Source organism: Neolewinella xylanilytica (genome assembly GCF_002934605.1).
Lineage (GTDB): Bacteria > Bacteroidota > Bacteroidia > Chitinophagales > Saprospiraceae > Neolewinella > Neolewinella xylanilytica.
On sequence record NZ_PTJC01000005.1, the window covers coordinates 692,059 to 749,729 of the forward strand.

General features: G+C 60.1%; 46 protein-coding genes (1 of these 46 running past the window's edge). 27 read left to right on the top strand and 19 right to left on the bottom strand.

Features of this window, described 5'->3' with window-relative positions:
• Positions 1-402: the 3' portion of a universal stress protein gene (locus CLV84_RS02755; protein WP_104418205.1), read on the top strand. It extends 120 nt beyond the left edge of the window; 402 of the gene's 522 nt are visible here — the last part of the coding sequence; the start codon falls outside the window, past its left edge; its stop codon occupies positions 400-402.
• A 79-nt stretch (positions 403-481) separates the two neighbouring features.
• Here CLV84_RS02755 and CLV84_RS02760 read toward each other — a convergent pair whose 3' ends face one another.
• Positions 482-1,384, bottom strand: a complete 903-nt coding sequence (locus CLV84_RS02760; protein ID WP_104418206.1) for a universal stress protein — start codon at positions 1,382-1,384, stop codon at positions 482-484.
• A 295-nt stretch (positions 1,385-1,679) separates the two neighbouring features.
• Here CLV84_RS02760 and CLV84_RS02765 point away from each other — a divergent pair, with 295 nt between their 5' ends.
• The 5 genes from CLV84_RS02765 to CLV84_RS02785 all read left to right on the top strand — a co-directional run bounded on the left by CLV84_RS02765 (position 1,680) and on the right by CLV84_RS02785 (position 5,877).
• A complete protein-coding gene (locus tag CLV84_RS02765; protein WP_104418207.1) occupies positions 1,680-2,480 on the top strand; it encodes a universal stress protein in 801 nt (266 codons plus the stop codon).
• A gap of 20 nt (positions 2,481-2,500) precedes the next feature.
• On the top strand, positions 2,501-3,241 hold the full coding sequence (locus tag CLV84_RS02770; protein WP_104418208.1) for a hypothetical protein: 741 nt from the start codon (positions 2,501-2,503) through the stop codon (positions 3,239-3,241).
• 11 nt (positions 3,242-3,252) lie between these two features.
• The gene (locus CLV84_RS02775) at positions 3,253-4,116 is read left to right on the top strand and encodes a universal stress protein (RefSeq protein ID WP_170067540.1); all 864 of its coding nucleotides are present in this window, start codon (positions 3,253-3,255) and stop codon (positions 4,114-4,116) included.
• 82 nt (positions 4,117-4,198) lie between these two features.
• Positions 4,199-5,110, top strand: a complete 912-nt coding sequence (locus tag CLV84_RS02780; RefSeq protein WP_104418210.1) for a universal stress protein — start codon at positions 4,199-4,201, stop codon at positions 5,108-5,110.
• Positions 5,111-5,112: 2 nt separating this feature from the next.
• The gene (locus CLV84_RS02785; RefSeq protein ID WP_104418211.1) at positions 5,113-5,877 is read left to right on the top strand and encodes a hypothetical protein; all 765 of its coding nucleotides are present in this window, start codon (positions 5,113-5,115) and stop codon (positions 5,875-5,877) included.
• On the opposite strand, the gene CLV84_RS02790 is transcribed toward CLV84_RS02785, so the two are convergent.
• The 3 genes from CLV84_RS02790 to CLV84_RS02800 form a co-directional block, all read right to left on the bottom strand.
• Positions 5,858-6,904, bottom strand: coding sequence for a response regulator (locus tag CLV84_RS02790; RefSeq protein ID WP_104418212.1), 1,047 nt, complete (start codon positions 6,902-6,904; stop codon positions 5,858-5,860). The genes CLV84_RS02785 and CLV84_RS02790 overlap by 20 nt on opposite strands.
• The gene (locus CLV84_RS02795) at positions 6,897-8,093 is read right to left on the bottom strand and encodes a PAS domain-containing sensor histidine kinase (protein WP_104418213.1); all 1,197 of its coding nucleotides are present in this window, start codon (positions 8,091-8,093) and stop codon (positions 6,897-6,899) included. Before CLV84_RS02795 ends, CLV84_RS02790 begins: the two co-directional genes overlap by 8 nt.
• 126 nt (positions 8,094-8,219) lie before the next feature.
• Positions 8,220-8,453 carry a hypothetical protein gene (locus CLV84_RS02800; RefSeq protein ID WP_104418214.1) on the bottom strand — a complete coding sequence of 78 codons (234 nt, stop codon included), beginning with the start codon at positions 8,451-8,453 and terminating at the stop codon, positions 8,220-8,222.
• A 227-nt stretch (positions 8,454-8,680) separates the two neighbouring features.
• On the opposite strand from CLV84_RS02800, the gene CLV84_RS02805 reads away from it, so the two are divergent.
• From CLV84_RS02805 to CLV84_RS02830, 6 genes are all read left to right on the top strand, one after another.
• Positions 8,681-9,907: a T9SS type A sorting domain-containing protein gene (locus CLV84_RS02805; protein WP_104418215.1), complete on the top strand. Its 1,227-nt coding sequence runs from the start codon at positions 8,681-8,683 to the stop codon at positions 9,905-9,907.
• A gap of 31 nt (positions 9,908-9,938) precedes the next feature.
• Positions 9,939-11,189: a 3-phosphoshikimate 1-carboxyvinyltransferase gene (locus CLV84_RS02810; RefSeq protein ID WP_104418216.1), complete on the top strand. Its 1,251-nt coding sequence runs from the start codon at positions 9,939-9,941 to the stop codon at positions 11,187-11,189.
• Positions 11,190-11,365: 176 nt separating this feature from the next.
• Positions 11,366-12,136: a M48 family metallopeptidase gene (locus CLV84_RS02815; RefSeq protein WP_104418217.1), complete on the top strand. Its 771-nt coding sequence runs from the start codon at positions 11,366-11,368 to the stop codon at positions 12,134-12,136.
• Positions 12,137-12,145: 9 nt separating this feature from the next.
• Positions 12,146-13,036 carry an OmpA/MotB family protein gene (locus CLV84_RS02820; protein ID WP_104418218.1) on the top strand — a complete coding sequence of 297 codons (891 nt, stop codon included), beginning with the start codon at positions 12,146-12,148 and terminating at the stop codon, positions 13,034-13,036.
• A gap of 5 nt (positions 13,037-13,041) precedes the next feature.
• Positions 13,042-13,794, top strand: coding sequence for a ribonuclease H-like domain-containing protein (locus CLV84_RS02825; protein WP_104418219.1), 753 nt, complete (start codon positions 13,042-13,044; stop codon positions 13,792-13,794).
• A 103-nt stretch (positions 13,795-13,897) separates the two neighbouring features.
• Positions 13,898-17,335 carry a M36 family metallopeptidase gene (locus CLV84_RS02830; RefSeq protein WP_104418220.1) on the top strand — a complete coding sequence of 1,146 codons (3,438 nt, stop codon included), beginning with the start codon at positions 13,898-13,900 and terminating at the stop codon, positions 17,333-17,335.
• A 3-nt stretch (positions 17,336-17,338) separates the two neighbouring features.
• On the opposite strand, the gene tamL is transcribed toward CLV84_RS02830, so the two are convergent.
• The gene (gene tamL, locus CLV84_RS02835) at positions 17,339-19,840 is read right to left on the bottom strand and encodes a translocation and assembly module lipoprotein TamL (RefSeq protein ID WP_104418221.1); all 2,502 of its coding nucleotides are present in this window, start codon (positions 19,838-19,840) and stop codon (positions 17,339-17,341) included.
• Between tamL and CLV84_RS02840 the strand changes: the two genes are divergently transcribed.
• Positions 19,809-20,585 carry a TrmH family RNA methyltransferase gene (locus tag CLV84_RS02840; protein WP_104418222.1) on the top strand — a complete coding sequence of 259 codons (777 nt, stop codon included), beginning with the start codon at positions 19,809-19,811 and terminating at the stop codon, positions 20,583-20,585. The two genes, tamL and CLV84_RS02840, sit on opposite strands and share 32 nt — an antisense overlap.
• Here the strand turns inward: CLV84_RS02840 and CLV84_RS02845 are convergent.
• The 5 genes from CLV84_RS02845 to CLV84_RS02865 form a co-directional block, all read right to left on the bottom strand.
• The gene (locus CLV84_RS02845) at positions 20,561-21,079 is read right to left on the bottom strand and encodes a DUF2306 domain-containing protein (protein ID WP_104418223.1); all 519 of its coding nucleotides are present in this window, start codon (positions 21,077-21,079) and stop codon (positions 20,561-20,563) included. The genes CLV84_RS02840 and CLV84_RS02845 overlap by 25 nt on opposite strands.
• A gap of 213 nt (positions 21,080-21,292) precedes the next feature.
• Positions 21,293-21,499 carry a hypothetical protein gene (locus CLV84_RS21420; RefSeq protein ID WP_146088682.1) on the bottom strand — a complete coding sequence of 69 codons (207 nt, stop codon included), beginning with the start codon at positions 21,497-21,499 and terminating at the stop codon, positions 21,293-21,295.
• Between the two features lie 151 nt (positions 21,500-21,650).
• Positions 21,651-23,075: a sugar transferase gene (locus CLV84_RS02855; RefSeq protein WP_104418225.1), complete on the bottom strand. Its 1,425-nt coding sequence runs from the start codon at positions 23,073-23,075 to the stop codon at positions 21,651-21,653.
• Positions 23,075-23,926, bottom strand: a complete 852-nt coding sequence (locus tag CLV84_RS02860) for a hypothetical protein (RefSeq protein WP_104418226.1) — start codon at positions 23,924-23,926, stop codon at positions 23,075-23,077. Before CLV84_RS02860 ends, CLV84_RS02855 begins: the two co-directional genes overlap by 1 nt.
• Before the next feature lie 2 nt (positions 23,927-23,928).
• Positions 23,929-24,930, bottom strand: a complete 1,002-nt coding sequence (locus tag CLV84_RS02865) for a Gfo/Idh/MocA family protein (protein ID WP_104418227.1) — start codon at positions 24,928-24,930, stop codon at positions 23,929-23,931.
• 443 nt (positions 24,931-25,373) lie between these two features.
• Between CLV84_RS02865 and CLV84_RS02870 the strand changes: the two genes are divergently transcribed.
• On the top strand, positions 25,374-26,483 hold the full coding sequence (locus CLV84_RS02870; protein WP_104418228.1) for a lytic transglycosylase domain-containing protein: 1,110 nt from the start codon (positions 25,374-25,376) through the stop codon (positions 26,481-26,483).
• 15 nt (positions 26,484-26,498) lie between these two features.
• Here the strand turns inward: CLV84_RS02870 and smpB are convergent, their stop codons facing one another.
• Together smpB and CLV84_RS02880 are read right to left on the bottom strand one after the other, a co-directional pair.
• Positions 26,499-26,963 (bottom strand): SsrA-binding protein SmpB, encoded by a 465-nt coding sequence (gene smpB, locus CLV84_RS02875; RefSeq protein WP_104418229.1) that lies wholly within the window; start codon positions 26,961-26,963, stop codon positions 26,499-26,501.
• 437 nt (positions 26,964-27,400) lie between these two features.
• Complete coding sequence (locus CLV84_RS02880; protein ID WP_104418230.1) at positions 27,401-29,593, bottom strand: S9 family peptidase; 2,193 nt, start codon at positions 29,591-29,593, stop codon at positions 27,401-27,403.
• A 484-nt stretch (positions 29,594-30,077) separates the two neighbouring features.
• On the opposite strand from CLV84_RS02880, the gene CLV84_RS02885 reads away from it, so the two are divergent.
• The 7 genes from CLV84_RS02885 to CLV84_RS02920 all read left to right on the top strand — a co-directional run bounded on the left by CLV84_RS02885 (position 30,078) and on the right by CLV84_RS02920 (position 41,173).
• Positions 30,078-31,973 (top strand): CocE/NonD family hydrolase, encoded by a 1,896-nt coding sequence (locus tag CLV84_RS02885; protein WP_104418231.1) that lies wholly within the window; start codon positions 30,078-30,080, stop codon positions 31,971-31,973.
• 10 nt (positions 31,974-31,983) lie between these two features.
• The gene (locus tag CLV84_RS02890) at positions 31,984-32,727 is read left to right on the top strand and encodes an HpcH/HpaI aldolase family protein (protein ID WP_104418232.1); all 744 of its coding nucleotides are present in this window, start codon (positions 31,984-31,986) and stop codon (positions 32,725-32,727) included.
• 41 nt (positions 32,728-32,768) lie between these two features.
• Complete coding sequence (locus CLV84_RS02895; protein WP_104418233.1) at positions 32,769-33,815, top strand: ligase-associated DNA damage response exonuclease; 1,047 nt, start codon at positions 32,769-32,771, stop codon at positions 33,813-33,815.
• Between the two features lie 129 nt (positions 33,816-33,944).
• On the top strand, positions 33,945-35,540 hold the full coding sequence (locus tag CLV84_RS02900) for an ATP-dependent DNA ligase (protein WP_104418234.1): 1,596 nt from the start codon (positions 33,945-33,947) through the stop codon (positions 35,538-35,540).
• A 208-nt stretch (positions 35,541-35,748) separates the two neighbouring features.
• Positions 35,749-38,901, top strand: a complete 3,153-nt coding sequence (locus tag CLV84_RS02905; RefSeq protein ID WP_104418235.1) for a SusC/RagA family TonB-linked outer membrane protein — start codon at positions 35,749-35,751, stop codon at positions 38,899-38,901.
• Between the two features lie 25 nt (positions 38,902-38,926).
• On the top strand, positions 38,927-40,258 hold the full coding sequence (locus tag CLV84_RS02910; RefSeq protein ID WP_104418236.1) for a RagB/SusD family nutrient uptake outer membrane protein: 1,332 nt from the start codon (positions 38,927-38,929) through the stop codon (positions 40,256-40,258).
• Positions 40,259-40,699: 441 nt separating this feature from the next.
• Positions 40,700-41,173, top strand: coding sequence for a hypothetical protein (locus CLV84_RS02920; RefSeq protein ID WP_104418238.1), 474 nt, complete (start codon positions 40,700-40,702; stop codon positions 41,171-41,173).
• Here the strand turns inward: CLV84_RS02920 and nadB are convergent.
• Both nadB and zwf read right to left on the bottom strand, forming a co-directional pair.
• Positions 41,170-42,768: an L-aspartate oxidase gene (gene nadB / locus CLV84_RS02925; protein WP_104418239.1), complete on the bottom strand. Its 1,599-nt coding sequence runs from the start codon at positions 42,766-42,768 to the stop codon at positions 41,170-41,172. The two genes, CLV84_RS02920 and nadB, sit on opposite strands and share 4 nt — an antisense overlap.
• 354 nt (positions 42,769-43,122) lie before the next feature.
• Positions 43,123-44,658, bottom strand: a complete 1,536-nt coding sequence (gene zwf, locus CLV84_RS02930) for a glucose-6-phosphate dehydrogenase (RefSeq protein ID WP_104418240.1) — start codon at positions 44,656-44,658, stop codon at positions 43,123-43,125.
• 110 nt (positions 44,659-44,768) lie between these two features.
• Between zwf and CLV84_RS02935 the strand changes: the two genes are divergently transcribed.
• The 5 genes from CLV84_RS02935 (at position 44,769) to CLV84_RS02955 (ending at position 49,376) form a co-directional block, all read left to right on the top strand.
• A complete protein-coding gene (locus tag CLV84_RS02935) occupies positions 44,769-45,212 on the top strand; it encodes an RpiB/LacA/LacB family sugar-phosphate isomerase (protein ID WP_104418241.1) in 444 nt (147 codons plus the stop codon).
• 141 nt (positions 45,213-45,353) lie between these two features.
• Positions 45,354-46,865, top strand: coding sequence for an NADP-dependent phosphogluconate dehydrogenase (gene gndA, locus CLV84_RS02940; RefSeq protein WP_104418242.1), 1,512 nt, complete (start codon positions 45,354-45,356; stop codon positions 46,863-46,865).
• A 120-nt stretch (positions 46,866-46,985) separates the two neighbouring features.
• A complete protein-coding gene (locus CLV84_RS02945; protein WP_104418243.1) occupies positions 46,986-47,636 on the top strand; it encodes a YceI family protein in 651 nt (216 codons plus the stop codon).
• Between the two features lie 67 nt (positions 47,637-47,703).
• Entirely contained in the window at positions 47,704-48,126 is a 423-nt protein-coding gene (gene tsaE, locus CLV84_RS02950) for a tRNA (adenosine(37)-N6)-threonylcarbamoyltransferase complex ATPase subunit type 1 TsaE (RefSeq protein ID WP_104418244.1), read from the top strand.
• A gap of 14 nt (positions 48,127-48,140) precedes the next feature.
• On the top strand, positions 48,141-49,376 hold the full coding sequence (locus CLV84_RS02955) for an alanine dehydrogenase (protein WP_104418245.1): 1,236 nt from the start codon (positions 48,141-48,143) through the stop codon (positions 49,374-49,376).
• A 116-nt stretch (positions 49,377-49,492) separates the two neighbouring features.
• Here CLV84_RS02955 and CLV84_RS02960 read toward each other — a convergent pair whose 3' ends face one another.
• The 3 genes from CLV84_RS02960 to CLV84_RS02970 form a co-directional block, all read right to left on the bottom strand.
• Positions 49,493-53,065: a hypothetical protein gene (locus CLV84_RS02960; RefSeq protein WP_104418246.1), complete on the bottom strand. Its 3,573-nt coding sequence runs from the start codon at positions 53,063-53,065 to the stop codon at positions 49,493-49,495.
• Positions 53,066-54,063: 998 nt separating this feature from the next.
• Positions 54,064-54,489: a hypothetical protein gene (locus CLV84_RS02965; RefSeq protein WP_104418247.1), complete on the bottom strand. Its 426-nt coding sequence runs from the start codon at positions 54,487-54,489 to the stop codon at positions 54,064-54,066.
• Positions 54,490-54,495: 6 nt separating this feature from the next.
• Entirely contained in the window at positions 54,496-55,302 is an 807-nt protein-coding gene (locus tag CLV84_RS02970) for a ParA family protein (RefSeq protein WP_104418248.1), read from the bottom strand.
• Between the two features lie 259 nt (positions 55,303-55,561).
• Here CLV84_RS02970 and CLV84_RS02975 point away from each other — a divergent pair, with 259 nt between their 5' ends.
• Complete coding sequence (locus CLV84_RS02975; RefSeq protein WP_146088683.1) at positions 55,562-56,206, top strand: hypothetical protein; 645 nt, start codon at positions 55,562-55,564, stop codon at positions 56,204-56,206.
• Here CLV84_RS02975 and CLV84_RS02980 read toward each other — a convergent pair.
• Both CLV84_RS02980 and CLV84_RS02985 read right to left on the bottom strand, forming a co-directional pair.
• Entirely contained in the window at positions 56,203-56,847 is a 645-nt protein-coding gene (locus CLV84_RS02980; RefSeq protein WP_104418250.1) for a class I SAM-dependent methyltransferase, read from the bottom strand. The genes CLV84_RS02975 and CLV84_RS02980 overlap by 4 nt on opposite strands.
• Positions 56,848-56,946: 99 nt before the next feature.
• Positions 56,947-57,405, bottom strand: a complete 459-nt coding sequence (locus tag CLV84_RS02985; RefSeq protein WP_104418251.1) for a hypothetical protein — start codon at positions 57,403-57,405, stop codon at positions 56,947-56,949.
• Positions 57,406-57,671 lie beyond the last annotated feature (266 nt).

Sequence of the window (57,671 nt, forward strand, 5' to 3'; positions counted from 1 at the left end):
CTGGTCTGCCGTGCCAGCTACGAGCGAAGTCCGGACTACTACCTGCGCCGCCTCGAGGTGGCCCTTACCGCCTGGGTGAGCCAACAACTCGGCCCCCCCTACGATGCCGGGCGGGTGGATGTCCGGGTAATCGACAGCGACCCGGCCGCCTACCTGCTCGCCTCCAGCCAGGAGGCTACGGTGGCCCTGATCGTCATGGGTCTGCCCGAACACCACGAGGGGGGTGGCCGCCTGCCAACGCAGGCGCTGAGTGAAGCCATCACCGCGGGCGGTGGCTGCCCGGTCATCCTGATTCCGGCCGGCTACGAGGAGCTGGCCGCCACCCAACTGGCCGCCCCCCTCTGCGGCCGGCAAAGCAAAACCTACCGCCGCCGCAGTCGCCTGCCCGCCGGACTATCCTGATCGCTTTGTACCGGATATAAAAAAGGCCGGGCTCCCCGTAGGCAGCCCGGCATACATTTACACGGATCGACTATATTCCTTAGCTCCCGGCCATGGCATCCATTCCGGCTTCCTCCGCCGAAGCGTTTACCACCACCTCATCGGTGAGGATCAGCAGGGGCAGGGGGGTGTGCAGCGCAGCATCCCGGGTGCGGCTGCCCTTCGAAAGCCGGTTCAGCCAGCCGCGTTCCGGGCGGTGCATCACGACGAGTTGACAGTCGCGCTCACCGGCGAAGTCGAAGATGGCGCGGGTGACGTGCGGGGACTTGCGTTCGGTAATCGTGGCATGGTAGCCTTTGTCGGGGCGGTCGAACACTTCGCGGAGGAGTTCCAAGCCGTACTGGGGCACTTTGTCGTCGCCGGTCGTGATGTGGACGAAGTGCATCCTGGGGCTGAAGGGCCGGAGGGAGCGAAGCAGGCTTCCAGCCTGGAAGGGTGCGGTTCCCTGCAGGTCGGTGGCGAAGCAGATATCGCGGAGCGGCTGGTAAGTAGCCTGTTCGGGTACGATCAGGATCGGGCAGGGCGCGCGGTTCATGAGGACGCTGGTGTTGGTGCCGAGCAGGTCGTCCCAGGCACCCTGGCTACCGGTGGTGCCCATCACGATCAGGTCGTTCTTTTCCCGTTGCACCTGCCGGCGGATGGAATACCGGAGGTCGCCGATCTCGACGTACGTCTGGATGGCGGGGACGTGGCGGAGCTTCCCCGCTTCCAGGGTGAGCCCCTTGCGGTAGAAGGCGAGCAAATCCTGGCGGGAGTTGTCGATCATCAGGTCGGTGACGTTGACGAAGGAACCGTAACCGGGGGCGGAAACGGCCGGCGGTAGGGCGAAGAGCAGATGGATCGCCGCGTCCAGTTCGTCCGCCAGCCGGAGGGCATAGCGGTAGGCGTTCATGGCGGCGGGGGAGAAGTCGGTGGGTACGAGAATGGATTTGACGGGCTTCATGGCTTGCGTGCTTTAGTGGACTCCCAAGTTGAAGGCTTCGGATTGTCCGTGCGCTGATCGAGATCAGCCGACCCGATGATCTGGATCGCCTCCTTGCCGGTTACCGGACCCAAACGGGGCGGTGGGGCGGCGGCGCGCGGGAGCGATAGCCACCCTGGACCGGGAAAGCGGATATGGCATCCACCCGATAAGCATCATCGCCGGCCATGATCTACATCACCGCGGAGCTCCCGCTGCGCCGTGATCTTTACCGGACCGACAACGGACGTTCACTTCCGTCAAAACCGACCTAAGCATGCAACATATCCTCATCCCTACCGATTTCAGCCCCGCCGCCGCCCGGGCGATTGCCTACGGCAGCCTACTGGCCCGCGAGTACGGTGCCAAAGTCACCCTGGCTTACATCCACAGCATGCCGATGGACCCGATGCGGATCGGCGAGGTCAGCTCCGAACTCTACCGCGACGGGGAGGCGCTGCTCGAAGACCACGCCGAGCAATTGCGGGCCGAAGGCCTGACCGTAGACACGGAGGTTCAGCTCGGTACGCCCGTATCCCGCCTCAAAAGCATCATCCTCAAACGGCAGGTCGACCTCGTCGTAATGGGATGTCAGGGCCGGCACCACGTAGCGTCGAATCTTTTCGGCAGCACCACTACCTCCCTGATGGAGGAAGTGACCGTGCCGATCCTGGCCGTCCCCCTGAACTACCAGCCCCGGAAACCCGAGCGCATCCTATGGGCGGCCGACAGTAAGGTGCCGAAAGGTTCCGCCATGCTGGAGCCCATGCTCGAGTTGGCCGAACGTAGCGGTAGCGAACTGCAGGTATTCCACTATCAGGAAGCCGACGAGCGGGAGCTCCCCGATCCGAAATTCAAGGAACTGCTGGCTGACGTCTCCTGCGATATTTACGTACAGGTGGACAACGGACTATCCGTGGATATCGCCATACGCGACTTCGTGGAAAAGACGGGGGTCGACCTCATTACGGTCATCCACCGTCGCACGGGCTGGCTCAATCGACTGGCGGTCGCTTCCTCCACTCGCAGAGCCGTCTTCACCTCAGCGGTACCCATTCTCATTCTCCAGGAAAAATAAGCCGCGCTACCATGCTACGTATGTCCCTCTACCGTCTCGCCTTTCCCTTACTGTTATTCGCGTGCCTTACCGGCTGCACCGAAGACTTCTTCGTCGACCTGGAACCCCTCGAGCGCGACCTACTGGGAGTGTGGGTGGCCGCCGAGCGGCAGGACACGACCTCCCTCAGCATCTTTAACGACCGCGCTCAGCTCATCTGGCGGCGCAACGGTCGCAAGTTTGCCGGCATGACCCTGAGCCGGGAAGAACAAGTCGCTATCCGGCTCACCGAGGTGTGGATGAAGGGGCTGGACGAAGCGGTGGAATTTCGAAATTTCCGGCAGGTCGACCACCAGCTTGCCCAGCTACACGCCACGCTGCGGGAATTGCGGGCCCCGCTCGTCGAGGCCCACCCGGCCGACCAACTTTACGCCTTTGACGACCGCTGGGGATGGGTGGAGGAAATCAGTCACGACCAGCTGATGTGCCTCGTGGAATGGTCGGAGTACGAGGAGGCCTTTCAGGCCGCGAAAACTACCTGGCGCCATTTCCGGACCCTTGCTCCCGGGCACGCGGAAAACCTCTTTCCGGGCCTGGCGGCGACGGCCCCCGAAGCTGAAATCACCGCAATTGCCGTGGATGCCGAGCTGGTGTTGTTCGAAGACATCCTTTCGCTGGGTAACCACACCCTCACCACCGAAACCTGCGGAACGGTGCGGCAACGCTTCCTGGACCACGTGGCCGTCCTGATCGGCTACCCCGAAGCGGATATCACCCTCTAATGACCTTATTCATGCAACAGATAATTGTACCCGTAGATTTCTCCGATACCAGCGCGGCCGCCTTGCGCTTCGCTACGTATTTAGCGGAGGTGATGGATCTTGACCTCCGGGTGGTCCACGTTTTCGATTCCCTGGTGAGTGTGGCCCAGACGCTCCGGCCGGAAACCAGGGAAAAAGAGCGCAACCGGCTGGAAAGCGAGTTGACCGCCTTCGCCCGGAAGCATACGGAGCCCGTACTGGCTACCTTCCAGGGCAACCTGGACAGTCTGCCGGTGCTCCGCGCGACGGCCGTGGAAGGTCTGCCAGCGGCTACCTTGCTCGGGATTAGCGAGCGAGAAGAAACGGCACTAATCGTGATGGGCGGGGTAGGGTCGGGACAGGGGCTGCGTCCGCCGGGTATTTTCGGGAGCGTGGCCCGCAATCTTGCTACCCGCGGTGGCTGTCCGGTGCTGCTCATTCCCAAGGATTCCGGGTTTCCCGCGGTGGAACGGATGGCCGTCGCGTTCGAAGAGCCGGCCGACTTGCGCACCTTTACCCCCCTGCTACGCCCATTGATCCGGGGTATCCGCCCCGCGGTGCGTTACGTCCACGTACTCGATGAGGACGAGAGCCGGGAACGGGACCGAAAAGAGGAATTCGTAGTGGTTTCCTTCGGTCCCGATTTTCCCAGCTACACCTACACCTTTGACGAATTACCGCCCGGCAGGGTAGTGGACCGGCTGGTGACCTACACCTCCGAAAAGCAAATCGACCTGCTCGTAGTCGGGCGAAAGCGCCGGTCGTTCCTGGAACGTCTTGTTCACCCCGATCACCTCTCTCCGGTGGTTAGAGCGGGTTCCGTTCCCCTGCTGATCATTCCCTTTCTCGGTGATTGATCAAGATCATCCGAAGCGGTGACGCCCAACACTCCAACGGGAGCGATGGGAACGGAACTTTGAGTAAACCAACCCGCCAACCATGACGCACATTCTCATTCCCGTCGATTTCAGCCGCGCCTCCCACAACGCCTACCGCTACGGCCTGCACCTGGCCGAGCGCCGGGGATTGCACGTCGTACTGGTGCATTACTACAGCGGCTCGATCGATCCGCGCACCAACCTGTACATCGGTGGCGACGGGACCATCCAGGGGAGTTTCGAGGCCAGGTTACGGGAGTTCGCCTATTCGAAGGGAGCCTACGGTGACTTGCTGGCCGTAGAACCACCCACCGGGGTAGAAGTTACCTACGAGGCCGACGTGAGCCTCCGGCCCGCCTTTGCGATCGGTAAACGGGCGGAGCAGCCGGACATCAGCCTGGTCGTGATGGCCTCCCGCAGCTCCGAATCGGTGCTAGGAAAATGGCTCGGCAGCACGACGACTACCGTTTCGGAAAGTTGCGACTGTCCCGTCATGATCGTTCCCCCGGATGTCCGGCACCGCCCCATCCGGGAGGTCGTAGTCGCCAACAATCACGATACCGCCGATCCTGCTCCCCTGGCCTACCTCGAGGAATTATCCGACCTCTACGGTGGCAGCCGCGTCCATTTCGTGCACGTGGAACGCCTGAATGCGGACGGCGACACCACCTTCGTACCCTGGAAGTTGATGCAATTGATCAAGCGCCGTGACGCCGGGGCCGGCTTCCCCTTCGAGGTGGTCACGGTCCAGGACGACGACATCAGTGAGGGGCTGCTGAATTTCGCGAACGGTATCGATGCCGACCTGATGGTAGTGGTCAACCGGTCGCGGAAACGGTGGCAAGCCTTTTTGCAGGCCACCCTTACCCAGGATTTAGCGCTGCGTTCCACCCTGCCGGTGCTGGTACTGCACGCCCAGTCGGCCGAGAACCCGCGGGGCAACTACCAATTCGATCACCAAAAAGAAGCCTGATCGTGCGGCTCCCCATGCTCCTCCTGCTGATGCCGCTCTTCTGGTCCGTTGCCTGCAGCGAGGAACAGATCGTCACCGGGGTAGCGGCCGAATCCGCTTTCGTCCGACTCCTTTACGGGCTTACCCACCGGGATACGCTGGCCAGTCAGATCGCGGCAACCGAGCTCAACGCTCACCTGCGTTCCCTGCGAACGGTAGGGTACCGCCCGCTGGCCGATGCCGACCTGGATGAGCGCATGTACCGTTTCGACCGGGCGGAATGCGCCTTTCTGGAGTCCCTGGCATCCATCAACGGCGGAGAACTCGATCTGGCCGCCGTCCAACTCGACCAGGCCGTATACGAAGTCCGGGCCGCAGACCCCCCGGTATCCGCCGAGCTCTACGTGCTGAACCTGTATGACTTCATCGGGGCATGGCTCGAAGTGGGTACGCTTTATGCGGACCGGGACGCATTCGTCCAGGAAGGAAGGAACTGTGCGGCAAACGCCCTGCGGGAGTGGGCCTCGATCCGGTATCTGCGACCGGATCCCGTTGTCTATCCCTCCATTGCCCGGAATCCGCTCCCCTTTCTCGAAGCCCACCTGGCCCTGGAAAGCCGTTTGCGGGAGGTGGAGGGTTTCGTTCACCGCAACGATGCGATACCGGAAGCCGTGATGAGGGGCACCAGCGAGGCGCTGTGGAACGTACTCTTACTCTTCGGTGGCGGTGAAACCGCCCGCACTACGCCGAAAGCGGGTTCGAACACGGTTACACCAGCAGCCCTCTGAGCCTGGCGGGCTCGGCAACCGTGATCTGGCGGCCGTCGGTAACGATCAGCCCATCGCGCCGAAAATCGGAGAGGGCGCGAATCACGCTTTCCTTCGTCGTTCCGACCATTTGGGCCAGTTCTTCGCGCGACAATTCGATGGCTGTTTCCCCGTACCGTTCGTGCAGGTCGCAGAGGACCAGCGCGGTCCGGCGGCGCACGCTGTCGTAGGCTTGCTGCACCAGGCGGTCGGACCGTTCAACGGTTTCACCGGCGAGCAGGTGCATCAGCGCCTCGGCTACGTGCCGGTCTTGGTTCACCAGTTCCAGTAGCCGGGGGCCGGGTAGGCGGGCACAGCGCACGGTTTTAGTGGCTGCCCGGGCGGTATAGTACAGGGGGATGCGTTCGAGGAGGCAAGCGGTGCCGAACAGGTCACCGGGCCCCAGGTCGGCGATGATGTAATCGCGGCCGTACTCGTGGGTACGGGTGAGGTGGACGTGCCCCTCCTCAATGCGGTATAAAAAATGCGGGTACTCTCCGTCGCGGGCAATGGTTTCTCCCTGATCGTACGTAAGCCGGTTGCCCTGGTCCGAAAAGGCGGCGAGTAGGGTGTCCATGCCCCTCCCGGGATCGCTGAGGTGAGCGGCGGCCGGGGCGGTGGCCGTGCCGCCGCGGGCGGCCTTCTTCAGGCGGGTCCGGATGACCTGCAGTAGCTCGTCCTTGTAGAAGGGCTTGGTAATGTAATCGTCGGCGCCCAGGTTCATGCCGCGGCGGATGTCTTCCTTTTCCGTGCGGGCGGTGATGAATACGAAGGGGATTCCGGCCGTCTGGTCGTTTTCGGAAAGCAGATTGAGCACGCCGTAGCCATCCAGTTCGGGCATCATCACGTCGCAGAGGATCAGGTCGGGCGCTTCGGTGAGGGCCAGCTTGACCCCTTCTAGTCCGTGGCGGGCGGTTGACACGCCATAGCCGTACAGCTCGAGAATCTCGGCGAGGTTTTCGCGTACCTCCTCGTTGTCTTCGATGATGAGGATATTCGTTTTATCCATGGTTGGGCTGGTTGGAGAGGGAGACGGTAAAGGTCGTGCCCCGCCCGAGCTCGCTCCGGAAGTCGATGCTGCCCGATAGTAACTCGACGTAATGGCGCACGATGTTGAGCCCCAGCCCGGTTCCCTTGATGTTCTCCACGTTGCCGGCCCGGAAGAAGCGATCGAACAGATGGGGCCGGTCCGCCTCCGGGATGCCGATACCCCGGTCCTCCACGGAGATAAGGATCCGGTCGCGGGCGGCTTCCGCGCGGACGACGATCGGGGCACCCTCCGGGGAATATTTGGCGGCGTTGGAGATGAGGTTCATCAGGACGTGCCGCAACAGCTTGGCGTCGGTGTATACCGTCCTGACCGTCTCTTCCACGACCATTTCCACACGTTGTCCGGGGCGGAGCTGCCCTTCGCTCGTCTCGATGCTGGTGGCCAGTAGCGCCCGCACGTCGATGGAATGTTCGTTGACGGTCACTTCCCCCTGATCGAGTTGGGAGAGGGAAAGGAAGTCGTCGAGCACTTCGGTGAGCTGGCTGACGGCCGATTTGATGCGGTCCAGGTGGCGCAGGCGTTTGGGTTGCTGCTCGGCTTCCTGGTAGAGTTCGATAATTTCCGCCGAGCTGAGCACCGTGCTCAGCGGCGTCTTGAATTCGTGGCTGGCCATGCTCAGGAAGCGGCTCTTAAGCTCGTTGAGCTCCCGTTCGCGGCCGAGTGCGCGTTTGAGCTCCACTTCCCGGGCCCGGAGGGCCGCCGTCCGGTCCTGTACTTTGTTTTCCAGTTCCCGGTTCAGCTCATTGACCCGGTCCTGGGCCTTGTGATATTCGGTGAGGTCGTGTAGAATGCCGGTGTAGAGCACCCCGTTGTCCAGTTTGACTTCGCTGACCGCGAGGCGTAGGGGGAATTCCCGCCCGCTCTTACACCGCCCGATCACTTCCCGCCCGATCCCGATGATGTGGGGTTCCCGCGTACGCTGATACCGCTGGAGGTAGGCGTCGTGGTGTACCCGGTCGTGATCGCCCATCAGCATGTTGACCTTTTGGCCCAGCATCTCGGCTACGGTGTAGCCGAAAAGGTCGGCGGCGGCCTTGTTGGCATTTTCGATTACGCCCCGCCCGTTCATGGTGATGATGCCGTCGGTGGCCATTTCGAAAAGGGCCTTTAGCCTGCGTCCGTCATCCTGCTCCGTGGGGGGTGCCATTTTCTTTATTTCGACCTACGGCGAAGGTAAGAAAGCGGGGCGGCTCCGGGAGGGTTTTCCATTCTGCCGCCCCGGGAACAAGTGAGTGCTTTGATATTCCGGCGAAAACGTCGTTAGCAAAGTCGGTTAGGCTGCCTTTTCGAGCTTGCCTTGCTTGGCCTTCGCCAACGGGAGCACCTTGGAATCCGCGAGAACCGGGACTTCCGGCTTGAAGCTGATACCCAGCACCGCGCTGAGGAAGAGGGGGAGGGCCAGTCCGGCGATCAGGTAGTATCCGCTGAACATACCCAGCAGTACCACCCCCATCATCAGGTAGAAGCGAATGACGACTTTATCGAAGGTGATTGCGTAGAAGCGCATGGCTGTATTCGTTTGGTGATGGGACAAAGATGCCGCCACCGCCGCGGGCAGGAAATGACCCGGATCACCGCCATCCATGATTTGTAACAGCCTCCGCGCTACCCGGAAATGCACCCCCCGGACCGTCCGGAGGGTATAAAGTGCGCACCCCGCGCATGATCGCTCCCTTCTGGACCGTTTGCTTACGGGAACAAGCTTTTAGCTTTAGTCTACGCCTATGAAACCCTATGCGACCATTTATTTACCTGGTCCTGCTGATGGTATGTGGTTTTCACCCCGCCCATAGCCAGGAAACCATTCTTCATTTTTCGTGGGACGCTTCGGTGACCCAACCGGACGTCGGTCCGGCGGGCCTGACGGCGACTACCATTAGTCCGTACGCTACCATTGCGGCCGGCGGTGTCGGCGGAACCAACGGGCTCTCCGCCGGTCTCCGCGCCGGGGGCAATGCCGCCAATGCCGGCGATAAGGCCAACATCCATTTGGTGGTCCCCGCCCACGAGGCCTTCAACGTGGACGGCATCGACATTTCCTTGGATTACCAACGGGACGAGGCCATCGGCACCCTGATCAGCCGCGGCGCGAACTTCATTTTCGGTACCGCCGCCGGCGCGCAGGTGACGTACCGCCTCCAGGACCCGGAGGAAGGGAACATCACCACCTTCACCTCCCCCGTCTACGAGATCGATCTGAACGATAATCGTTTTCACCGACTGCGGTTTGTCTATAACCCCTATTCCGGGGAGGCTAGGCTGAGCATCGACGGATCCGTCGTGTGGACACCAGCCTTCACCACCCCCGGGCAAACGCTTTACTGGGACAAGACCGCCGACATCCTCATCGGTTACGACATTGACGGTGCCGGGAATAACCGGCCGGTCCTGGATAACTTTACCTTCGGGAAGGTCTTACCCGCCTCGCTACCGGTGGATCTGATCGCCTTTTCCGCAACTTCCACCCCGGCGGGCGTCGCACTGGAATGGGAGACCGCCCGGGAGGAGAATCACGAAACCTTCCTCGTGCAGCGTTCCGTACCAGGCGGCCATTGGAAGACCCTCGCTACCCTGCCCGGGGAAGGCGATCGACCGTATGGCCACCGCTATCACTACCTCGATCCGGAATTCGCCGGAGGGACAACCTATTACCGACTCGCTCAGGTCGACGTCTCGGGAGTCACTACCTATTCCGAAGTGCGCAGTATACACCACGATCAGGCTTACGTCGCGGCTGCCTTCACCGCCTACCCGAACCCAGCCCACGACTATCTATACCTCGATATCGACGCATCGCCGGGCGAGATCCGGGTCAGCGATTTAAGCGGGACGGACGTCACGGATGCCGTCATCGTTTCCCCCCGTCCGTCCACCGGACTGCAACTCGACCTTCGGACCCTGCCGGCAGGGTGGTACGTCATCCACGGGCACTGGGGAAACCGGAAGGTCCTCAAGCGATAGGTTCTTTTCCCTAGCAGCGTACCTTCGCGGCATGGATGCCCCCAAAGAGATTACTTACGCCGGCGGACCCCTCCGCGGCCACCTACGCCTGACCGGTTCCAAATCGATTGCCAACCGCGCCCTGCTGATCCGCGCCCTCACCCCGGGCGGATTTGAAATAAACGGATTGGCCGCCGCCGACGACACCGTGCGGATGCAAAAACTGCTGGAAAGCGAGGACGAGGTGCTGGACTGCGGACCCGCGGGCACCACCTACCGCTTCCTCACCGGCTACCTCTGCCGCCGCCGCGGCATCCAACTGCTCACCGGCAGTCAACGGATGAAGGAGCGCCCGATCGGCATCCTGGTGGACGCGCTCCGTACCCTGGGGGCCGACATCGAATACGCGGAAAAGGAGGGCTACCCACCCCTCCGTATCGGTTACAGCGCGCTAGATAAAAGCGACCGCGTCAGCATCGCCGCCGACACCAGCAGCCAATACATTTCCAGCCTACTGATGCTGGCCCCCACGCTGCCCACCGGCCTGAAGCTCACCCTGGAGGGCGAGATCGTCAGCCTGCCCTACATCCGCATGACCCTGGCGATGATGGAACACTTCGGCGTGCACCACCACTGGGAGGGGCAGACCATCGTAATTAATCCGCAGACCTACGATTCCCGTCCCTTCACCGTCGAAGCCGACTGGTCGGCCGCCAGCTACTACTACAGCTTGGCCGCCCTGGCCGAAGAAGCCGACCTGCGCATCGACGGCCTCTTCGAGGACAGCCTCCAGGGCGACGCCGTCGTCAGTAAGCTCTACGAGGACTTCGGAGTAACCACCACCTACACCCCGGAAGGTATTCACATCAAAAAGCCGGCCGGTACCCCCCCCCCCCCCCTCTTCGAGCACGACTTCGTAGAATGCCCCGACATCGCCCAGACCCTGATGGCCACCTGCGCCGGACTCGGCGTACAGGGGCTCTACTCCGGTCTGCAAACACTCTTTATCAAGGAAACCGACCGCGTAAAGGCCATGAAAGCCGAACTCGGCAAACTGGGCGTATCCCTCTACAAGATCCCCCCCCGCATGGCGGGCAAGACAGGGATCCAGTACTTCGCCCAGGAGGGGAAGGCGGATTTCGCAGCCGCTACGCCCACTTTTTCCACCTACCACGATCACCGCATGGCGATGGCGCTGGCTCCGCTGGCCCTGTTGCACCCGGTGCGGATCGAGCATCCGGAAGTCGTGGAGAAGAGCTACCCGGATTTTTGGGGGGATTTGGCCGGGTTGGGGATTAGGTAGGAGGCGCGAGGCCCTCCACGCGCTGCGCTTGGTGCGGACCTCGCTGGTTAAGGGCGTCCCTTCCAGGGCCGCGGGGGCGGGGAGCTATCTTCGTCCGGTACAGGCCCGAGTAAGAACCGACCAGCTCACCGGACCTTCTTACTTTGTCCCTCCTACTTCAAACATTGTCCTTCCCCATGCCCCGCAAAACCGCCGAGCAGCGCACCACCCTCGACCTGAACGGGATGCGGGTGCCCGTACGCATCATCACGGAGCGGGGGCGGCGGTCCACCATCGCGTCGGTGCGACAACGGGCGCTGTACATCCGATTACCGCACGCATTGGGCGAGAAGGAGCGGCAGCGCCGCATCCAGGAAATGGTCGACTGGGCCCGCCGGACCGCCGCCGACCGGCCGGAAGCCTTCGCCCACCTGGTAGCCCCGCCCGTAGCGGAAGCCTACACCTTCGATTTTCGGGGGGAGGAATACCGGATTGCGGTACGAACGCACCCGGGCAAGACGCACACCATTGTACCCACCAACGGACATTCCCTGACCGTCAAGCTTAGTTCCTGCGCTCCGGCGCCCCAACAAACGAAGGCGATTCCCAAATTGCTGGCGAAATACTTCGCCGGGGGCTGCCTGCCGGAGATCACCCGCCGCGTCCACGAGCTCAACGACTACCACTTCCAGCGCAAGATCCACGAAGTCAAACTGAGCGACACCTACACCCGCTGGGGCTCCTGCTCCCACCGCGGCAACATCAACCTGGCTACTCGGCTCCTGCTGGCCCCGCCCGCCGTGCTGGACGCCGTCATCATTCACGAGCTGGCCCACCTGCTCGAGGCCAACCACGGGCCGAAATTCTGGGGGCACGTAGCCCGTGCCCTACCGGAATACAAAGTGCACGACCGGTGGCTACGCGAAAACGGACCCGCCCTGCGTTTCGATCCGGTACCCATACGCTAATTTAGCCCCATGCGTCTACTCCTTACCGGCCTCCTGGCCCTGGCCCTAGCCGGTTGTATCTCCCCGAAAAAGGCGGCCGAACGCTACCAACCGCGGATCGATACCCTCGACAGCCTGGCCGCCGTTCAGGCCGACTCGATCTACCAACTGACGCTCGCCCTCGAACGCAGCCGCGGTGGTAACGACATGCTGCTCGAAACCCAGAACCGCCTGCAGGACCGGCTCCTCGAACAAGACGATCGCATCGAAGCCCTGCAAAGCAACCTCTCCAGCACGAACAGTGAGTTGAACGAACAGCTGGAGAACCTGCGCGAAGCCCTCGAGCGCCGAGAAGCCAATCTCGACTCCCTCATCGCCCTCCAGGCGGCCATCATCGATGATTACAGCTCCAGCCTTTCGGCCGTGGCCAACCGCCTCAGCGACTCCCTGGAGACGAAGCTGGACAGCGGCCAGTATGTCATCCTGGACCGCCCCGGGGAGGTCATCCTGAGCGTCCAGGAGAGCTCCCTCTTTCGTCCGCGGTCAGTCGGCTACCTCGTCGACGATGCCGCCGCGGTGCTGAAAACCCTGGCGGGCACGCTAGGGACGAACCCCCTGCTTAAACTGCAGATCGTGGGGCATACCGACAACCAGCCCAATCCCATCCGCAACACCGATAATTGGGAGTACGGAGCCCTGCGCGCCGCCACGCTGGCCGACAAATTGGCCACGGAGTACTACATTAGCCCGAACCGGATCACCGGTGCCACCCGCGGAGAGTACGGGCCGACCCAGAGCAACGCCACCGAGGAGGGCCGCTACCAGAACCGGCGCGTGGAGTTCGTCTTTACCAGCAACGTCGCCAACCTGCTGCGGGAGCTCGACCGCCTCACCGTCCAGTACCAGGGCACCAAACGCTAACAATTATGGTTGACCAGATCGACATCACCAAAGTCCTTTTCCTCGACATCGAAACGGTAAGTGGCGCCCCCACCTACACCGATCTGGACGAAAACATGCAGTACCTCTGGTCGCTCAAGGCCCCCGGCGCGCTGCGGCGGTACGGGGAAACCATCGAAGGCGAAGAACTGGCCGAATCGTACGACGATAAAGCCGGCATCTTCGCCGAGTTCGGCAAGATCGTCTGCATCAGCGTCGGGGCGGTATACCGCGATTCGGACCGCAAGCTCAAGATCCGCCTCAAATCCTTCGCCAACCGCGACGAGGCCAAGCTGCTGACCGACTTCAACGAGATGATCGATCAGTATTATGGCGACCCGAACAAGTACTTTCTCTGCGGTCACAACATCAAGGAATTCGACGTCCCTTATATGTGCCGGCGCATCGTCATCAACCAGCTGCCCATGCCGAAATTGCTCGACATCTCGGGCAAAAAGCCCTGGGAAACCAAGCACCTGGTGGATACGATGGAGCTGTGGAAGTTCGGCGATCGAAAATCCTACGTCTCCCTGAAGCTGCTGGCCGGCATCCTGGGCTTCCCCAGTCCGAAAGACGACATCGACGGCGGCGACGTCGGGCGGGTGTTCTGGGAAGAGGACGACGTGGAGCGCATCGCCGTCTACTGTGAGAAGGACGTACTGGCAACCGCCCAACTGTTCCTGCGCTACGCCCGCAAGCCGCTCTTTGCCGAAGACCAGGTCTTCTTCGTGGAACGTTAAAATCCGGCTCGCTTTCGTCCGTCGAACGACTTGCTTCCCCATTCGCGTTAGGCTAGTAGCGTCCGGCGTTGCCCGCTGGCCGCCGCATGGTTAATTTGCTCGCATGAGGTGGTTACTCCCGTTGGTATTGTTTTGCTTCGCGGCGTCCGCCGTCCGGGGCCAGGAAGGGCAACTACCGGCGGTGGAGTTTCTGCGCGCCCGGACCGCCCAGCTGGGGGTGAGCGCCACCGACCTCACCGAGCTGACCGTGGTGGATCGGTATCCTTCGCCCAGCGGCGTGGAGCATGTATACCTGGGCCAGTCCGTCTACGGTCTCCCCGTCTACAACGCCGGCGCCGCCGTTCACTTTCGGGGCGATGAGGTGGTACACCATGTTTCCTGGCTGCAGCCCCGGCTGCGGGAGCGGGCCGTAGCGACCGTGCCTAGACTGACCCTGCGGGAAGCGTACCAGGCGGGGTACCCGCCTCCGGAAGCGGTGCTGGAGGAAGGCGAACTGGTCTACTTTCCCCTTCCCGACAGCAATGCGGTCCGCCTCTGCTGGCAGCTCACGATCGACGACCGCCCGGCCGGCATCCATTACCTCCGCATGGTGGACGCGGTCACGGGGGAGGAGCAGTACCGCAAGGGCCTTTCCATCAACTGCCGGTTTCCGGAAGCAGGGCGCCGGAGCGCGGGTGCAACGCCTCCCTCCCAACAGCAAGGCAAACGGGTAACGCCCCCCCAGGACGGTGCGATGTACCACGTTTTCCCCTTTGGCCTGGAGTCTCCGCTGCACGGCGAGCGCCAACTGCTTTTCGAGCCCGCCGATCCGGTTGCCTCTCCCTATGGCTGGCACGACACGGACGGCCGGCCCGGAGCGGAGTACACGGTCACCCGCGGCAACAACGCCTACGCCTACCGCGACGCGGATGCACGGCCCAATGAACCCGACTCGGGCTACGTGGCCGACGGGGGAGCTGCCCTGGACTTCGATTTTCCCTTCCACCCCGACGACGGGCCGGAGTCGCTACTTTCTGCCTCCCTCACCCAGCTGTTCTACAACGCCAATGTGCTCCACGACTGGGCTTACGCCCACGGCTTCGACGAGAAGGCGGGTAATTTTCAGCACCATAATTATGGTAATGGCGGCCAGGCGGGGGATCCCGTGCTGGCCGAAGCCCAGGACGGATCCGGAAGCAACAATGCCACCTTTTATACCCCCCGGGATGGCAAGCCGGGTCGGATGCAGCTCTTTCTGTGGCGGGGCCGGACGGAGCTGCTCGAAGTGCGGTATCCGGCTTCCGTAGCCGGAAGGTTCCCCAGCGGCGGCGCGGAGTTCGGGATGCCCCTGACCAAAGAACCCGTAGCCGGCGAATTGGCGATCGGGCTCGACGGGAGTGATCAGCCGGAGCTGGGCTGCGGCTCCTTCGTCAACGCCGCTCACCTGCGGGGCAAGATCGTACTCATCGATCGGGGCGTATGCTCCTTCCAACTGAAGGCCTATAACGCCGAGCGGGCTGGCGCACTGGCGGTTATCGTGAGCAACCCCGCTAACGACCTCTTTACAATGTCCGCCACGGAAGACGGGGAAGATTATCCGGTGACCATTCCCGTCATCCTGGTCCGGCAAATCGATGCCGAGCCACTCCGCGAAGCTCTCCTGCGGGCCGAAACGGTGCGCCTGGCCCTGGCGGATTACAGCCGGACGCCCATTGACGGCTCCTTCGACAACGGCATCGTGGCCCATGAGTACGGCCACGGCATCAGCAACCGGATCGTCGGCGGACCGAGCAATACCACCTGCCTGCTCAACGACGAGCAGATGGGGGAGGGGTGGTCCGATTTTTTCCTGTTGGCCGCAACGCCGCGATCCGCTCACCCGGCACCTACGGGCAGGGAGAAGCGCTCCGTCGGAGTCTACTCCACCGCCGGGCCTACCGATTCGCGGGGATTTCGCAGCCAGTTCTACTCCACCGACCCGGCCGTGAACGATCTCACCTACGACCGCGTGATCACGGCCTCCGTACCCCACGGAGTGGGTGAGATCTGGGCGGCCACCCTGTGGGACATGTATTGGGCACTGGTCGATACGTACGGCTTCGACGAGGATTTGACACACGGCGACGGCGGCAACAACCGCGCGGTCCGGCTGGTCATCGAGGCCATGAAGTACACTCGCTGCGGCCCCGGGCTGGTCGATGGCCGTGACGGGCTCCTAGCCGCCGATTCGATCGAGCACGGCGGGGCCGATGCCTGCTTGCTCTGGGAAGTGTTTCGGCGCCGGGGACTGGGCTTCTCCGCCGAGCAGGGGGAAAGTACGGCCAGCAACGATAACCGCGAGGCCTTCGACCCGAATCCCGCCTGCCTGCCCACCCTTAAAATCAGTAAAAATGCCCAGCGAAACTTCGTGCGCCCGGGGGATCCGATAGTATATACCCTTACCGTCCGCAACGACAAGCCGGAAGCCGTGACCGGGCTGACCATTACCGACGAATTGCCCGCCGGCATAACCATCGATACGCACCGCATTGCCGGTGCCGAGGATGTCCGGGTGTCGGGTAGCCAACTGGCCTATGTTCTGCCCCGCCTCGGACCCGGGGAACGGCACGTGATGCACTATACCGCGGAAACGGATGCCACCCGTTCCCCTACCCGAATTTTCGGGGACGGTGTGGAGGGCGGACCGGGAAACTGGACTACCGTATCCCGCGGAGGAAATAATGGATGGCAACGCATCGGTTCGGACGCCTTTTCCGGCGATACCGTCTGGCACGTAGCCAATGTAGGCTCCCAACAGGAGCACATTCTCCAGACGGCGCGGCCGATCCCAATATCCGGACCGGGCCCCGTGCTGCGCTTCTTCACCCGCTACGATACCGAGCCGGCCTACGACGGGGGCGTCGTGGAGGTATCGACCAATGGTGGGACGGATTGGCGGACACTGAAGGACAAATTCATTCGCCATGGCTACCGGGGCAAGCTTTCCGATCGGGGCGCAGCCGTACTACGGGGTAAGCCGAGCTTCTGGGGGGATAGCGACGGGTACCGGGAGGTGATCCTGGACCTGGGCGATTACCGGGGGCAGTCGGTCCTGTTCCGCTGGCGATTCGCTTCGGACGCCCAAACCGGCGCGGGAGGTTGGTGGGTCGATCAGGTGGAGGTACTGCCGGAAGTGGTTACTTACGACGGACTGGCGCGGGTAGCCACGGCGGAAGGCGACCGCGACAGCAGCCGGGTAAACGCTCCCGGCGTAGTAGTCAATTTTTTGAACGACGAAATGGTGGGCGTCGCTTCGATCTTCCCCGCTAATGCCTCGATGGACGTATTCCCGAATCCGGCGGCCACCCGTTTACACCTTCGCTTCACAGCGCTAGGGGTGGGTGCCGGTCGCCTGGAGTTGATCGACGCGAACGGCCGCAGGGTGCTGCAGCAGCATCTTGCGCTGACCGGCAAGCAGCAGGAATACCCGATATCGCTAGCTGGATTGCCAGCTGGAATCTATACGCTGATGCTTACCGAGGCAACGGCTAGGACCGCGGTGCGGGTTTCGGTGTTACGGTAAGAATCAAAAGGGATACCCCAGACCGATCTGGGGGCGGATCTCGCCGAAGCTGAACCTGCCGAAATCCCGCCAGTAGGTACGTTCCGGATAGATTTCGGAGGAAAGCCGGTCGATGGGTTCGCCCTGTCCGGTTTGGGGATAATTAAAGCGGAGGGGAACGGCCAGATCGAGGCGGAATACGAAGTAGCTGAGGTCGATGCGCAGGCCGAAACCCCCTGCCACGGCCAGCTGGCGGTAAAAGGGTTCCTGGTAATAGGAGGTGCCGCTTTCCTGCTCCTGCAGGCGGCCTTCGAGGAGGAACTGGGAACCGGGGCGGTCGGTGTCTTGCCCGAAGGTCCAGACGTTCCCGATATCGGTGAATACCGCCCCCCGGAAAAAAGAGAAGAGGTTGAAGCGATATTCGAAGTTGAGTTCGAGTTGCAGGTCACCGGTCTGGTAGAGCACGTTATTGTTCAGTAGGCCGTCGTCGGTGATGCTGAGCGGATCGACGTACGAGCCGGGCCCCAGGCCCCGGGGGAGCCAGGCCCGCATAGAATTGGATCCGCCGGCGAAGAACTGCTTCACGTAGGGCACTTCCTGGCTATTGATCAGCGGGCGGGCCACGCCGATCAGCAGGCGGGTGGCAAAGCTACGGAGGGGGCTGAATTGTTTGTAATAGCGGACGTCGGCCACGCCGAGGGCATACTGCGCGAATTGATCGTTGGGGTCCAGCTCGTCTACGAATTGCCGCGCGATCAATACCTCCCCGCCCGTCAGCTCGAACTGTCCGTTGAGGGTAATGGACCGGCCCTGACGGTCGGGGCGGCCGATGCGGGTGTATTCGATGCTGCGGAAGAGCAGGCTGAGAAAGTACTGGTCGCTGATGCTGCGGCGGAGGCGTTGATTGTTGACCAGGATGGAATCGAACTGCGGCTCGATGGTGAAATTCAGAATGTCCAGCGCGGTGTGATTGATCCGGTAGGAGGTCGTGGTCGATTGCCGGAAGTCGTAGCCAAGGCGCGCGTTGGCGATCGTATAGGTGTAGAAGGTGCGCAGTAACAGGTATTCGTACGCCAGACTGTAGCGGGTACTGGCCCGTTCCTGCAGATTTCGGTAGAAGTTATCCGAGATGAGCCCGAGCCGTTCCGCAAAGCCGTAAAATCCGAAATCTTTGAAGCGCGGTAGATTCAACGATGCCTCGGCGGCCAGATCGACGGTATTGAAAAACTGGGCGGTACTGTCGGGTACCGGATTGACTTCCACCCCCGCCCGGAGGCCGAGGGTGAGCAATTCGGCCCCGCCGAAGACGTTCCGGTTGCGGAAGGTGGGACTGACGCTAACGCCGATGAGGTTATTGCTCAGGGCCGAGTTGGCCAGCAGTTGGCTGCGGTTGGTATAGTTCAGGTCGAAATCGACGCCGAAGGACATCCGCTTATCGGGGCTGAGCTGGATCCGGTAATCGAGCACGTTCGGATCGGCGGGGTTCGGGATCTGGTTGATGCGGACGAAACGGTAGATACCCAGGCCGCCCAGCGCGCGGGTGGTTTTCTCGTAGGCCTCGCGGCTGTAGAGGCTGTCGGTTTCGAGGAAAATATTTTCGGCGAGGATGTCCGGGCGCATCTGGAAATCCGGGGTTGACGACAGGAACCGCATGCCGCTGACTACAGTATCGCCGGGGTAGGCTTCTCCACTCACCTCCCGGGCCGGGCTGTAATCCGTAAGCACCGTGATCTGACCGATCCGGTATTTCTGGTAGGCATTTTCTTGCTCGGGGGGGAGGATGGTCAAGTAAATGTCCGCGCTACCGTTCCCCTCCGTGGTGTCGATTTCCAGTTTGTCGAAGTAGTTGTCGGAAAAGTATGCGTAGCCTTCGTCGCGGAGGTATCGTCCGATTCGGACTTTCTCCTCGTCGAAAGCGGTCAGGTTCAGGGGCTGGCCCGTCTGTAGGGCGCTTTCCTGCTTTAGCACTTGCAGCATACTGTCGACCGCCGGCTCGGGGCTGCTGTAGACCACTGTGTCGATCGTGAAGCGGGTGCCGGGATCGACGTGGTAGATGAGGTTGACCTTTTTCCGCTTGCGCCGGTCGGCTTCGTGATAAGCCGTAGCGTCGAAGTAGCCCCGGTAGCGCAAGAAGTCTTCCATCAGGGAGGCCGACCGCCGGCTCAGGCTATCGTTGTAGTAAACGGGGGGCTGGCCGATGGTCTGGCGGAGGAAGCGGTCGATCCGGCCGCTGTCCTGGGGACTATTGTTGGCGAGGTAGAAAAACTCGCGGGGAAAGAAAAAGAGGAAGTTTCCGTTGGGCTGCTGTTTGGCTAACAGGCCGAGCTCGTAGACGACTTCCCCCCGTTTGGCGACCTTTGCTCCCTTACGGAGCTCCACGCGCTGGTCGGTGAGGAGTTCCTCATTCTCCGGTATGTATTTCGTAACATTGCAGGACGTCAGGAGGACCGCGGCCACCAGCGCCGGACCGACGTAGCGCAGACCCCCCGCCAGTATGCCCCTTAGCTCCGGTACGATAAAATTCATAAGCAGCCTACGTCAGAAAAAAGTCAGGCAAAAGTACCACAAATTCACCGTCGAGGGCAGCCGCACGGTGGGCGAACTGCTGCGCCAGGATCGCTACGCAGTAGATGGGATTTACGCCGTGGAACAGTGGGTGGCGGAAGTAGCCCCTGAAATGGACGTCCCTTTAACGGTGGTGACCCCGAAGGAGTTGGACCGGATAAGTCAGCTAACTACCCCTAACCAGGTTTTAGCGGTAGTATCTATTCCGAAGGAGGAGGCCACTCCGCCATCCGCCCCCGACGGCTGGTGCCTCTACCTCGACGGTATTCAATCACCGAGTAACTTGGGTGCCTTGTTACGGATCGCCGACTGGTTCGGCTTTCCCAGCGTTTACGGCGGCCCGGGGACGGCCGACCTGTACAATTCGAAGAGTATCCAGGCCAGCATGGGCTCTTTTCTACGGATCGATTACCGTACGGCGACCCTCGCCGAGCTGGTTGCTTTGTTGCCCGGGGTGCCGGTCTTCGGAGCGGACCTCGATGGAGAAACTATTTACCGGGTGGAAGCCCCCCCCGCGGGAATTCTGGTTATCGGGGGGGAAGGCCCCGGTATCCGGGACGAATCTGCCAACCTGATACAGCGGAGGCTCACGATCCCCCGCGCCCCGGGTCGGGAAACCGAAAGTCTAAACGCCGCGGTAGCCGCCGGTATACTGATGGGCTGGTTGGGAGCCGGGCCGGGTCAGCTAGCTACGGGCCGCCGGTAGCGTGCCGACCACTCATGCTTTTTCCGGTTCCAGAAAAGCTGGGCGGAAACGGCGAATACGGCCGCGGCAACGCCGATACCGATCAGCAGCGGCAAGCTCCGGTCCCGCTCCACGCTCATCAATTCCGGCAGGTGGGCTGCTAACTCTCCGAATAGGGCCAGGTAGAGCCCGACTACCGACCAGTACATGAAGCTGAAGTGGTAGAGGAGGTAGTTCGCTGCGGGACGCCGCAACAAGACCGGAACCATACCGCCGATCAGGGTGAGCGTACTCACTACCGCCAGCCAGTGAAATGGGCCGAAGGTGCCGAAGAGCGCGTAAATCAGGAAAGCCGTGATCAACATCACGATCATCGTTACGGCGTAAACGTATCCAATGCGCCGGTGGGTACTGGAGCCTTTGGGCAGATACAGGACGAAGGCCCCCGTAACGAGGGCAAGCAGGGCGGACAGAAAGTGGATCAGGCCTACGGTATCGTGGATAATTGCGTGCATCGGTTTGCCGGATTCAGACGACCTAAGTACTCCCGGCCCGGCGGTTTGCCAGATTTAATCGATGGGTTAGACGATCCCACCGCTTAACGGCGGCTGGAACCTTACGCAGAACGCCCGAAGCGTAGTGCGCCGGGCGTTCGCGGGGATGGCAAGCAAACGGTGCGCTATTCAGTTTTTCATACGCGCCGACGCCAATCGCTCATCAGCGAACGACTACGGTTTCTTCGCCTGCTCCAGGATGGCGGCCCTGCCGAGGCACTCGTGGCTTACGCCTTCGTACACCCGAGAGTTGACGTCGACTCCGGCTTCCAGCGGATCGGTTGGAGCGTTGATCTTCGTAGCCGGAAGTCCGCTGAGATCGCCCGAGGTTAAGGCTGATGAGCGGAGCGTCGGTATCCCGGCATTCGGGACAGTAGTCATGGGCGGCTGAGCAGAACGGCGTTCGCTGCTTATCCAAATAGTTGCCGTTCATCCATAAGGGTCCGGTTTAGTGGGTTTTCCCTCTACGGGTTGGCGCACAAAGGGAATATTTGTCCGGTACCGGAGACTTGTCTGCTAACGCACCGTGCGCTTATTTTCCCTTTCCCTGAATCAGCACCACCAAGGTGTAAAAGAGGATTTTGAAATCCAGGGCCAGGGAGCGGTTCTCAATGTAGAGGATGTCGAACTTCAGGCGCTGGATCATTTCCTCTACCGTGCTCGCGTAGCCGTATTTGACCTGCCCCCAACTGGTGATTCCCGGCCGAACCCGTAGCAGATGGCGGTAGTGCGGGGCTTGTTGGCTGATCAGGGTGATGTAGAACTGGCGTTCGGGGCGCGGGCCTACGAGCGACATATCTCCTACCAACACATTCCAGAATTGAGGCAACTCGTCCAGCCGCCACTTGCGCATGGTAGCGCCCCATGGCGTACAGCGCACGTCTTCGTCCCGGCTAAGCTGCGGACCGTTGTGCTCTGCATCGGTGTACATCGACCGGAACTTGATGATGCGAAAGGGTTGCCCGTTGAGCCCGATGCGTTCCTGGGTGTAAAGGATAGGGCCTACAGAGGACAAGCGGACACGGAGCGCCACGTAGGCGTACAGCGGGGAAAGTAAGATCAGCATGATCAGCGAACAGCCTATGTCCAGTGCCCGCTTAGCGGTCCGCTGCCAGCGGGGCATCAGGTTTTGCCGAATCTCGATGAGTACCGCGCCAAACACGTGATTCATCTTGACGGTACCCAGCATGATGTCGTACATGTCCGGAATGATCTTGACGAGTACATTCCGTTCGTAGGTGCTGAGGACGCCGAGTAGCTCCCGCAGGCGGCTGTGCTGGCTCGTATCGATCGCGATAATCACTTCCTCGATGTTTCTATCCTGGATCAACTGGTCTAAGTCGCCCAACCCGCCTAGCCGGGGCATGCTTCGTTGCAGGGGGGGCGGCTGTTTACGCTGGCCATCCACGAATCCGACGAAGCGATACCCCAAACCCTTGGGCCGGGAAACGATGTCTTCGTACAGGGCGACGGCCCGCTCTCCACCACCGACGATGAGGGTATTGAAGGATACCGCACCGGCCTTTAACCGGCGACTGGCCCCCGTGAGTAAAAACATACGGGCAAAGGCGGTAAGGAAAAAATGGCAGCCGAAGTAAAGTAGCGGGGGCTGGTAGGAGGCCGCCGCATCACCGGTCCGATCGACGAACCAGATGAAGATGACCGCGACCGTACCCGCAATGGATAAACCCAGGGTTTGGGCCAGCGTAGCCAGTCGACTGAGTCGGTAGATGTCGCGGTACTGGTCGAACAGGATATATACGGCCAGCCAACCGCCGGCAACGACGATGCCGAGCGGGTCCAGGGCGCGTTCAGGGGTCTCGTTGAGCCAGTGGAACAATGCCCAGGCCAACCAAGCCATGAGGAGATCCGCGACAATGTAGACGTAGCGGTCGCGCCGCCGCCGCGCGGCGGTGTCCGGCTGTAAGGTTTGCGTATGGACGATCGGCGGCGTCATCACGGGGTGAAGTAGAGTAACTTTAGGTTGTCAAGATATACCGTTCCGGCACCAAGCTCGTTCGGGAGCAGACTGGAGAGGGCGATCCGAAGCTCGGGCAGGTCGGCCGACCCAACGACCGGGCTGAGGTTAAAGTATATCTTGGTCCAGTTGTCGCGGGGTAGAAACCCCGGGTCGAAAACCCGTACGATCGACAAATCCCTTTGCCCGATAACTCCGAAAATGGTGGGTGCGTCGGCGAGAAAGTCCACCTCCAACCACACCGTGATGGGAACGAGGTTAAGATCCCGGAAGGTCAGGCCGGTAGCCACTTCGGAAAGACGATTCGCATCCGAAAGGACAATGGCTCCTGCCGCTCCGCCGCTGCGAACCTCGTCCGACTGCACCGCGATGACCCCGCCCGGAGTAAGCGGATCGGTGAATACGCGTTCGAACCCGGGCTCGAAGCCTTCGACGAAGCCGAACGTCGTCCGGTCTCGGTACCGAATCACCGGGCGGCCCAAGTCAATCGTTTCGCCACCTATGAGGGTAAGGGTTTGCTCTACGGGGGTGTAAAACGGATAGCTATCCGGCGTGATACTGCGGCCATCCTGGTGTACGCCCGCTTCCAACCGGATCACCACCTCGCCCGTCCGAAAAACGGGAACGCGGCCGGGTAGCGGGAAAACCCCGATAAAGGCTTCGTCCGCGAAGGCCCAAACCTCGGTGATGGCCGAGGTAGCAGCTCCTTCGCCAGCCGTCGTTTCCAACTCGAAACCTTCGATGAACAGGTACGAAGGCTCCCGTTCCAGGTCGGGTGGGCAGGAGGTCAGGAAAAGGAGCAGGAGCAGGGGGAACCAGGTACGGCGCATCGTCAGAAGGAGTCGGTCATGCGGGCCTGTGAGGCGGCCACGGCATCGGTAATCCGCTGGGCCAGCTCCAGGGCCCGGTAGCCGTCTTCGATACTGACGGCTACCGGCTCGCCTTGCTCGATGCTGCGGGCCAGGCTTTCGAGCTCCATCTGGATGGCATTGACCGGACCGCTCTTCGGCTGGTCGACGTGGATAATGCGCGGGCCACGCGGGGTGTCGAGGGGGAACTGCTGTCCCCGGTCCGGGATATTCGTACCATCCGAATCGAACAGGCGTACGACTTGGCTTTCCTTTTCGAGCAGATCGAGGCTGAGGTAGGCGTCGCGCTGAAAGAGCCGCACCTTGCGCATATTCTTGAGGCTTACCCGGGACGCGGTCAGGTTGGCGACCGCGCCGTTGGTGAACTCGATCCGCGCGTTGACGATATCCGGAGTCGTACTCAGTACGGCTACGCCGCTGGCCCGGACATCGGCCACCTCCGCTCCGGCGAGCTTCAGTACGATGTCGAGATCGTGGATCATGAGGTCGAGTACGACACTTACGTCCGTACCGCGCGGATTAAACATCGCCAGCCGGTGAGCTTCGATGAAGTAGGGTTTGACGGGTACGTCTCCGAGGGCCAGCAGGGCGGGGTTAAAACGTTCGACGTGGCCCACCTGTACCAGTTTGCCGGCTGACCGGCTCAGGGCGATGAGTTCCCGCGCCTCCTCCAGCGTTTCGGTGAGGGGCTTCTCAACGAAAACGTGGCAGCCGGCTTCGAGCGCTCTTTTAACTACGGAATAGTGGGAGGAAGTCGGGGTGACCACGTCCACCACTTTTACGGCCTCGATCAGCGCATCCACGGAGGGGAAGGCGTTAACCCCGAACGTCTCTGCTACCTCCTCCGCCAGCTTCCGGTCGGTATCGTAGATGCCGACCAGGTCGTAATCGGCGCTGGCCAGTTGAAGGCACTTCAGGTGAATCTTGCCGAGATGGCCAACGCCGATAAGACCGATGGAAAGCATGGGAATAGATTGAGCCACAAAGCTACGGTCCCCGTTCTAAAGCCGAAATCAACGTACCTAAGTGTTAAAATCACCGGTTAAGGAAATTTTAACACTTAAAATCTGCAAAAAATTCTTGGATTAAACAGAATGCCGACAGGCAATATTATTCGGTGTCCGCCGGGAGGTTGGCGGTTTGTAAGGTGAGCATCTGTGCGGGCCGACGATCCGTCGGAAGGGGTAAGGATGCGCCGAATCCAGAACCGAACACCTTAGTTTGTCCGTACGTTAAAAAAGAAAGCGGTGCAGTCCGGCCCTTGATTACCAAGGAGGAATGCACCTAGCTTTGCATTCACTAGGATTTGGGTATTGGCTCACCTAGATGGATTTAGGGACAGAATTGGTACCCGTTCACGCGTTGCCGGTTGCACCCGCTGGCGCTATTTTTTAACGAAACAGACACTATGAGCAAGCTCCGCACGGTGCTTCACCAGTTGCTACTATTGCTACTGGTAACGGTCACCTACACAGCACAAGCTTCTCCTACCTCACCCTCAAATTCTAAAATAGAGCGCACCCGCGCCAAGATCGTGAATCGCGTACAGCGGCTCGATCTACCTCTGAAGGTCGCTACGACCGACGATTTTACCGACCGTAAAATCAACGAATACCTGGAGTTGGGGCACCGGAGTACCGAACGAATGCTCGGCCGTGCCAACCAGTATTTCCCCGTATTCGAGTATTATCTGCGTAAGCACCAGATGCCCGTTTCGCTTAAGTACCTAGCCGTATCCGAGTCGATGCTCGTGCCCGGTGCCGTTTCTCCCGCTCTCGCCGCCGGCCTCTGGCAGTTGATGCCCGCTACCGCTCGGGAAATGGGCTTGCGGGTCGACAGCATCGTCGACGAGCGGCTGGACCTGTACCGCAGCACCGAAGCTGCCGTACTGATGCTCAAGCGCCTCCACGAAGAGTTCGGTGACTGGCACCTTGCCCTCGCTGCCTACAACTGTGGAAACGGCCGCGTGCGGAAGGGAATCCGGCTAGCCGGCAGCAAACAGTACGTAAAGGTGAAGGGGTTTTTGCCCCAGGAAACCCAACGTTACGTAGCCGCCTACGTAGCCGCAGCCTACGCCGTTAACTATTATGGTGACCACGGCCTAATCCCGCACGAATTGGAAGGCACCGATTACGTCATGATCCACCGTTACATGAACCTGGCAAAGATTGCCAGGGAATGCGATGTCCGCATCCCTACGCTTCGGCGGCTGAACCCGAACTTTGTCCGGGGTTACGTGCCCTCCACGGTAGAAGGATACCGCCTACGGGTGCCCTCCCACAAGAAGCAAGCGGTCCAGCTCTTCCTGTGGGGTCGTCCGAACCTGGTCGAGCTTCCACGAAATGCCGATCTGCCCGCCGCCCACGCTACCGCGGCCATGATGGGATACGATGCGCAAATGATCCTGTTGGGCGTTTCTTCCGAACGCCTGGTGTACGATCAGCCGGACTGGACCTTCCAGTCGCTCCGTGACGGCTTACTGATGAGCCTCTACGATAGCTACCAGGCGCTGGTATAAGCTCACCGGTTATGCTTAGAGGTATTGTTTCTTGATCCGGTCCATGCTTCGCTTACTCTCGCGTTGCCGGATACTGTCGCGCTTGTCGTAGATCTTCTTACCCTGAACTAACGCTACCTCTACCTTGGCGAGCCCCCGCTCGTTGAGGTAAAGGCGGTAGGGGATGATGGTAAGTCCTTTCTCCTTCACCTTCTTTTCCCACTTGGTAATCTCCTGCCGCTTCATCAGCAGCTTGCGAGTACGCCGTTCCTCGTGATTGAACTGGTTCCCCTGCTTGTATTCGCCGATGTAAAGGGATCGAATAAACATCTCACCTCGCTCGATGGAGCAGTAGCCGTCCCGGAGGTTAACGTGGCCTTCCCGGATCGCCTTGATTTCGGTGCCCTGCAGCTTGATGCCGGCCTCTACGGATTCCAGGAATTCGTATTCGAATTTGGCTTTGCGATTGACGAAGGAGGTGGATTTATTCTTTTTGGCCATAGCGGGTTAAGATAAGTAAGGCCAGGCGAATCCTATCGCCTGGCCTTACCAAATATGAATAGGGTATCAAAACGCCCGACCCCGTGCTGGGTTCGGTTTAATTTCGTTCTCCCTTGACCATCCGGGCCCGGTGTCGGGCGTTTGCCGGAGTGATCGAAAAAGAAGCGTCGGGCCGGCTCGTTATTGTCGACGCGCAGTTGATCGGCCGTAGGATTGGGCCATGCCATCCGCCTCGTAGAAAGTCGAGAAGCGATCCGGGAGCAGGCCTTTCAATATTTCGGACACCTTTCATCAACGTTTTTACGCGTTGAACCGAGGCGATTGCCTATCCGGCATAAAAAGAGAGGCTACGCCGGGTCATGACGATAGCCTCTCTGTATAGGTTTAAACTCTTGTCGTAAGACCTAACGGCCGTTTTAGCTTTAGAGTTCGATGGATTACTTACTCGCGCCCGAAGGTTGGAGACTGTCCATCAGAAAATTCGTCATTTTGGTGTAGAGGTGCAGTCGGGTCGGACCACCGTAAATACCGTGGTTCCGGTTGGGGTAAAAGTACGTATCGAACTGCTTATTATTCATGATCAGGGCGTTCGCCATTTCCGCGGTATGCTGGAAGTGGACGTTGTCGTCGCCCATGCCGTGCACCAGTAGCAGGTCGCCCTTCAACCGGTCGGCGTAGTTGATGGGGCTGTTCTCGTCGTAACCCGCACGGTTCTCCTCGTAGGTGCGCATATAGCGCTCGGTGTAGATGCTGTCGTACCACTTCCAGTTGGTCACCGGAGCAACGGCGATGGCGGCCGCAAAGGTTTCGTTCCCCTGTAGAATAGCGTGCAGCGCCATGAAGCCACCGTAGCTCCAGCCGAAGATGCCGATACGGTCGGCGTCGATGTAGTCCAGGGAGCCGAGGTACTTGGCGGCGCTGATCTGGTCTTCGGTTTCCTGCTTGCCGAGGGTGAGGTAGGTCTGCTTCTTCAGTTCCTCGCCGCGGGCGCCGGTGCCGCGGTTATCGACCACGGCGACCACGAAGCCCTTCTGTACCAGCATCTGGAACCAGACCATATTGGAACCCCGCCAGTTATCGAGCACCTGCTGGCTGCCGGGGCCGCCGTAGACGTGCATCAGCAGCGGGTGCTCCTCGCTGTCGACCATATTGGCCGGCTTGATCATATAGCCGTTCAGTTCGGTTCCCTCCTCGGTGGTGAAAGTGAAGAATTCGGCGGGTTGGAAACCGGACTGTCCGATGCGTTTCGTGAGGGCCTCATTGGTGACGATGGTACGGATCTCCGCGCCGGTCTCGTCCATCACCGTCACCCGGGCGGGGCGGTTGATGTTGGAGTTGGTCAGGACGAAGTAATCGTACTTACCACTAAACTGGGCATCATTATACCCGCGCTCCGACGCAATCGGAGCGGGCAGATCCCTTCCGCGAAGGCTCTTCGAGTACACTTCCCGCTGCATGGGGTCCCGTCCGGCGGCCTGAAAATAGATGCGGCCGTCGTGGACGCCGTAGAACTCGGTGACGTCGTATTCGCCGGAGGTAAGCGGGACGGGCTTGCCCCCTTCCATGTCGTAGTGGTAGAGCTGGTTGAAGCCGCTTTCTTCGCTGGTCCAGATAAAGCCGTCTTCGAGGAAGGTGAGGTTGTCGGTGACGTCCACGTAGTACTTATTCTCCTCGGTCAGCAGGCTGCGTTGCTCGTTGTCGTCGACGTCGAAGAGCAGCAGCTCGAGCTTATTCTGATGGCGATTCATGCGCTGGGCGGTGAGCTCATCGTCGTCCAGCGTCCACTGCACGCGGGGGATGTAGTGCCACTCGCCGCTGTCGTCACCGTTGACGGTTAGCAGGTCGGTGGTTTCGCCGTTCTCGAGTTCGTAGACGTGCAGGCTCACGGTACTGTTTTCCTCGCCCACCTTCGGATACTTGAAGGTGTTGTACTCGGGGTACATATCGTTGTGAAAGTCGGTGTAGGTGAACTCCGGTACGGCACTTTCGTCGAACTTAAGAAAGGCGAGCCGCTCCCCGTCGGGGCTCCAGTAGAGCGCCTTGCTGAAGCCAAATTCCTCTTCGTAGACCCAGTCGGTAGCACCGTTGATAATGGCGTTGACTTCACCGTCTTCGGTCACCTGCGTGAGATCGCCGGCTTCCAGGTTGCGGATGTAGACGTTGTTGTCCACTACGAAGGCGACGTTCTCCCCCGTGGGATCGAGGGTGGCGAGGCGGATTTTGCCTTCGGGATAGACCGGGGTGAAGGATTGATCCTCCGTGTCGTACACGAAAAAGTTGGACTGGGAGCTACGGCGGAAGAGTTGCTCGGTCTCGCTGCTGATCAGGAGCTTGCTCTCGTCGTCACTGAAGGTATAGCTGTCGACGCGGCCGTTGAAGCCGGCGTCGGTGGGTAAGCTGCTTCCTTGGACGAGGGTGTCGGTCGGTTCACCCGTGGTGATGTCGTAGGTGACGACGGCATTATCGGTCAGCTCGGCGTACGAGGTGCCGTCCTGCAGAAAATTAAACCCGCTGACCCCGTCGGGGGAGAAGGCGTAGGTAGACCAGATATCTTCTAGCGTAATGGGGGTTTGCTGCTGGGCGGTAAGGCTGGTGGCGACGAGTAATAGGAAAGGCAGAAGCAGGCGCATGCGGTTTATTTGGTTGGGACTAAGGTAAATGGGAAACGGTGCGGGGGGGTGGGAGGTTTTTGCGTCGGGGCGCGGGAGAAGGGAATTACTCGTCAGACGAACCCCTTGCACTGCGTGCAAGGGGGATTCGGCTGACGAGGGGAGTGCCGCGGGGCCGGTTGGTTTCCCCAGGCGGCGCGTGGGTATACCTCGGGGGGATGGCCTAATAAGAAAGGAGCCGCAGGCACAGCCACCACCCGCTTACCGCGAAGTGAAATGCCCGCAGGGCATTCCTAAATCAGCGGAATAGACAACTGTGCAGGAAACCCACGCAGTGGCAGCGAAGCCAATCGAGGCGTAATCCGTGCCTTAAATCCGTGAAATCGGTGTTTCGCCTAACGAGCCGCAGGCGAGCTGAACCGTAAAGTGCACCACCGGCACAACCCACGAACCGGGAGACCACGAACCAACCGTATCTTCCCCGTCCTAACCGAACAACACAAGCATGCGACACCAGCTGACCTTACTCCTGGTTATTGTCTTTTTCTCCTGCGCCGCGGCGCAAAAATCCGAGGCCTACCAGCGCCTGGCCGCCATCGCGGAAGTCGAGCAGAAGGTCATGGTGCCCATGCGCGACGGCAAGCGCCTCGCCACCGACGTGTACCGCCCGAAGGACGTGGAAAAAGCCCCCATCATCTTCGTCCGCACGCCCTACCAATTCAACGGCTGGGTCGACGGCGAGGAGCAGGAGCGTAACTACGAGCGCGCCTACGAGGCCGTGAGCCGCGGCTACGCCTACGTCGTGCAGAACGAGCGCGGCCGCTACTACAGCGAGGGCGAGTGGGATATCCTGGGTGTACCGCTCACCGACGGCTACGACGCCATCGAGTGGATGAGCACCCAGTCCTGGAGCAACGGCAACGTCGGCCTCTACGGCTGCAGCTCCACCGCCGAATGGCAGATGGCCGTGGCCAGTCTGGGTCACCCCGCCCTCAAGGCCATGGTGCCGATGGGCTACGGTGCCGGGGTGGGGCGCATCGGCGACTTCTACGAGCAGGGCAACTGGTACCGCGGCGGCGCCGGGCAGATGCTCTTCACCAGCTGGCTCTACGGCGTCCAGCACGATCCGGCGGCCCCCCGCATTCCCGAAGGACTGCCGCGGGAAGACCTGCTCCGCATCCAGCGCTTCTACGACATGGCGCCGGAGTACCCCGATATTTCCAGCAAGGAGATGCTCTCCACGCTGCCCGTACAGGACATCATCTCCGCCAACAATGGCCCCGAGGGGATCTACGAGGAAATGATCACCCGCAAGCCCAACGACCCGGCCTGGTACGAAGGCGGACTGTACCACGACGATATGCCCTTCGACGTGCCGACCTTCTGGTTTACGAGCTGGTACGACGTGAGCATCAGCCCCAACCTCGCGCTCTTCAACCACGTCCGCGAGAACGCCGAATCCGAGGAGGCCCGCGAAAATCAGTACCTCTGGATCGCGCCGACTCTCCATTGCGCCTACACCCGCGCCGAGGAGAACACCATCGTCGGCGAGCGGAGCGTAGGCGACGCGCGCTACGACTACGACGGCCTCATCTACGGCTTCTTCGACAAGTGGCTGAAGGAGGAGGAACCTTCCACGATGATCGACACCCTGGCCCGGGTCACCTACTACACCATGGGCAGCAACGAGTGGCAGACCACCTCCGCCTGGCCCCCGCCGAGCGCCGAACTGGTTCCCTACTACCTGAGCAGCGGCGGAAACGCCAATACGATGTATGGCGACGGAGCGCTGGAAACCAGCCAACCCGCAACCAATACCCAGCAACCAGATACCCTACTTTACGACCCCATGAATCCCGTGGTCAGCTACGGCGGCAACGTCTGCTGTACCGGCGACGCCATCGACGGCGGCAGCCTGGACCAGCGTCCGATGGAAGCCCGCAACGATATATTGGTGTATACCTCCGAGCCCTTCACCGAGGATACGGAGGTGAGCGGTTTCGTGGAGAGCACCCTGTACGTCAGCAGCGACGCCAAGGATACCGACGTGACCCTCAAGCTGATCGTGGTCGAGGAAGATGGCAGCGCCTATAACCTCGACGAGACCATCCAGCGGCTGCGCTACCGGGAGGGCTACGAGCAAGAAGTGTTCATGGAAGAAGGCGAGGTTTACCAGGTCGACCTGACGCCGCTGAGCACCAGCAACCTCTTCAAGGCCGGGCAGCGCCTCCGCATCGAGGTGAGCAGCTCCAACTTCCCCCGCTTCGACCGGAATATGAACACCGGCGGCAATAATTACGACGAGACGGAGGGCGTGGTGGCCCGCAACGTCATTCACCATTCCGCCGAGTACCCGAGCGTGGTGCGCATCCCGGTGGTCAGCAAGACGACCAGCCGGTAACCCCTTACTTATGCAGCTAAAGGCCCGTCTCCGGCAATCCGAACCCCTCCGCAACGTCTTCATGACCCTGCCCGTACCGGCCCTGGCCGAGCGGATGGGCGTGATGGGCGTGGAGAGTATTACGCTCGACATGCAGCACGGATCCATCGAGGATGCCCACCTGCTTGGGTTGCTGCAGGCCATCCGGGCGGGCGGTGCCCTGCCACTGGCCCGCCTGGCGTGGAACCGGCCGGAGCTGATCATGAAGGCGCTGGATTACGGCGTGGAGGGCATTATCTGCCCGATGGTGGACAGCGCCGAGGAAGCCGCGGCATTCGTGCGGGCGGCCAAGTACCCGCCGGTGGGGAATCGTTCGTTCGGTCCCTTTCGCGCGGATCTCCATCATGGTGGCGACTACTTCGCGGATGCCAACGACGGGACGCTCTGCTTCGTCATGGTGGAAACGGCCGGCGCGGTCGAGCACCTCGACGCCATCGCCGCCACCCCCGGCCTGGACGGGCTCTTCATCGGGCCGTGGGATCTAAGCGTCAGTCTCGGGCTGAAGGAACGCGCGAATTTTTCCGATCCCGATTTATCCGCCGTGCTAGACCGCGTGGTCGCAGTAAGTAAGCAGCACGGGCTGTTCAGCGGCGTCTTCACCATCCGGCCGTCGGATATGCCGGGGCTCGTCGGTCGCGGCTTCGACCTGATCACCTGCGGTACGGAAGACGTGATCTTTCAGCGGGGACTGGGGGATTGGATGGGGGCGTGGTAGGGTTCCTAAACCTACTACCCCCAGCCTCCGTTGCACCATCCATGCCCCTCCTCACCTTCAACGAATGCGGGATCTACTGCGAGCGCGCCGACGTCTACATCGACCCCTGGAAGCCGGTGGACCGCGCCCTCATCACCCACGGCCACGCCGACCACTCGCGCTGGGGGAATAAGTACTACCTCTGTACCCGGACCGCTGCGCCCGTCATCCGCTACCGACTGGGCGACATCAAGCTGGAAACCGTGGAGTTCGGCGAGGTAAAGACAATCAACGGCGTCAAATTCAGCTTCCACCCCGCGGGGCACATCGTCGGCTCGGCGCAGATCCGCGTAGAATACAAGGGCGAGATCTGGGTCGCCAGCGGCGACTATAAACTGGAGGACGACGGCCTCTCCGAAGCCTACCAGCCGGTCAAATGCCAGCACTTCATCACCGAATCCACCTTTGGCCTACCCGTCTACCGCTGGACGCCGCAGGAGGAGGTAATGGCCGACATCAACGACTGGTGGCGGCAGATCGCCAGCGAGGGACGTACCGCTATCCTGACCGGCTACGCCCTCGGCAAAGCACAACGCTTACTGAACGGACTGGATACCTCCATCGGTAAGATCTACACCCACGGGGCCATCGAGAACACCAACGAGGTGATGCGCCGGCAGGGCGTCAAACTGCCCGCGACCACCCGTGTCACCCGAGAGATCAACAAAAAGGAATACCTCGGCAACATCGTCGTGGCCACCCCCGGTGCCATCGGCCAGCCCTGGGTAAAGAAGTTCGGGAACGCCAGTATCGGGGCCGCCTCCGGCTGGATGACGCTGCGGGGGGCGAGAAGACGCCGGGGAGCCGACCGCGGCTTCGTGCTGAGCGACCACTGCGACTGGCCCTCCCTGCTCGAAGCCATCGACCTCACGGGGGCGGACAACGTCTACGTGACCCACGGCTACACGGCCATCTTCAGCAAGTACCTCCGCGAGCAGGGGCTGAACGCCGTGGAGTTGCACACCGAATACGAGGGCGAATTGGCGGAGATCGAAACGAAGGGGAATGCGGAGACGGAGAAGGAAAATTTGGCGGCTGATGCGGAGTGAGGTTCACCACAGAGGTAACGGAGGGTTTCACGGAGGAATCACGGAGGCTTTTCTTCATGTTGTAAATTCTGTGGACCTCTGTGAAGCCCTCTGGGTCCTCCGTGGTGAACCTCAGCAACCTCGATACCGATGAAGAACTTCGCAGAAATGTTCCGCCGCCTAGACCGCACCACCAAAACCAACGCCAAGGTGGACGCGCTCGCCGACTACTTCCTGCAGGTAGACGACGAAGACAAATTGTGGACGGTCGCCCTCCTCAGCCATCGCCGCCCCCGCCGGACCGTCAACTCCAAGCTGCTGCGCGCCTGGGCCTCCGAGTTGAGCGGCATCGATACCTGGATCCTGGAAGAGAGTTACCACGTGGTCGGGGACCTGGCCGAGACGATCGCCCTCATCCTGCCGCCGCCGGAGCAGGACTATGACCATACCCTGACCCACTGGATCGATTACATCCAGCAGTTTGCCGGCTACGACGAGGAGGGCAAGAAGGAAGCGGTGCAGGAAGCCTGGCGCGGACTCAATACCACCGAACGTTATCTGTTCAATAAGCTCATCACGGGCAATTTTCGCGTAGGGGTAAGCCAGAAGCTCATGACGCGCGCCCTCTCCCGGGCCACCGGCATTGAGGAAACCAACCTGGCCCACCGCCTAATGGGTAACTGGACCCCGAACGATACGACCTTAGAGGACCTGATCCACAGCGAATCGGCCACCGATGACATCTCCCGTCCCTATCCGTTCTACCTGGCCTACCAGCTGGAGCAGCCGGCGGAGGAACTGGGTAGCCCGGAAGAATGGCAGGCCGAGCACAAATGGGATGGTATCCGCGGACAAGTCATCGTACGCGATGACGAAGTGTTCGTCTGGTCGCGGGGCGAGGAACTGGTCAACGATAAGTATCCGGAATACCACGTCTTAGCTTCGGCGATTCCGAACGGAACGGTGATTGACGGGGAGATCCTGCCGTACCGCGACGGGCAGCCGCTCGGTTTCAATGTGCTACAGACCCGGATCGGCCGGAAGACGGTTAGCAAAAAACTCCTTAAGGACGCCCCGGTCGTGCTCATGTGTTACGACTTGCTGGAATACGAGGGCCGCGATATCCGTAAACTGCCCATGTCCGACCGCCGCGAGTTGCTAGAGCGCGTCGTAGCAGAAAACGATACCGGCGGGGTGCTGCAGTTGTCGCCCGTCTTCGCCTTTTCCCACTGGGACGAGCTGGCCGCCGAGCGGGAAACGGCGCGGGAGAAGTTCAGTGAGGGCATCATGCTGAAGCGCAAGGACAGCGCCTACAGGCAGGGGCGCAAGAAGGGCGACTGGTGGAAGTGGAAGGTCGATCCCCTGACCATCGACGCCGTCATGATGTATGCCCAGCGGGGGCATGGCCGACGGGCAAACTTGTACACCGACTTCACCTTCGGGGTCTGGGACGGCGAAGATTTGGTGCCCTTCACCAAGGCCTATTCCGGCCTGACCGACCAGGAATTCAACAAAATCACCGCCTGGGTGCGCCGCAACACCGTCGACCGCTTCGGACCGGTACGGAGCGTGAAGCCGAAGCAGGTATTCGAGATCGGCTTCGAGGGAATTCGAAAAAGTACCCGCCACAAATCGGGCGTGGCTTTGCGCTTTCCGCGGATGCTGCGCTGGCGACAAGACAAGCCCGTGGAGGAGGCCAATACGAAGGATGACCTGGAAGCGCTGCTGGCAACCTACGGGGGGTAAGCTCCGTAGTTCATCCGGTCTTGTAAGTTGCTTTGGAAGGGGAAGAAGTTATTTTTCCAAATTTTCTTTGATAGTTGATTGCCAATTGGTTAAGGCTTTCCGGATGCGCTTTTAACGGCTTTGCCCGTAACAGATCGACGGCAGGATTGAAGCCTTGGCAATAGGTGTTTGCACATATCTTAGGCGGTTCAATCAACTCACTAGTGCTATGAAACAATTACTACTGGTCCTCTGCGGGCTGGGGCTTTCCGTAAGCCTGGCCGCACAGCGGGTTATCGAAGGAACGATCGCGGACGATGCAGGAACCCCGCTGATCGGTGCTTCGATTCTCGCGGAAGGAACCACCACCGGCACCGTGTCCGACATCGACGGAAACTTCACCCTGACGGTGGCGGACGAGGTGCGCAATCTGATCGTCTCCTATACGGGATACGGAACGCAGACGGTGCCCCTCGACGGAAGTACCACCCTGGATATCGTGTTATCAGAAGACGCCGCCCAGCTATCCGAGGTAGTGGTCGTCGGCTACGGCAAACAAATCCGCAGTACCCTGACCGGCAACGTGGCCCAGATCGACGGGAGCGACATCGAAAACCTCCCCGTTTCCAGTGTGGAGCAGGCCATGCAGGGGCGCTCGGCGGGCGTTTTCGTCCAGTCGGTAAGCGGCAAACCCGGTGGCCGGATCAACATCCGCGTACGGGGATCCTCCTCGATCTCGGCGGGCAACCAGCCGCTCTACGTGGTTGACGGGGTGCCCATCACCAGCGGTACCTTCAGCAGCCCGGGCTCCGGAAGCCAGAACTTTTTGGCGGACCTCAACCCGAACGACGTGGAATCCATTGAAATCCTCAAGGACGCCTCGGCGTCGGCTATTTACGGTTCCCGTGCGGCTAACGGGGTGGTGCTCATCACCACGAAATCCGGACAGAGCGGTAAGGCCCGCATCAACCTCAACCTGAGCGGCGGGGCCAGCGAACCGAGTCGTTACCGGGAATTTCTCAACGCCGAGGAGTACGTCCGGTTATTCCGGCAAACCGCCGTCGGAGCCGCCCGCTACGACTTCAATAACCAACTGAACGACTTCGGCCTGGAAGGCGACGAGTACACCCTGGACAATACCATCGCCGCCTACACCGAGTACGTAGAAGACCGCCTCGATCGCTATAGCGGACCCAGCGACTGGCGTAACAACGAAACCAATACCGACTGGCAAGACGAGGCCTTCCAAACGGGAAGGAACCAGAATGCCGATCTGAGTTTGAGCGGGGGTACCGACAAACTGACGTATTACGCAAGCTTTGGCTACTCCGACCAGGAAGGGATTCTGGCGGGCAACGGCTTCCAGCGTCTCAGCTCCCGCCTGAACCTGGATGCCCAGGGATCGGAAAAGCTCACCTACGGACTGCGGTTCGGCTTCAGCCGCAGCGACAACGAGCGGGTCAGTGACGACAACCAGTTCAGCACCCCGCTACAGTTGATCGCGCTTTCGCCCATTACGCCGGTACGGAATACCACCGGAGAAGACTTCGTGTACGACGGCACCACCTTCGCGCCCGGCCAGCTGTACGACCGGCCGATCACCACCTACTACAACGGATTGGTCGAATTGGCCAATACCGAAAAGCAATCCATTAGCTACCGGACGCTGGGCAACGTTTACGGACAGTACCAGCTCGCGCAGGGGCTCTCCGTGCGCGCGGAAGCCGGCATCGACGTGGCCAACATCAAACAGAACCGCTTCCTCGGCCGACTGAGCGACGGCGGGGAGGCCACCAACGGATTCGCCGATAGCCGCTGGGGCAATATCGTAAACTACACTACCAAGGCTCTGCTACTGTACGACCGTGGCTTTGAGGGTGGGCATAATGTCGATTTCGTCGGCGGCATCGAATTTCAGAAATCCACCGAGGAAAATATCGAGGTCGACGCCCAGGAGTTTCCTCTCGATCAGCTACGTACGATTGCCAGCGCGGCCGACATTACGGGCGGAACCACCGATCTTACCGAATTCGCCTTCCAGAGTTATTTCGGCCGGGCCAACTACAATTTCGAGCGGAAGTACCTCTTCAGCCTCAGTGCCCGCCTCGATGGCTCGAGCCGTTTCGGCGCCAACAACCGCTACGGATTCTTTCCCGCGGTGGCCGCCGGCTGGGTGCTGAGCGAGGAAGCCTTCCTAACCGACAACCCCCTGGTAAGCTACCTGAAACTGCGGACCAGCTACGGGCTTACCGGCAACGCCAATATCGGCAACTTCGAAAGCCTCGGCCTGTACGGGGCATCCAGCTACGGGTTCGTATCCGGCCTTGCACCTTCGCAGATTCCCAACCCCGACCTGACCTGGGAAACCACGAAGCAGTTCGATATCGGCCTGGACTTCGGATTCTTCAACAACCGGCTGAGTGGCGAACTCGACTACTACGTTAAGAATACCACGGATTTGCTCCTGAACGTCCCCGTGCCCGGCACGACCGGTTTCCGTACCCAGTTCCGTAACCTCGGCGAGTTGCAGAACCGTGGAGTGGAGCTGCTCCTCAACGCGGTCGTTTCCGACGGTGCCTTCGGCTGGAGCACCAGCTTCAACTTCGCCTACAACGACAACGAGATCAAAGCCCTCGCCCCGGACCAGGAAATCATCGACGACGGCGGCAACCGCTACATGAACGTCGTGAAGGTGGGGGAAAGCCTCGGCTCCTTTTACGGCTACGAGTACGCCGGGGTAAATCCGGAGAACGGTGACGGCCTGTTCTACGTAAACGCCACGGACGACGACGGCAACATCGTCGACCCCAACGCCACGACGAACGACGCGAACGAGGCGAATTTCGTGATCCTGGGGAACGCGATTCCTACCACCTTGGCGGGCTGGACCAATAATTTCAGTTTCGGAGGCCTAACCCTCGACGTTTTCTTTCAGGGCAGCTTCGGCAACGAGGTGCACAACTCGGCGGGCAACTTCCAGAGCTGCGGCGGTTGCTGGTTCGACAACCAAACGCGCGACCAGCTCGACGCCTGGACGCCGGAGAATACGGATACCGACGTTCCCGAAGCCCGCTTCTACTGGGGTAATGCCGACATCAACCGGAGCAGCCGCTACGTCAGCAGCGGTGATTTTATCCGGCTCAAAACCCTGACACTGGCTTACGAACTACCCGGAACGGTGTCCGGTCGGCTGGGGCTCAGCCGCCTGCGCTTTTACGTTACCGGGCAGAACCTGGCCCTGATCACCGACTACGCGGGCTGGGACCCGGAAGTAGCGGCGGACTTCCTGGCCGACGATTCGCCTAACATCCAGACGAGCGTTGATTTTTATACCGCTCCCCAGGCCCGTACCATCATCTTCGGCGTCAACGTCGGTTTGTAGTCCCCTCACCAACAAATAATATACCATGATTCAGAAACTAACACTGCTGCTGGGGCTGGGCTTCCTGACGGCCTGCGGCGACCAGCTGGAAATACAACCTTTTCAAAGTATCGGCGAGGAGGTGGCCCTTTCTTCCGACGCAACGGTCAAAGCCGTCCTGGTAGGCGCCTACGACCAAATCAGCAACGGCGACCTCTACGGGGGCAATAACCTGCGCGACGCCGAACTGCTCGGCGGAACCGGCGAACTGCTGTGGGTAGGCACCTTCAACGCCCCCGATGAAATTGCCCGCAAGCAAATTTCCACCGGCAACGGCGATGCGGAGGAGACCTGGCTGGAAAGCTACGAAGCCATCAATACGGCCAACAACGTACTGTCGGCCCTTGACGTGGTAGACGCCGACGATCGCGAACGCATCGAAGGCGAAGCCCGCTTCCTCCGGGGATTGCTGTACTTCGACCTCGTCCGCTTTTACGCCCTGCCCTACGAGGAAGGAACCCAGAACGATCAGCTGGGAGTTCCGATCGTGCTGGAACCCACCCGCGGCATCAGTGAAGAAACGAACGTGAGCCGCGCAAGTGTGGAGGCCGTTTATCAGCAGGTCATCGACGACCTCACCACAGCCGCCGAGTTACTCCCCGAAACCAACGGAATATTCGCCGACACCTACACCGCCACGGCCCTGCTCGCCCGGGTATACCTTCAGATGAGCGACTACGCGGCCGCCCGCGACGCCGCCAGCGAGGTGATCGAAAGCGCCAATTACCTGCTCACCCCGGAGTACGCCGCGGCCTTCATGAATGGCAGCAATTCCACCGAAGACATCTTTGCGATCCAGGTCAGTAGCCAGGACGGCGTCAACAACATGACCACCTTTTTCTCCGTGCCGGAGTTCGGCGGACGCGACGGCGACATCGAAATCCTGGATGCCCACCTCGCCCGCTACGAGGAAGGTGATGACCGCCTGGAGCTCTTCTTCCAGCGCGGCGGGGCCACCTTCACGGGTAAGTTCAACGACCAGTTCGCCAACGTGACGATCATCCGCCTGGCCGAGATGTACCTCATCCGCGCCGAGGCCAACGAACGCCTCGGTACCGAAGTAGGCGCCACGCCGCTCGAAGACATCAACCGCCTGCGCGACCGTGCCGGCCTGGATGACCTGGACGAGGTGGATCTGACCTTTATCCTCGACGAACGCCGGCGGGAACTGGCCTTCGAGGGTTTCCGCATCCACGACATCAAGCGGTTGCGGGAGACCATCGGTGCCTACGCCTACGATGCGCCGGAACTGATCTTCCCCATTCCCGCCCGGGAACGGGTCGCCAACCCCAACCTGGAGCAGAACGAAGGCTACTGACCGAGCCGCTGCATTTCAGTCTTCTTCTTGAATACCTCATCCCGCCGCACGTTCGGGGTGAGGTATTTTTTTTGCGCCGGAGCGCGGGTGCCAAACTCGATCCACCACCCATTGATGGCAGATTACTACCTTTCCCTCCATTCGATCGGGAGCTAAAGGAATAAATATGATTTGGCGCATCCTCTTGGAAGCCCTGTTTAGCAATGCCAGTCCGGCGGGGAAGCTGCCCTGCGAGCTACCCAACACTATGAAGGCAGTACGCCACCAGCGGTCGGACGCACCCCGGGATCAGAACAACCAGCTGTTGGAATATGGGTATGGGATGGAGTACGGTAGGTCCGGCGGAAAGTTGTTTGCCTGCGCTCCGGCGCCACATTAGTTTACCGCCTCCAGGCACTATTTGCGTGCCTTCGCTCTTAGCATGGTAGCTAATCCTTCACCTTGTACATTAAGCATTCCTTTCCGGCTTTCGGTTTCTACAATATGTTGGTGGGAGTGGGTCTTCTGATCATCGCGGGAGTGTTGGTCTGGGTGCATCCCGGCTCCGCCGTTCTTCCGGCGCTAGCGGGGGGCGGCTATCTGTATCTCGGGTATCACCTCCGAAATGCGGCAAGCCGGCAGATCGTCGTCTTCACTGCTATCGTCTATGCCGTATGGTTAGCTTACGGTCCGCTTGTTTATCAAGTGAGGATGAGTCCCGGCATCCTCATCGGCATCTTGCCGGGGAGTTTGGACCTGTCGTTTGATGTGGCCCTGCAGGCTGCTTACAACGCTACTGGCGATGCACCACCGGCCCTGGGATTCGATTTGCTGGCGCTGATCATACTATTCTACCTCGTGGACCAGTATCCCTTCGTCCCGGAATATCCCGCCCGTCCCCCGGAGGATATTCCGGACGCCGATTCCCGATCCTAAAGCACCGAATACTGCACGAAATCCGCCCGCTCCGGGTAGTCGGTGGTGAAGTGCAACCCGCGGCTCTCCTTACGTAGCGAGGCCGCTTTCGTGACCAGGTAGCCCACGGTGATGAGGTTACGGAGCTCGCACAGCTGGGGACTGACCAGGCTGCTTTTGTACAGCTCCTCCGTTTCATCGTGGAGGAGGTCGAGTCGATCCTTGGCGCGCTTCAGTCGCTTATCGCTGCGCACGATGCCCACGTAGCTGGACATCACCTCCTTCAATTCTTTAATGCTCTGGGTGATGAGTACCTGCTCCTTCGGCTCGGTGGTGCCGGTGCGCTCCCACTGGGGGATGCCGCGTTGCATAGGCTGGTTGTCGATGTTGGCGGCGATGGAGTGGGCGATGCGGTGGCCGAACACGAGGGCCTCCAGGAGGCTGTTGCTGGCCAGGCGGTTGGCGCCGTGGAGGCCGGTGCTCGTGCATTCCCCACAGGCGTAAAGCTGGTTGACGGAGGTACGGCCGAACTCGTCCACCTGCACGCCGCCACACATGTAGTGGCAGGCCGGCGTGACGGGGATCAACTGGCTCATCGGGTCGATGCCCTTTTCCTTGCACTTCTCGTAGATGGTCGGGAAATGGGCGATGAATTTGTCCCGGTCGAGGTGGGTGCAGTCCAGGCACATGAACTCCGCGCCGGTCAGCTTCATCTCGTTGTCGATGGCGCGGGCCACGATGTCGCGGGGGGCGAGGCTGCCGCGCTCGTCGTATTCGTGCATGAATTCGGTGCCGTCGGGCCGTTTCAGGATGGCGCCGAAGCCCCGTACCGCCTCGCTGACCAGGAAGGCCTGCCGTTCGATGCCCGGGTTGTAGAGGGCGGTGGGGTGAAACTGGACGAACTCCATGTTCTCCAGGTGGACCTTGGCGCGGTGGGCCATGGCGATGCCGTCTCCGGTGGCGATCACCGGGTTGGTGGTGCTGCGGTAGATCTGTCCGTTGCCCCCGGCGGCCAGTACGGTGGTTCTGGCCTGGATGGTACTGATCTCCCAGTTTTCCTTATTCAGCACGTAGGCGCCGTAGCACTCGATGTTCGCCGTCAGGCGGGTCACGATGTGGCCGAGGTGGTGCTGGGTCAGCAGGTCGAGGGCGAAGAAGTGTTCGTGCACGACCAGGTTGTCCAGGGTATCTGCCTTGGCGCTGAGGGCCCGCTGGATCTCCCAACCGGTGAGGTCCTTGAAGTGGAGGATGCGGTTCTCGGAGTGGCCCCCTTCCCGGCCCAGGTCATACTTCTCGAACTGGTCGAGGTCGAAGCGGGTTCCCCACTCGATAATCTCCTCCACGCGCTCCGGTCCTTCTTCCACTACGATGCGGACGATGTGTTCGTCGCAGAGCCCGGCCCCGGCGTCCAGGGTATCGGCGATGTGCTTCTCGTAGGTATCCGTGCCGTGATCCCACACCGCCGCCACGCCGCCCTGGGCGTAACTGGTGTTGCTCTCGTGCTCGTTGACCTTGGTCAGTACGTCAATTTTCAGGTCGGGCCGCAGCGTGGCGAGTTTGATGCCGGTGCTGAGGCCGGCTATGCCGGAGCCTATGATTAGTACGTCGGTGGTCATTTTCAATGGGTGAAGGACTGAATGATTGAATTAGTGAATGGCGGCGTAGGAGCCCGTCGCTGCGCTCCGGGGGATTGGGTGAGGGACTGAATTATTGAATTAGTGAATGGCGGCGTAGGAGCCCGTGGCTGCGCTCCGGGTCGTTCTGGTGATGAAGAGCAGGCTTTCAATGTAGAACGCAGTTTTCAGGAACCAGGCCGGTGGAAGTTGTTTGTGCCGTATGTATGCACGTACGCCGAGCAAAGCAAGGCGAAAATGCACGCATAACCATTCAAAATTCAGTGCTTCAAAAATTCACTAATTGCCCCTGCATGCGGGCTAATTCATTAATTCAGTCCTTCATTACCTCATCAATTACAACTTGGTGTAGTGCTTATCATCGATCAGCGACTCCGCCGGATTCCGCCAGCTGGCACCGGTGATGCCGTCCCACAGGCGGTCGGCTTCCTCGGGGCCCCAGGTGCCGGCGGTGTAGCGGGCCAGGGGCGCTTCGTTCTTTTCCCAGGCCTGGAGGATGGGGTCGACGAAGGCCCAGGCCTGTTCGACACTGTCGCCGCGGGCGTAGAGGGTGGGGTCACCCTTCATGCAGTCGAGTAGGAGGCGGCTGTAGGATTCGGGGACGTCCTTGGTGGTGAGGTCGCGGTAAAAGAAGTCCATATCGACGTTCTTCACGCGGAAGCCCTCGCCGGGGACCTTCATACCGAACTCCAGCGCCATCCCCTCGTCGGGCTGGATGCGCATGATGAGCTGGTTGTCGCACTTCAGGGCGTAGTCGTCGTAGCCGGAGAAGAGGGCCTGCGGCGGGTTCTTGAAGGTGATGACCACCTCGGTGACCTTCAGGGGCAGGCATTTACCGGTACGGATGAAGAAGGGGACGCCGGCCCAGCGCCAGTTGTCGATGAAGAACTTCATGGCGACGTAGGTCTCGGTCATGCTGTCATCGGGCACGCCCTCCGCTTCGCGGTATCCCTCCACGTGACCGTCCTTCGTATCGCCGGCATCGTACTGCGCCCGGACGACCTGCTGCGCCACCTGCTCGCCGGTGATGGCGCGCAGCGACTGGAACAATTTCATTTTCTCCCCGCGGATGGAGTAGGCATCGGCCCGGATGGGGGGCTCCATGGCCACGTGGGCCAGCACCTGCAGGAGGTGGTTCTGAATCATGTCGCGGAGCGCACCACTTTCGTCGTAGTAGCCGCCACGGCTGCCTACCCCTACGGTTTCGGCGGCGGTGATCTGGACCGACTGGATATAGTTGCGGTTCCACAGCGGCTCGAAGAAGCCGTTGGCGAAGCGGGTAACTAGCAGGTTCTGGACGGTTTCCTTGCCGAGGTAGTGATCGATCCGGTAGATGTCGTTTTCGCGGAAGACCGACTGCAGTTCCTCGTTCAGTTGCTTAGCCGATTTCTCGTCGTAGCCGAAGGGTTTTTCCACGACCAGCCGCGACCAGCCGTTTTCGGGCTTATTCAGTCCTACTTCGGCCAGCGCCTTGGGAATGGAACTGTACAGTTTAGGGGGCGTGGAGAGGTAGAAGATATAGTTGGATCCCGTTTCGAATTGCTCGCCGAGGTCTTCGAGTTTCGCTTTCAGCTTTTTGGCGTCTTCCACCCCGTCGTAGGCCTTCAGGTCCTGGTAGAAAAGCAGTTCCGAGAAGGCCTTTAGCTGGTCTTCGTCGTAGCCATTGCCCTGCATGAACTCGTTCTCGAACAGCACCTTTTCCCGGAAGGCCTCGTCGGTGTAGTCGGTCCGGCTCGCGCCGAGGAGAGCGAATTTTTCGGGGAGGTATCCCCCGCGGTAGAGATCGAAGACGGCCGGGATCAGTTTTCGCTGGGCCAGGTCGCCGGAAGCACCGTAAATGATCAGGATATGGGGGTCGATTGGGTTGGCCATGCGTGGGAGGGGAAAGCTTTTAAAATGGTTTCCCTATCAAAGGTCCCACTTTTTATAAGGTTTACGGCCCGTCTAAGGTAATTTTAGGCCCATCTTACAATACCGACTCTATGACCATTGGCATCGCGACCGACCACGGCGGCATCGAACTCAAACAACAACTCCAGGAATACCTGGAAGAAAAAGGCTTTACGGTAAAGGACTTCGGGGCCTTCGCCTACGACGCGGCCGACGACTTTCCCGACTTCGTGGTGCCGCTGGCTCGCGCAGTGGGGGAAGGGAAAGTAGACCGGGGCGTAGCCGTCTGCGGCAGCGGGGTGGGGGCCAGTATCGCCGCCAACAAGATCAAGAACGTACGGGCCTGCCTGATCAACGAGAGCTACAGCGCGCGCCAGGGCGTGGAGCACGACGACATGAATATGATCTGCCTCGGCGGCCGGGTGATCGGCATCGAGCTGGCTAAGGAACTCCTCGACAATTTCCTGGGCGCCGAATACCAGAACCTGCCCCGTCAGCAGCGGCGCATGGGTAAGGTGGCGGACCTGGAGCGGTAGCGGCGGCATCAGTCGCCGCGGCTGCGACGGTTAGGGCCGTGAACGCCCGTCAATCTACTTCCCGCCAACAGCGAACCAATCCAGCACTGAACCTTTACACCTACCTTGCACCCGCGCTCCGGCGCACGAAAAAATACTCCAATGGACCAGCAACTATATGATTTCGGCATGATCGGCCTCGGCGTTATGGGCCGCAACTTTCTCCTTAACGTGGCCGACGACGGCTTCGGCGCGCTCGGTACGGACATCGACCAGGAATCCGTCGACGCCCTCAACGAAGAGGGCAAGGAGATGCGCGTGAAGGGGGTCAGCACCCAGAAGGAATTCGTCAGCCTGCTGAGCCGACCGCGTAAGATCATGATGCTGGTGCCCGCGGGCAAGATCGTCGACAGCGTGATCGAAGGCCTGTTGCCCATTCTGGACGAGGGCGATATCCTCATCGATGGGGGCAACAGCCACTACGACGATACCGACCGCCGCTACGAATACCTCAAAACCAAAGGCATCCGCTTTCTCGGCGCGGGGGTTTCCGGCGGAGCAAAGGGGGCCCGCTTGGGTCCCAGCATCATGCCCGGTGGCGACCGCAGTGCCTGGGAAGACGTCCGGCCGATCCTGGAAACCGTAGCCGCCAAGGTGAACGGAGATCCCTGCGTGACCTACATCGGCGAAAAAAGTAGTGGCCACTACGTGAAGATGGTCCATAACGGCATCGAGTACGGATTGATGCAGCTCCTGGCCGAAGCTTACGATATCTTGAAGCGGGTTGGCGGAATGGACAACGACCAGATGTCCGAACTCTTCACCCGCTGGAATAACGGGCGGCTCAACAGCTACCTGGTCGAGATCACCGCGGCCATCCTGAAATTTCGGGAGGAGGGTAGCGAGACCCACCTGCTGGACGTAATCCTGGATAAGGCCAAGCAGAAGGGAACCGGTAAGTGGACGAGCCAGTCGGCGATGGACATCGGCGTTCCGATCCCCACTATTGATTCCGCGGTTACCATGCGGGCCATCTCGGCCTTCAAGGAATACCGGCAGGATAATTCCAAGCTTTACACCGTCGTCCATCCTGACGAGCCGTTGCTGAAGGGAGAAGGACTTGCGGAGGCCGTGGAAAAGGCGCTTTACTTCGGCTTCGTTTGCTGCTACGCCCAGGGCATGCACCTGCTCGCCGAGGCTAGTGAAGAGATGGACTACAAGCTCGACCTGGAGGGGATTGCCCGTATCTGGCGGGGCGGCTGCATCATTCGCGCTGAACTATTAGAAACGATTCGCTCCGCCTACGGCAAGCGGGAGGGCTTAAAGAACATGATGGCGACCATCGAGTTCCGGGAAGACCTGCACGACTGTCGGGACGCAGTAGCGGAGATCGTGCACCAGGCCAACGAGCGCGGGGTGCCATCGATGTGTCTCTCCTCGGCGCTGCAGTACTTCGAAGCCTTCCGGTCCGAACGCCTGCCGCTGAACCTGGTGCAGGCCCAGCGCGACTACTTCGGATCCCACACCTACGAGCGACTGGACGAAAAGGGAACGTTCCATACCACCTGGGACCCGAAAAAGATACACAAAGCCGGTGACGAAACCGACAGTGCCATCCCCACCGATCCGAACGAGGCGAAGGTGATGGATCCGCCCAGCGGGGCCGAGGGCTAAAATAAATTACGCGATATTAATGTATATACATTAAATTTGTGCCAACCTTAAACTCTGTGTACCTACACGGGTTATGTTTTCTTTCACCCTGTAGTATGGTGTTTACTCAACCTCATCATTATGAAAAGCATTTTCCCCGTTTTCCTTCTCGCGTTATTGGTAGCTGCCTGCGGCCCTTCCGGGACCGAAGTGGAGTCTTCCGACGCCGTAGCGGCCGCTGAGGCCGTTCCCGCCACTGCCACCTTTACCGTTGACACTTCCGCCAGTGAAGTGACCTGGGAAGGCTCCAAGAAAATTGGTGGCGGCCACGAAGGCATCATTCCCATCGAAAGCGGTACGCTTACCGCCAACGGTGAAGAGCTCGTAGGCGGTCAATTCGTCCTGGACATCACCCGCCTCGAAAACCGTGACCTCGACGGTGAGGGCAAGGGCAAGCTCGAAGGCCACCTGAAAAGCGCCGACTTCTTCGACGTGGCCCAGCACCCTACGGCGATGTTCGAAATCACCAGTGTGACCCCGGTTGATGGTGAACAGGACTACAACCACAACATTACCGGCAACCTGACCCTGAAGGGAACCTCCCGCAGCATCACCATTCCCGCCAACATCACCATGAGCGGCGGCCAGATCACCGCGTCGACGCCCGACTTCGTGATCGACCGTACGGAATGGGGTATGGAATACGGCAGCGGCTCCATCGCCGGCATCGCTCAGGACAACATCATCAACGATGAAGTTGGACTGAATCTGAGCCTGGTAGCCCGGCAGTAAGCTATCATTATCCAATCTGGAAGAGGTTGTCCGCCGCGGTGGGCAACCTCTTCTTTATTTTTGCACCATGAAGATCACCTATGCCCTGGACGCGGTACCCGAGGTGGCCGCTCGGCTGCTCCGGGAGGTCGGCACCGACCGAATCTACGCCCTGGAGGGTGCCCTGGGGGCGGGCAAGACGACCCTGGTGCGGGAAATTTGTCGGCAGCTGGGGGTTACGGACCCGGTTTCCAGTCCTACCTTCAGTATTGTCAACACCTACAGCAGTCCCGCGGGGGTTATTTATCACTTGGATTGCTACCGGTTGGAGTGCGTGGAGGAAGCGATCGATGCCGGGATCGAGGAGCTACTTGAAACGGCGGAATCGGCCGTCTTCGTAGAATGGCCGGCCGTGATAGAACCCTTATTGCCGGACGACGTTGTTTTTCTGCGCTTCGACCATGATGCTACCGATCCGGAACGGCGCCACCTCCAAATCACCACGGGCTAGCCCTAAGCTTCACTATGAGCAGCAAGGAAAAGGAAAAGATTGATCTCCCCAAGGAGCTGACGTCCACTTACGGACAGACCCAAACGGAGACTCTGGCCGTGGAATCGAAATCGGAGGAACTATTCATCGGTATCCCAAAGGAAATTATCCTCCAGGAAAAACGGGTGGCTATCGTTCCCAGTGGCGTCCATACGCTCACTAGCCGCGGCCACCGGGTACTGGTGGAAACCCAGGCCGGCGTGCCGAGCAGCTTTTCCGACCACGACTTTAGCGAGTGCGGGGCGGAGATCGCGTATTCCGCTCAGGAAGTGTACCGGCGCGCCCGCGTCATCGTGAAGGTAGCACCACCTACGCTGGAAGAGATCGACATGATGCAGGAGGGTAGCGTGCTGATCAGTCCGCTGCAGCTCCCCACCATTAACGCCGAATACCTCTACCGCCTGAAGCACAAGCGAATTATCGCCCTCGCCATGGAATATATGCAGGACGACGAGGGTAGCTTCCCGATCGTGCGCATCATGAGCGAAATGGCCGGTATTTGCGCCATTCAGACCGCTTCCGAGCTGCTCAGTACGAGTCACGGCGGTCCGGGTACCCTCCTCGGTGGCATCTCCGGTGTGCCCAGCGCGAAAGTGGTCATCCTCGGTGGAGGCGTGGTGGCCGAATACGCTACCCGTGCGGCCCTCGGCATGGGGGCGGAGGTACGCGTTTTCGACGACAACATCCACAAGCTGATGCGGCTGCAAAATTCCGTAGGCCGGCAGCTCTACACCTCGGCTATGAACCCGGTGTACCTACGGCGTGAGCTTCTGGATGCGGATGTCGCCATCGGTGCGATCCATTCCGAAACCGGCCGTACGCCGGTGGTGGTGAGCGAGGAGATGGTACGGGCCATGAAACCCCATTCCGTAATTATCGATATCAGTATCGATCAGGGTGGCTGCTTCGCCACGAGTGAGCTCACTACTCTCGACCGGCCCGTGTTTCACAAGCACGACGTGGTGCACTATTGTGTTCCCAATATCGCCAGCCGGGTAGGGCGGACGGCCTCCATCGCCGTCAGTAATATCCTCACCCCTATTCTGTTACGGACGGAAGGCGCCCGTAACTTCGAGCACTTCCTGTGCCATCACGCCGGTCTCCGACACGGTATTTACACCTTCCGGGGTTGCCTCACCAACCGCTACCTCGGGCAGCGCTTCGAGATGCGGCATACGGATATCGATCTGTTGATGACCAGCGGATTGTAACCTACTCTCATCCGGCGCTACAAGCCCCCCAATTCTTTCCCCGTCCCCAAAAGGGACGTCTACCCCTTAGCGAAGGCATCCTCCAGCGCAGCGAAGGGATGCCTAGCGCATTACCGCTAAAAATCCAGTCCTAAAGAAAGGTGCAATTTACCCGGCTGCCGGTTGCTGGTTTCTACCCCCCAACCGTAATCCGCCCGGATAAAGTAACCGAAAAGGGTAGTGCGCAAGCCGGCACCGTATCCATATACGATAGGCTCCCGGAAGCGGCGCACCCGCACCCGTACCGGACTGTAGCCATCGGCACTCTGATCGGGATACTCGGTGATGTTGACGGGATTGTCTTCGTCGAAGGGGTCCTTACCCGCCCAGGCGGTACCGATATCGAAGAAACCGACCAGCTGGAAGTCCCGCAGGAACGCGGATCGCAGGTTGTTGAACAGGTAGTTGAATACGGGTACCCGGAGTTCGGCGTTGGAAAGCAGGTACGTGCCGCCATTACGGATGTTGATATCGAAGCCACGCAGGGGGTTGGCAAGGTCCTGGAACACGAATTCGCCCGTTTGCGGGGTAGGGATGGCGTCGTTGAAGTTATTGACGACGCTGTTATCGGCACCTCCCAGGTAATACAGGATCTTCTGCTGCCCCAGGTTAGTGGCCCCGGCGAACCGCAATGCCAGGATGCTGCGCTTCAGAATGCGTTGGTAGTGTCGGGCATCTATCCCGACCACTCCCAGCATACCCGGTTCGAACTGGGAATCCACCCCCTCGTCGAAGGAGATATTGAAGCTCTTGTAAACGTCACCGTAGAATTTATAGCGCGTGCCCATCCGCAGATTGGTGCCTAACAGGAGGGTATTGTCGAAAACGTATTCGAGGCGCAGTCCGATTCGCTCCGTACTCAGGGGCTCGCTCCGGAGAGCCGCCAATTCGGTGGGCAACGTTTGGACGCGATCACGGCGCAGGGTTCCGATGGCGCGGACGCTGCGGAAGATATCGAGTGGATACCGCAGTCCGTACTGGGCCATCAGGGTATTCTCTTCCACCAGCCGGGGCTGGTTGAAAATGGAATTACTGTAAGCCCCCTCCTGGATGCGGCGGTTACGCCGGTAGAAAGTATACGTCCGATCGAGCCGGTGCTTCAGGTCGGAGCCGGTCAGGAAGTATTCCGTACCGTTAAAGCTGGTCGGGATACGCACGCCACCGGTAATGGAGTAATCCTCGAGTAGGTCCGTCAGGTTTCCCTTGAGCAAGATGCCGACCGGTTGTTGCGTATAGCCGTCGGGGTTTGCCACCAGCGCGTTCATCCCGTTGAAGAGCGGCTCGTTGTCGACCGTAGTTTTCACGTAGTTGACACGGAAGGTCGTGCGGTAAGCCGTTACCTGCCCCGGGCGAAAGCGATAGATCCGGTTCAACTGGGCCACCGGCCGTTCGCCCTGGAACACCGATCCGGCTCCCCGTCGGGGTTGGTCGCGGCCCACGATCGTCAATGGCGGACGCGTTCCCGTCGAATCCGGTCGTGCCGCCGGAACACCGTCGATATCCGTGGTGGCGGGGTCGGCGAGGATGTCTTCGGGTAGTTGTTCGACGGGCGGCGGTGCGACCGTATCCTCGAAGCGCGTCTGAAACAGCAGCCCCTCCTCATTGGTGGCCGTTTCCGGATTGATCTTGTTGGGGCGCATAATCCCGTCCCGCTGCTGTTGCACCTGGCTGGTAAACTCCGGCACGACTTGCCCGGCGGCCTGGTAACTCCGCCTGCGGTAGGCGGTAGGCGTCAGGTTGCGGATGGCCAGGGTGTCGAAGGTGAAGCGGCGCACGTAGGTGGTCCCCCCGTCGATAAAGCTTTCTACCCCGACGTTCACTTTCCGGCTGCCGTCCAGGCGCAGCACGTTGGTGCCGTAATCCGTAGTGGCTTCCGTAACGGCCCGTTCCATGTAGATCGGCCGAATCACGATGGAGTCCACCTTCATGGTGTCGAGTGCCTCAAGCGTGGAATCTCCGTGCATCACGATCTCCGTTCCGTCCGGTAAGTAAATCGTCTGCTCGTAGTGGTCCAGGTAGGTTTCCAGGTGCGCCTGGTAGCGGTTGTAAATGCCGTTGGCGTCGCTCAAATAGGCGAAGTGCTCGTCATCGATGGGGGCCGGTTCCCGCTCGTCAGCCAGCGGGGTATCCGTAATGCGGACCAAGGTTCCCGGCGTATTCTCCAAGTCGTAATAGAACAGGTCGAAATGCCCGATGGGCAGGAGGGTATCGAGGCGGGTAGCCAGCAGGGAAGTGTCGGGGCGATTGCTGGAAAAGACGACACCGCGACGTCCGCGTACATTCACCGGGGTGGCGTCGAGGTCGTCCCAATGGTCGTTGGTCAGATTAACGGCCTGTCGGGAAGCGGGGTAATACGTATACACGTCGCTGAATCCGTTGGCAATCGCGCTGATGAGAAAGCTACCCGGGTCGGCGTACTTCATGCTCAGCACCCGATCCAGTCGGATCCCGAGAATGTCGGTGGTCGACTTACCGGTGTTGAGATCGTGCAGCAGCAACTTCGGCTGATCCCGGAACTCGTACAGGATCGCCACTTCCTGGTTGGTGGGGGAGAAATCGACGAGGGGATAGGCGTAATCCGTGGCCTGCAGGAGGTTGCGTTGTCCGCCCTTTAACAGCAATTTGCGCTCGCCGGTATTGACATCCTGTAGGTAGACCTTGTACTTCCCGATCTCGTTCAGGACGTAGGCGATACGCTGGCCGTCCGGACTCACCTTCAACTGGGTGATCGGTAGCTGCCGTTTGTTTTTGATCTCCAGCAATCCGTCGGTGGGCAGGTTGCGGCCCCGGGCGTCTTCGTTGTACCGGTTGGTGTAGAATTCCTGCCAGTTGTAGAGGACGGTTTCGTAATTACTGCCCAAGACGTATAGGAATCCGTTCTCTACGGAGCGGTTAATCCGCGTCAGGTACAGCAGGTTGGAAACCGTCGGCCGACCGAGATTTTCGGCGATATAGTACCACATGGAGTGGCCGGCCAGTCGTGGGTAATCGGCGGCGAGGTCCTGAAAATCTTCGTATTCTCCGGTAGCCAGTAGATCCCGGAGCTGATCGTCGAGTTCGGAGCTCCATTCCTGGCCGAGGTAGCTGACCAGTCCGGGCTTGAACCAGGTAGGCAGATTCAGCAATACGGCATTTTGCACCACTTCCTGGACGGTCGATCCGTAAAGCAGTTGCTCGATGTACACGCTGGCCATGGCTTCCCGTACCTGCCGCCGCAGATCGGTGTGATCGCCGTTGAAGTAAACGAAGGCCTTGTTACCCAGGAATTTCGCCTGGGTGCCGGTCAGGTAGCTGGTATTGGTATTCAGCGACTGGTTGCCCACCAGTTCGAATACCTCCTCGTTGCCGATGTTGCTCTGCTTAACGTCGGTGATGTCCTGGTAGGTGATCAGTTGCACCTTCTCGTTCAACCGGCTCTCCAGCATCTTCTGGATGTAAGCAAAATCGTACTCCGCAAACTGGACGACCGCCTGGCCGATACCCTGGTTGTTGCCGTACCAGTACGTGATGAAGTTATCGGATTCGTACTTCTCCCAATCCTCGAAATCGTCGTGGTACTGCACCCGGTTCTTGCCGAACTCCACGCGGGAAGTCTGGGCCGGAAGCGCCGAAAATGCGCAGCAGACAAGAAAAAAGAGTAGAATACGCATGGAAGACCGTTTACATCGTTTGCCTGGCGCGATCCCCACATATGGGAAGGCCGTCAAGCAAGATAACGGAAAAGCCGGCGATAGGTTAGCGTTTAACTTCGGTTTGGTCGGGGGGAGGGAGGAGTGAATGGTTGAAGGGCTGAGTTAGTGAATGGTGGAGGTGCTCGCCTTCGGCTCGTGGGGGGGAGGAGTGAATGGTTGAAGGGCTGAATTAGTGAATGGTGGAGGTGCTCGCCTTCGGCTCGAGGAGGGAGGAGTGAATGGTTGAAGGGCTGAGTTAGTGAATGGTGGAGGTGCTCGCCTTCGGCTCGTGGGGGGAGGAGTGAATGGTTGAAGGGCTGAATTAGTGAATGGTGGAGGTGCTCGCCTTCGGCTCGTGGGGGGGAGGAGTGAATGGTTGAAGGGCTGAATTAGTGAATGGTGGAGATGCTCGCCTTCGGCTCGTGGGGGGAGGAGTGAATGGTTGAATGGCTGAATTAGTGAATGGTGGAGGTGCTCGCCTTCGGCTCGTGGGGGGAGGAGTGAATGGTTGAAGGGCTGAATTAGTGGAGATGCTCGCCTTCGGCTCGTGGGGGGAGGAGTGAATGGTTGAAGGGCTGAATTAGTGAATGGTGGAGATGCTCGCCTTCGGCTCGTTTTTCTTAACACCGATTGACTTCGTCGCTGCCTTCGGCGGTTCGGGCACAGATTATACACAGATTGGCTGCGCCGCTACTTCGTGGTTTCCCGCAGCACTAATCCGTCGGCGGACGAGCAAAGCTCGGCAGACGACGGATCCCCGAGCGAAGCGAGCCGGACGACCGAAAATCCGTATCCATCCGTGCCGGCGCAGCCGGTCTATGTTGGTTATCCCACACGAGCGGAGCGAGCTACTCCTTGCGGTAGCCAATTCACTAATCCAATCATTCAGTAATTCACCACATCCTCCCGGGCGGAGCGAGCTACCTCTTGCGGCAGCCAATTCACTAATCCAATAATTCGGTAATTCACCAATTACCTTACCCCTCTAAATACTTAGCCACCATCTCCTGCACCACGTCCTTCAGGTACATCTTTCGTTGCTTGGCTTCTTCCTTTAGGGTGAGCAGGTGGTCTTTGTTAAAGACCAGCGTCACGCGCTTGGTTTCTTCCTTGGTGGGCTCCTCGGGCTCGCGATCGGGGTCGTCCTGGACGGTGCTGCGAATGAGGTAGTCGAGGCCGGTACGACGGCGGTTGCGGCTGCTGCGACGATTATCGTCGCTGATGAAGACGTCGAGGTTCTTCGTGAAGTTCTTGCTGGTGATCTTCTTTTTGGCCTTCTTGGTCTTCACCGGTACGTCTACGTCCACCACCTCTTCCTCGACGGCCATGGGGTCGTCACCAATGAGGTAGTCATTATCCTCAAAGAGCCCGGATAGGTTGTCGGTAAAGCGTTTCTTGGCCATCTCGGATTACTTAGCGGGGGTCGTTGCGGGTTGCTCCTTTTTGCGGGGCCGGGTGTGGATCGGATTATCCGTCCGCTCCATGATCTCCTTACATACCTTTAGGTAGTCCTTGGCGCCGTTGCTGGAGCCGCTGTAGGTGAAGATGTCCTGTCCCTGCGAGGGAGCTTCCGCTAAGGAAACGTTATTCCGGATATAAGTTTCGAAGACCAGGGGACCGAAGTACTTGTGGATGGTTTCCACCACGTCGCGGTTGAGCACCTTGCGCTGGTCGTACATCGTGGCCAGTACGCCGCTGATGTGCAGGTCCTTATTGAGGCGGAGCTTTACCTTCTGGATGACCTGCTTAATCTTGGCTAGTCCTTGCATCGCCAGGAATTCGGTCTGCAGCGGGATGATCACCTGCTGGCTGCTCGTCAGGGCGTTCAGCGTAAGTAGCCCGAGGCTTGGCGGACAGTCGATGATGATGTAGTCGTAATCCGCGTCCACGCCGGCGAACAGCTCCCGCAGAATGAATTCGCGGCCGGCCTCGTTCACGAGCTCCATCTCGGCGCTGGAAAGATCCAGGCTAGAGGTCACGACGTGAAAACCTTCCTTCACCTCGAAGGGCGCCAGGTCGGATTCGCCCATCATACTTTCGTAGATGGTGACCGCCTGTCGCGGAATGCCGAGGCTCAGCGTCAGGTTAGCCTGCGGATCCAGGTCCACGAGCAATACCCGTTTTCCCAGTTCGACTAATCCGGCTCCGATGTTGATGGCGCTGGTGGTTTTTCCAACCCCGCCTTTGTGGTTCAGTAAGCTTACTACAGTTGCCATGCAAGGTGCTTGGTGTTGCGGCGAAGGTAGTGAATTTAATTCAAAATGTTGGGCGCCGGAGCGCAGGAAGGATCCGGATTGGCGGAAGTTGAAGATTTCAAAACGCTCATACCATCCACTCCGTCGTGGCCGTGGCTTTGCGACCGCTTTCGCCGGCCTCCGTAGATGAAACGGCGTATTCCTGCGTTGGAAAAAGCGTCACCCGCTTACGCGGCCCGGTGGTTTTAGCCCCCGATTCCTGTTCACCTGACCCTGAATAATGTACACCCCACAGCGCCTAGCCGCCCTCTTCCTTCTGTTGGCCCTGATCGGTCGCCCCGTGCTCGCACAAAACAACAGCATCATCTCCATTGCCCCGGACCTGACGATACTGTTGAATAAGCAAGGGCTCAATCTCTACGACAACGGCTACCTGGTCGATCATGCGCCCTCTAACCTCAGCTTCGGCCTGTCCGCGCTGCGGCGGCATTATTCCCGGGCGGGTAAACCGCTTTCCTTTGAATACGGTCTGCGGTTGCATAAGGAAACCACCCGGCTGGACGTAACCGGACCGAACGCCGAGCGGTCCGGTATCACCCTGCACCAGCTCGGCGTGGGCGTGCCGCTCCGGGTCTTCTTCGACGGCTGGAAGAAGGGCAAGGGCCTGATAAAGAACCAGAGTGGATTGTTCGTGGAGCTCATGAACAGCGCCAACTTCCGGGGCGATCTGTCGAAGAACGTCTACACTTCCCACCTGTCCCTGGGGGCCAGGACGAAGGGCCGCGTCGTATACTTCCAGATTGCCTTCGGCTGGCCGGTCTACACCAGCCAGACCTTCTTCACCGCCCTGGATCGCGGCTTCGCATTCACCAATAATCAGCGCCGCTTCGCGCTGTTGACCCTGGGCTATTCCCTGCCGGATTAATCCTTCCGGCCGGCCGGTAGCGGCTTCCGCCCCACGAAGCGTACCACCGAACCCAGCCCGTTGTGGTACTTCCCTTCCCGGAGCTCCACTTCCTCTTCCGCCAGCCGCTGAATCGTATATCCCGGAAAATCACGACGCAGATCCTCCACGGAGAACAGCAAGCGGGCGTCCCACGGTCCCCCGACTTCCGGGTCGCGTTCCCGGTACGCCAGATGGTCTGCGCCGAACGCCTCGAAGAGGAGGGCGCCGCCGGGTTTCAGGTAGGTGTGCAGCAGGGCGTGGTAGTGCGTCCGTACGCTCGGGGGGAAGTGGGCGTAGATCAGCGCCACCGCGTCGAACTGCCCGACGGCATAGCCGAGCTCCGGCAGGTCACCCACGCGGTAATCGATCCGCACCCCGCGGTCCGTGGCCAGTTGCAGTGCCTTGGCCCGCCCCGCCGCACTGATGTCGAAGGCGGAGACCGACCATCCCCGTTGCGCCGCGTATACGGCGTTGCGCCCTTCCCCCTCGGCGCCGAAGAGGATGGTTCCGGGGGGCAGGTCTTGCAGCTGAGCGGCCAGAAAAACGTTCGGTTCGCTGCCGTAGGCGTAGCCGGGTTCGCCGAAGCGGGTGTTCCAGAGAGTTAGCCAGTCGTTTGCCATGGGTGGTGTTTAGGGGGGAGGATGCGGGTCGCCGGCTTGCCCGGGGTGGGCGGCGCGGACTTCCTCGCCTTTGCTGTACCCAGAATACGGATTATATCCCTATCGCCACGGAGCCGTTCGGTCCGGATGGCCGTCCCACGCCGCGAAGCCGAACGTCCGAAAGATCGGAAAAAATAGCAGCAGGGAACCGATCCGAATCAGGGGATACAAGTAAGGCGGCGACTGAAAAAGGAAGGCGAAGGGAGCCCCTTTCCCACCAATCTCGCCGCCGTTGATCACCCCGTCCAACTGGCTGACCCACAGGCTTACTTCGTGCACCGTTGTCAATAGGATGAGGACAAAGATCCCTGTAGTAACCGTTTTGGTCTGAAATTGCCGCCACCGGAGGTATCCCAGCAGCACTCCACCCTGAATCAGGAGCACGGCGGCGTGAGCATCCAGGCGAAGGGCAAAAAAATCGGGAGCCAGAATGCAGAAGGCCAGTAGGAAGTTAAGCCAGGAAAATGCCCGCAAATTGCTTTGGGCGTCCTGTAGTTTATACTCCTGAATGTAGTGCACGGGTAGGGTGTTGCGGGTTAGCGATCTCCGGTCCTAGTATGTGGAGGAGCGGCTCGCCCTAATTTCGGATAGTAAGCTAACGCATCCATTACCGGCTAGGAACGGACGCCGCGTAATTAACGTTTTCGTAGAACCCTACACCCGGCCCGCGCCCTATTTTGCCGAAGTTGATCGCTTCTCTCCCCCTGCCCCCCGAAAGCTACGAACACCTTACCCATGACCTACCACCCATTCAGGCCAACGCTTGTATCCTTCTGCTTACTCCT

Bases quoted from the DNA above. Each gene is read 5' to 3' on its own strand.
- CLV84_RS02760 (WP_104418206.1), bottom strand. From the start codon at position 1,384: ATGAAGCCCGTCAAATCCATTCTCGTACCCACCGACTTCTCCCCCGCC.
- CLV84_RS02765 (WP_104418207.1), top strand. From the start codon at position 1,680: ATGCAACATATCCTCATCCCTACCGATTTCAGCCCCGCCGCCGCCCGG.
- CLV84_RS02770 (WP_104418208.1), top strand. From the start codon at position 2,501: ATGTCCCTCTACCGTCTCGCCTTTCCCTTACTGTTATTCGCGTGCCTT.
- CLV84_RS02775 (WP_170067540.1), top strand. From the start codon at position 3,253: ATGCAACAGATAATTGTACCCGTAGATTTCTCCGATACCAGCGCGGCC.
- CLV84_RS02780 (WP_104418210.1), top strand. From the start codon at position 4,199: ATGACGCACATTCTCATTCCCGTCGATTTCAGCCGCGCCTCCCACAAC.
- CLV84_RS02790 (WP_104418212.1), bottom strand. From the start codon at position 6,904: ATGGATAAAACGAATATCCTCATCATCGAAGACAACGAGGAGGTACGC.
- CLV84_RS02795 (WP_104418213.1), bottom strand. From the start codon at position 8,093: ATGGCACCCCCCACGGAGCAGGATGACGGACGCAGGCTAAAGGCCCTT.
- CLV84_RS02800 (WP_104418214.1), bottom strand. From the start codon at position 8,453: ATGCGCTTCTACGCAATCACCTTCGATAAAGTCGTCATTCGCTTCTAC.
- CLV84_RS02805 (WP_104418215.1), top strand. From the start codon at position 8,681: ATGCGACCATTTATTTACCTGGTCCTGCTGATGGTATGTGGTTTTCAC.
- CLV84_RS02810 (WP_104418216.1), top strand. From the start codon at position 9,939: ATGGATGCCCCCAAAGAGATTACTTACGCCGGCGGACCCCTCCGCGGC.
- CLV84_RS02815 (WP_104418217.1), top strand. From the start codon at position 11,366: ATGCCCCGCAAAACCGCCGAGCAGCGCACCACCCTCGACCTGAACGGG.
- CLV84_RS02820 (WP_104418218.1), top strand. From the start codon at position 12,146: ATGCGTCTACTCCTTACCGGCCTCCTGGCCCTGGCCCTAGCCGGTTGT.
- CLV84_RS02825 (WP_104418219.1), top strand. From the start codon at position 13,042: ATGGTTGACCAGATCGACATCACCAAAGTCCTTTTCCTCGACATCGAA.
- CLV84_RS02830 (WP_104418220.1), top strand. From the start codon at position 13,898: ATGAGGTGGTTACTCCCGTTGGTATTGTTTTGCTTCGCGGCGTCCGCC.
- CLV84_RS02840 (WP_104418222.1), top strand. From the start codon at position 19,809: ATGCCCCTTAGCTCCGGTACGATAAAATTCATAAGCAGCCTACGTCAG.
- tamL (WP_104418221.1), bottom strand. From the start codon at position 19,840: ATGAATTTTATCGTACCGGAGCTAAGGGGCATACTGGCGGGGGGTCTG.
- CLV84_RS02845 (WP_104418223.1), bottom strand. From the start codon at position 21,079: ATGCACGCAATTATCCACGATACCGTAGGCCTGATCCACTTTCTGTCC.
- CLV84_RS21420 (WP_146088682.1), bottom strand. From the start codon at position 21,499: ATGACTACTGTCCCGAATGCCGGGATACCGACGCTCCGCTCATCAGCC.
- CLV84_RS02855 (WP_104418225.1), bottom strand. From the start codon at position 23,075: ATGACGCCGCCGATCGTCCATACGCAAACCTTACAGCCGGACACCGCC.
- CLV84_RS02860 (WP_104418226.1), bottom strand. From the start codon at position 23,926: ATGCGCCGTACCTGGTTCCCCCTGCTCCTGCTCCTTTTCCTGACCTCC.
- CLV84_RS02865 (WP_104418227.1), bottom strand. From the start codon at position 24,930: ATGCTTTCCATCGGTCTTATCGGCGTTGGCCATCTCGGCAAGATTCAC.
- CLV84_RS02870 (WP_104418228.1), top strand. From the start codon at position 25,374: ATGAGCAAGCTCCGCACGGTGCTTCACCAGTTGCTACTATTGCTACTG.
- smpB (WP_104418229.1), bottom strand. From the start codon at position 26,963: ATGGCCAAAAAGAATAAATCCACCTCCTTCGTCAATCGCAAAGCCAAA.
- CLV84_RS02880 (WP_104418230.1), bottom strand. From the start codon at position 29,593: ATGCGCCTGCTTCTGCCTTTCCTATTACTCGTCGCCACCAGCCTTACC.
- CLV84_RS02885 (WP_104418231.1), top strand. From the start codon at position 30,078: ATGCGACACCAGCTGACCTTACTCCTGGTTATTGTCTTTTTCTCCTGC.
- CLV84_RS02890 (WP_104418232.1), top strand. From the start codon at position 31,984: ATGCAGCTAAAGGCCCGTCTCCGGCAATCCGAACCCCTCCGCAACGTC.
- CLV84_RS02895 (WP_104418233.1), top strand. From the start codon at position 32,769: ATGCCCCTCCTCACCTTCAACGAATGCGGGATCTACTGCGAGCGCGCC.
- CLV84_RS02900 (WP_104418234.1), top strand. From the start codon at position 33,945: ATGAAGAACTTCGCAGAAATGTTCCGCCGCCTAGACCGCACCACCAAA.
- CLV84_RS02905 (WP_104418235.1), top strand. From the start codon at position 35,749: ATGAAACAATTACTACTGGTCCTCTGCGGGCTGGGGCTTTCCGTAAGC.
- CLV84_RS02910 (WP_104418236.1), top strand. From the start codon at position 38,927: ATGATTCAGAAACTAACACTGCTGCTGGGGCTGGGCTTCCTGACGGCC.
- nadB (WP_104418239.1), bottom strand. From the start codon at position 42,768: ATGACCACCGACGTACTAATCATAGGCTCCGGCATAGCCGGCCTCAGC.
- zwf (WP_104418240.1), bottom strand. From the start codon at position 44,658: ATGGCCAACCCAATCGACCCCCATATCCTGATCATTTACGGTGCTTCC.
- CLV84_RS02935 (WP_104418241.1), top strand. From the start codon at position 44,769: ATGACCATTGGCATCGCGACCGACCACGGCGGCATCGAACTCAAACAA.
- gndA (WP_104418242.1), top strand. From the start codon at position 45,354: ATGGACCAGCAACTATATGATTTCGGCATGATCGGCCTCGGCGTTATG.
- CLV84_RS02945 (WP_104418243.1), top strand. From the start codon at position 46,986: ATGAAAAGCATTTTCCCCGTTTTCCTTCTCGCGTTATTGGTAGCTGCC.
- tsaE (WP_104418244.1), top strand. From the start codon at position 47,704: ATGAAGATCACCTATGCCCTGGACGCGGTACCCGAGGTGGCCGCTCGG.
- CLV84_RS02955 (WP_104418245.1), top strand. From the start codon at position 48,141: ATGAGCAGCAAGGAAAAGGAAAAGATTGATCTCCCCAAGGAGCTGACG.
- CLV84_RS02960 (WP_104418246.1), bottom strand. From the start codon at position 53,065: ATGCGTATTCTACTCTTTTTTCTTGTCTGCTGCGCATTTTCGGCGCTT.
- CLV84_RS02965 (WP_104418247.1), bottom strand. From the start codon at position 54,489: ATGGCCAAGAAACGCTTTACCGACAACCTATCCGGGCTCTTTGAGGAT.
- CLV84_RS02970 (WP_104418248.1), bottom strand. From the start codon at position 55,302: ATGGCAACTGTAGTAAGCTTACTGAACCACAAAGGCGGGGTTGGAAAA.
- CLV84_RS02975 (WP_146088683.1), top strand. From the start codon at position 55,562: ATGTACACCCCACAGCGCCTAGCCGCCCTCTTCCTTCTGTTGGCCCTG.
- CLV84_RS02980 (WP_104418250.1), bottom strand. From the start codon at position 56,847: ATGGCAAACGACTGGCTAACTCTCTGGAACACCCGCTTCGGCGAACCC.